At 69.6% G+C, this 57,150-nt stretch carries 45 protein-coding genes and 1 pseudogene (1 of these 46 cut by a window edge); 27 read left to right on the top strand and 19 right to left on the bottom strand.

Features of this window, described 5'->3' with window-relative positions; translation table 11 throughout:
* Positions 1-46: 46 nt before the first annotated feature.
* Positions 47-721: a sulfotransferase family 2 domain-containing protein gene (locus J1C47_RS15665; RefSeq protein WP_207351719.1), complete on the top strand. Its 675-nt coding sequence runs from the start codon at positions 47-49 to the stop codon at positions 719-721.
* A 104-nt stretch (positions 722-825) separates the two neighbouring features.
* Here J1C47_RS15665 and mgtE read toward each other — a convergent pair whose 3' ends face one another.
* Positions 826-2,235 carry a magnesium transporter gene (mgtE, locus tag J1C47_RS15660; protein WP_207351718.1) on the bottom strand — a complete coding sequence of 470 codons (1,410 nt, stop codon included), beginning with the start codon at positions 2,233-2,235 and terminating at the stop codon, positions 826-828.
* A 410-nt stretch (positions 2,236-2,645) separates the two neighbouring features.
* Between mgtE and J1C47_RS15655 the strand changes: the two genes are divergently transcribed.
* The 5 genes from J1C47_RS15655 (at position 2,646) to J1C47_RS15635 (ending at position 8,108) form a co-directional block, all read left to right on the top strand.
* A complete protein-coding gene (locus J1C47_RS15655) occupies positions 2,646-2,855 on the top strand; it encodes a hypothetical protein (protein ID WP_207351717.1) in 210 nt (69 codons plus the stop codon).
* Between the two features lie 264 nt (positions 2,856-3,119).
* Complete coding sequence (gene pncB, locus J1C47_RS15650; RefSeq protein WP_207351760.1) at positions 3,120-4,424, top strand: nicotinate phosphoribosyltransferase; 1,305 nt, start codon at positions 3,120-3,122, stop codon at positions 4,422-4,424.
* Positions 4,425-4,726: 302 nt separating this feature from the next.
* Positions 4,727-5,242, top strand: coding sequence for a MarR family winged helix-turn-helix transcriptional regulator (locus J1C47_RS15645; RefSeq protein ID WP_207351716.1), 516 nt, complete (start codon positions 4,727-4,729; stop codon positions 5,240-5,242).
* Positions 5,239-6,555, top strand: a complete 1,317-nt coding sequence (locus J1C47_RS15640) for an HlyD family secretion protein (protein WP_207351715.1) — start codon at positions 5,239-5,241, stop codon at positions 6,553-6,555. Before J1C47_RS15645 ends, J1C47_RS15640 begins: the two co-directional genes overlap by 4 nt.
* Positions 6,552-8,108, top strand: coding sequence for a DHA2 family efflux MFS transporter permease subunit (locus J1C47_RS15635; RefSeq protein ID WP_207351714.1), 1,557 nt, complete (start codon positions 6,552-6,554; stop codon positions 8,106-8,108). The genes J1C47_RS15640 and J1C47_RS15635 overlap by 4 nt, the downstream gene beginning before the upstream one ends.
* Positions 8,109-8,172: 64 nt before the next feature.
* On the opposite strand, the gene cbiB is transcribed toward J1C47_RS15635, so the two are convergent.
* Together cbiB and J1C47_RS15625 are read right to left on the bottom strand one after the other, a co-directional pair.
* Positions 8,173-9,156 (bottom strand): adenosylcobinamide-phosphate synthase CbiB, encoded by a 984-nt coding sequence (gene cbiB / locus J1C47_RS15630; protein WP_207351713.1) that lies wholly within the window; start codon positions 9,154-9,156, stop codon positions 8,173-8,175.
* The gene (locus J1C47_RS15625) at positions 9,153-10,487 is read right to left on the bottom strand and encodes a cobyrinic acid a,c-diamide synthase CobB (protein WP_207351712.1); all 1,335 of its coding nucleotides are present in this window, start codon (positions 10,485-10,487) and stop codon (positions 9,153-9,155) included. Before J1C47_RS15625 ends, cbiB begins: the two co-directional genes overlap by 4 nt.
* Before the next feature lie 106 nt (positions 10,488-10,593).
* Between J1C47_RS15625 and J1C47_RS15620 the strand changes: the two genes are divergently transcribed.
* A complete protein-coding gene (locus J1C47_RS15620) occupies positions 10,594-11,706 on the top strand; it encodes a cobalt-precorrin-5B (C(1))-methyltransferase (RefSeq protein WP_207351711.1) in 1,113 nt (370 codons plus the stop codon).
* A complete protein-coding gene (locus J1C47_RS15615; protein WP_207351710.1) occupies positions 11,693-12,511 on the top strand; it encodes a cobalt-precorrin-6A reductase in 819 nt (272 codons plus the stop codon). The genes J1C47_RS15620 and J1C47_RS15615 overlap by 14 nt, the downstream gene beginning before the upstream one ends.
* A gap of 295 nt (positions 12,512-12,806) precedes the next feature.
* Here J1C47_RS15615 and cobM read toward each other — a convergent pair whose 3' ends face one another.
* Positions 12,807-13,589: a precorrin-4 C(11)-methyltransferase gene (cobM, locus tag J1C47_RS15610; protein ID WP_207351709.1), complete on the bottom strand. Its 783-nt coding sequence runs from the start codon at positions 13,587-13,589 to the stop codon at positions 12,807-12,809.
* Positions 13,590-13,850: 261 nt separating this feature from the next.
* Here cobM and bchI point away from each other — a divergent pair, with 261 nt between their 5' ends.
* Genes bchI through bchO form a run of 3 tightly spaced genes read left to right on the top strand, consistent with a single transcriptional unit; the run spans position 13,851 to position 17,703 of the window.
* On the top strand, positions 13,851-14,882 hold the full coding sequence (gene bchI, locus J1C47_RS15605; protein ID WP_207351708.1) for a magnesium chelatase ATPase subunit I: 1,032 nt from the start codon (positions 13,851-13,853) through the stop codon (positions 14,880-14,882).
* A 14-nt stretch (positions 14,883-14,896) separates the two neighbouring features.
* On the top strand, positions 14,897-16,783 hold the full coding sequence (locus J1C47_RS15600; protein ID WP_245396598.1) for a magnesium chelatase subunit D: 1,887 nt from the start codon (positions 14,897-14,899) through the stop codon (positions 16,781-16,783).
* Positions 16,780-17,703 carry an alpha/beta fold hydrolase BchO gene (bchO, locus tag J1C47_RS15595; RefSeq protein ID WP_207351707.1) on the top strand — a complete coding sequence of 308 codons (924 nt, stop codon included), beginning with the start codon at positions 16,780-16,782 and terminating at the stop codon, positions 17,701-17,703. Before J1C47_RS15600 ends, bchO begins: the two co-directional genes overlap by 4 nt.
* Before the next feature lie 218 nt (positions 17,704-17,921).
* On the opposite strand, the gene J1C47_RS15590 is transcribed toward bchO, so the two are convergent.
* From J1C47_RS15590 to J1C47_RS15580, 3 genes are all read right to left on the bottom strand, one after another.
* Positions 17,922-18,884, bottom strand: coding sequence for a cytochrome c (locus J1C47_RS15590; RefSeq protein WP_207351706.1), 963 nt, complete (start codon positions 18,882-18,884; stop codon positions 17,922-17,924).
* 144 nt (positions 18,885-19,028) lie between these two features.
* Positions 19,029-19,187, bottom strand: coding sequence for a DUF3309 family protein (locus J1C47_RS15585; protein ID WP_207351705.1), 159 nt, complete (start codon positions 19,185-19,187; stop codon positions 19,029-19,031).
* A gap of 108 nt (positions 19,188-19,295) precedes the next feature.
* Positions 19,296-19,469: a DUF3309 family protein gene (locus tag J1C47_RS15580; protein ID WP_207351704.1), complete on the bottom strand. Its 174-nt coding sequence runs from the start codon at positions 19,467-19,469 to the stop codon at positions 19,296-19,298.
* 257 nt (positions 19,470-19,726) lie between these two features.
* Here J1C47_RS15580 and J1C47_RS15575 point away from each other — a divergent pair, with 257 nt between their 5' ends.
* From J1C47_RS15575 to J1C47_RS15550, 6 genes are all read left to right on the top strand, one after another.
* The gene (locus J1C47_RS15575; RefSeq protein WP_207351703.1) at positions 19,727-20,215 is read left to right on the top strand and encodes a MarR family winged helix-turn-helix transcriptional regulator; all 489 of its coding nucleotides are present in this window, start codon (positions 19,727-19,729) and stop codon (positions 20,213-20,215) included.
* A complete protein-coding gene (locus J1C47_RS15570) occupies positions 20,212-22,272 on the top strand; it encodes an FUSC family protein (protein ID WP_207351702.1) in 2,061 nt (686 codons plus the stop codon). The genes J1C47_RS15575 and J1C47_RS15570 overlap by 4 nt, the downstream gene beginning before the upstream one ends.
* A gap of 8 nt (positions 22,273-22,280) precedes the next feature.
* On the top strand, positions 22,281-22,490 hold the full coding sequence (locus tag J1C47_RS15565) for a DUF1656 domain-containing protein (protein WP_207351701.1): 210 nt from the start codon (positions 22,281-22,283) through the stop codon (positions 22,488-22,490).
* Positions 22,487-23,446 (top strand): efflux RND transporter periplasmic adaptor subunit, encoded by a 960-nt coding sequence (locus J1C47_RS15560; RefSeq protein WP_207351700.1) that lies wholly within the window; start codon positions 22,487-22,489, stop codon positions 23,444-23,446. Before J1C47_RS15565 ends, J1C47_RS15560 begins: the two co-directional genes overlap by 4 nt.
* Positions 23,447-23,747: 301 nt before the next feature.
* Entirely contained in the window at positions 23,748-25,016 is a 1,269-nt protein-coding gene (gene ispG / locus J1C47_RS15555; protein WP_207351699.1) for a flavodoxin-dependent (E)-4-hydroxy-3-methylbut-2-enyl-diphosphate synthase, read from the top strand.
* The gene (locus J1C47_RS15550) at positions 25,013-26,068 is read left to right on the top strand and encodes a lytic transglycosylase domain-containing protein (protein WP_207351698.1); all 1,056 of its coding nucleotides are present in this window, start codon (positions 25,013-25,015) and stop codon (positions 26,066-26,068) included. The genes ispG and J1C47_RS15550 overlap by 4 nt, the downstream gene beginning before the upstream one ends.
* A 52-nt stretch (positions 26,069-26,120) precedes the next feature.
* Here J1C47_RS15550 and J1C47_RS15545 read toward each other — a convergent pair whose 3' ends face one another.
* The 5 genes from J1C47_RS15545 to rfbC form a co-directional block, all read right to left on the bottom strand.
* Positions 26,121-30,071 carry a glycosyltransferase gene (locus J1C47_RS15545; RefSeq protein ID WP_207351697.1) on the bottom strand — a complete coding sequence of 1,317 codons (3,951 nt, stop codon included), beginning with the start codon at positions 30,069-30,071 and terminating at the stop codon, positions 26,121-26,123.
* 11 nt (positions 30,072-30,082) lie between these two features.
* Positions 30,083-32,491, bottom strand: a complete 2,409-nt coding sequence (locus J1C47_RS15540) for a tetratricopeptide repeat protein (protein ID WP_207351696.1) — start codon at positions 32,489-32,491, stop codon at positions 30,083-30,085.
* A 447-nt stretch (positions 32,492-32,938) separates the two neighbouring features.
* Entirely contained in the window at positions 32,939-33,820 is an 882-nt protein-coding gene (gene rfbD / locus J1C47_RS15535; protein WP_207351695.1) for a dTDP-4-dehydrorhamnose reductase, read from the bottom strand.
* 24 nt (positions 33,821-33,844) lie between these two features.
* Positions 33,845-34,897 (bottom strand): dTDP-glucose 4,6-dehydratase, encoded by a 1,053-nt coding sequence (gene rfbB, locus J1C47_RS15530; RefSeq protein ID WP_207351694.1) that lies wholly within the window; start codon positions 34,895-34,897, stop codon positions 33,845-33,847.
* A gap of 10 nt (positions 34,898-34,907) precedes the next feature.
* Positions 34,908-35,474, bottom strand: a complete 567-nt coding sequence (gene rfbC, locus J1C47_RS15525) for a dTDP-4-dehydrorhamnose 3,5-epimerase (RefSeq protein ID WP_207351693.1) — start codon at positions 35,472-35,474, stop codon at positions 34,908-34,910.
* A 132-nt stretch (positions 35,475-35,606) separates the two neighbouring features.
* On the opposite strand from rfbC, the gene rfbA reads away from it, so the two are divergent.
* Together rfbA and J1C47_RS15515 are read left to right on the top strand one after the other, a co-directional pair.
* Positions 35,607-36,479 carry a glucose-1-phosphate thymidylyltransferase RfbA gene (gene rfbA, locus J1C47_RS15520; protein WP_207351692.1) on the top strand — a complete coding sequence of 291 codons (873 nt, stop codon included), beginning with the start codon at positions 35,607-35,609 and terminating at the stop codon, positions 36,477-36,479.
* Positions 36,480-36,720: 241 nt separating this feature from the next.
* Positions 36,721-37,632 (top strand): formate/nitrite transporter family protein, encoded by a 912-nt coding sequence (locus J1C47_RS15515; RefSeq protein ID WP_207351691.1) that lies wholly within the window; start codon positions 36,721-36,723, stop codon positions 37,630-37,632.
* Positions 37,633-38,027: 395 nt separating this feature from the next.
* Here the strand turns inward: J1C47_RS15515 and eno are convergent, their stop codons facing one another.
* From eno to tpiA, 6 genes are all read right to left on the bottom strand, one after another.
* Positions 38,028-39,302 carry a phosphopyruvate hydratase gene (gene eno, locus J1C47_RS15510; protein ID WP_207351690.1) on the bottom strand — a complete coding sequence of 425 codons (1,275 nt, stop codon included), beginning with the start codon at positions 39,300-39,302 and terminating at the stop codon, positions 38,028-38,030.
* Between the two features lie 936 nt (positions 39,303-40,238).
* A complete protein-coding gene (gene kdsA, locus J1C47_RS15505; RefSeq protein WP_207351689.1) occupies positions 40,239-41,075 on the bottom strand; it encodes a 3-deoxy-8-phosphooctulonate synthase in 837 nt (278 codons plus the stop codon).
* A complete protein-coding gene (locus J1C47_RS15500) occupies positions 41,072-41,908 on the bottom strand; it encodes a VOC family protein (protein ID WP_207351688.1) in 837 nt (278 codons plus the stop codon). Before J1C47_RS15500 ends, kdsA begins: the two co-directional genes overlap by 4 nt.
* A 53-nt stretch (positions 41,909-41,961) precedes the next feature.
* The gene (locus J1C47_RS15495; protein ID WP_207351687.1) at positions 41,962-43,590 is read right to left on the bottom strand and encodes a CTP synthase; all 1,629 of its coding nucleotides are present in this window, start codon (positions 43,588-43,590) and stop codon (positions 41,962-41,964) included.
* A 386-nt stretch (positions 43,591-43,976) separates the two neighbouring features.
* Complete coding sequence (gene secG, locus J1C47_RS24135; RefSeq protein ID WP_207351686.1) at positions 43,977-44,936, bottom strand: preprotein translocase subunit SecG; 960 nt, start codon at positions 44,934-44,936, stop codon at positions 43,977-43,979.
* Between the two features lie 80 nt (positions 44,937-45,016).
* Positions 45,017-45,778 (bottom strand): triose-phosphate isomerase, encoded by a 762-nt coding sequence (gene tpiA, locus J1C47_RS15485; RefSeq protein WP_207351685.1) that lies wholly within the window; start codon positions 45,776-45,778, stop codon positions 45,017-45,019.
* Between the two features lie 225 nt (positions 45,779-46,003).
* On the opposite strand from tpiA, the gene J1C47_RS15480 reads away from it, so the two are divergent.
* From J1C47_RS15480 to lexA, 6 genes are all read left to right on the top strand, one after another.
* Positions 46,004-47,890: a peptidylprolyl isomerase gene (locus J1C47_RS15480; protein ID WP_207351684.1), complete on the top strand. Its 1,887-nt coding sequence runs from the start codon at positions 46,004-46,006 to the stop codon at positions 47,888-47,890.
* On the top strand, positions 47,887-48,918 hold the full coding sequence (gene trpD, locus J1C47_RS15475; protein WP_207351683.1) for an anthranilate phosphoribosyltransferase: 1,032 nt from the start codon (positions 47,887-47,889) through the stop codon (positions 48,916-48,918). Before J1C47_RS15480 ends, trpD begins: the two co-directional genes overlap by 4 nt.
* Positions 48,915-49,763 carry an indole-3-glycerol phosphate synthase TrpC gene (gene trpC / locus J1C47_RS15470; RefSeq protein WP_207351682.1) on the top strand — a complete coding sequence of 283 codons (849 nt, stop codon included), beginning with the start codon at positions 48,915-48,917 and terminating at the stop codon, positions 49,761-49,763. The genes trpD and trpC overlap by 4 nt, the downstream gene beginning before the upstream one ends.
* Complete coding sequence (moaC, locus tag J1C47_RS15465; RefSeq protein WP_207351681.1) at positions 49,760-50,266, top strand: cyclic pyranopterin monophosphate synthase MoaC; 507 nt, start codon at positions 49,760-49,762, stop codon at positions 50,264-50,266. Before trpC ends, moaC begins: the two co-directional genes overlap by 4 nt.
* The gene (locus J1C47_RS15460; RefSeq protein ID WP_207351680.1) at positions 50,263-51,468 is read left to right on the top strand and encodes a molybdopterin molybdotransferase MoeA; all 1,206 of its coding nucleotides are present in this window, start codon (positions 50,263-50,265) and stop codon (positions 51,466-51,468) included. Before moaC ends, J1C47_RS15460 begins: the two co-directional genes overlap by 4 nt.
* Positions 51,469-51,579: 111 nt before the next feature.
* Positions 51,580-52,350, top strand: a complete 771-nt coding sequence (gene lexA / locus J1C47_RS15455) for a transcriptional repressor LexA (RefSeq protein ID WP_207351679.1) — start codon at positions 51,580-51,582, stop codon at positions 52,348-52,350.
* Between the two features lie 6 nt (positions 52,351-52,356).
* Here the strand turns inward: lexA and J1C47_RS15450 are convergent, their stop codons facing one another.
* A complete protein-coding gene (locus tag J1C47_RS15450) occupies positions 52,357-54,771 on the bottom strand; it encodes a ComEC/Rec2 family competence protein (protein WP_207351678.1) in 2,415 nt (804 codons plus the stop codon).
* A 119-nt stretch (positions 54,772-54,890) separates the two neighbouring features.
* Here J1C47_RS15450 and gltX point away from each other — a divergent pair.
* Together gltX and gltA are read left to right on the top strand one after the other, a co-directional pair.
* Positions 54,891-56,327: pseudogene (gene gltX / locus J1C47_RS15445) on the top strand (glutamate--tRNA ligase); the annotation flags it as partial.
* Between the two features lie 143 nt (positions 56,328-56,470).
* Positions 56,471-57,150, top strand: the 5' portion of a protein-coding gene (gene gltA, locus J1C47_RS15440) for a citrate synthase (protein ID WP_207351676.1). It continues 613 nt past the right edge of the window; 680 of the gene's 1,293 nt are visible here — the first part of the coding sequence; the start codon lies at positions 56,471-56,473; the stop codon falls past the right edge of the window.

Below are 57,150 nucleotides of genomic sequence, written 5' to 3'. Positions count from 1 at the left end.
GAGCCGCACCATCGCCGTTTGCATCCTCTTTACAGTGTCCTGCCCAATGCTCTTCGACGAACTGAAACTGATCTTCCTGCACGTTCCCAAGACAGGCGGGACCTCGGTCCGGGCAGCGATCCTCGAGACGTTCGGCGCCGACAGGGTCTATTCCGACTACGGCGAACGTCCCGCTCATCCGGCGTCGCCGGTGAACCTCGACCCCGAAGGCTACCTGCGGTCCATCGAAGCCGAAGGCCATCCCGACCTCACCGGTATGTCGGCCGTGGTCGGCCACTTCTGGCCGAAGAAATACGAGCGGATGACGCACTGCCTGCGCGCCATGGTGCTGCGTGATCCGCTCGATCGGGCGATCTCGCATTACTTCTACCGGCTGTCGCGCGATCCCGTCCTCGGCCCGCTCGGCGAGACGTTCCGGCAGTTCGTCATGCGCGACAAGGTTCGGTCGCTCTACACGCAGTTCTACTTCCGCGACGTCGACATGAATTGGTTCGATCTGATCCTCGATCATCGCGAACTGTCTTCCGATTGGGTCGGCTCGATCGAGGCGTTGGGGCTCGATCCGACGCTGAAGCATGAAAAGAACGTCACCGCGTCGAGAATGGAGGGATATGACGAACGGAAGGCGGAACTCATGGCCGACAGCCGCACCCTCGAATGGGCGAGATCGCTCATGCAGGACGACCTCCGCTTCTACGAGACACACGTCGCGTCACGCTGACGCGAGGCGTCAGCGCCGAGGCAAAGACGGCTGCGCCACGGACGGGCGGCGGACCTCATTCTCGACGTGATCCAATCCCGGGGACAGGGCGCCGCAGCGATCCGTCACCCCGAAAACCACCAGGTCGCGAGGCCGAGGAAGGCGAAGAAGCCGACGACGTCGGTGACGGTGGTGACGAAGGTCCCCGACGCGATCGCCGGATCGGCGCCGAAATGATCGAGGACGAGCGGAATCAGGATGCCGGCCAGCGCCGCCGCGATCATGTTCACCATCATCGCGATGGCGATCACCTGCCCGAGCGCCGCATCCTCGAACCACAGCGAGGCGACGATGCCCATGACGAGCGCGAAGAGCGCGCCGTTGAGGAAGCCGATCATTACCTCCCTGCGGACGATGCGCGCGGCGTTGTAGATGTCGAGCTCGCGCGAGGCGAGCGCACGCACCGCCACCGTCATCGTCTGGGTGCCGGCATTGCCGCCCATCGAGGCGACGATCGGCATCAGCACGGCGAGCGCGACCATCTGCTGGATCGTCGCGTCGAAGAGGCCGATGACCAGCGAGGCGAGGATCGCGGTCGCCAGGTTGACGAAAAGCCAGAGGAAGCGCGAGCGCGCCGCCGTGACGACGGTATCGGAGATCTCCTCGTCGCCGACGCCGCCGAGCCGGCGGATGTCCTCCTCCGCCTCCTGCTGGACGATGTCGATGACGTCGTCGATGGTCAGGACGCCGACGAGGCGCTCGTTCTCGTCGACGACGGCGGCCGAGAGGAGGTCGTACTGCTCGATGATCTGCGCCGCTTCCTCCTGGTCGGTCTCGGCCGGGATGGCGTGGCGCGTCTCGTGCATGATCTCTTCGATCTTGGCGGGACGGCGGGTGCGCAGGATGCGGTCGAGATCGACGGCGCCCAGGAGCTTGAAGGTCGGATCGACGACGAAGATCTGGGCGAAGGATTCCGGCAGGTCCTCCTCGTCGCGCATGTAGTCGATGGTCTGGCCGACGGTCCAGTAGGGCGGCACGGCGACGAATTCCGTCTGCATGCGCCGGCCGGCCGATTCCTCGGGATATTCCAGGGAGCGCCGCAGCCGGAGCCGCTCGCGGAACGGCAGCTTGGCGAGGATCTCCTTGCGGTCGTCCTCGGGCAGATCCTCCAGGATGTAGACCGCATCGTCCGAATCGAGCTCGCGCAGCGCCTCGGCCACCTGCTCGTTCGGCATCGCCTCGACGATCGACAGGCGGATCGCCTCGTCGACCTCGGTGAGGGCGGTGTAGTCGAACTCCTCGCCCATGAGGCGGACGAGCGCCTGGCGCTCGTCCTCGTCGAGATTGCGCAGCAGGTCGCCGAGCTCGGATTCGTGCAGCGGCCCGACCGTCTCGCGCAGGAACGCCGCGTCCTCGGCTTCGATCGCCGCGGCGACCGGTTCGAGGAAGTCTTCGGCGAGATAGCCGTCCGCGTCGTAGATGCCGCTCCGCGGTTCCGGGGAGGGCGCGTCCAAGACATGCTGCGCTTCAGCCATGGTGCCCTCCCCGTCGCGTGATGGAATCGGCGTCGCCGCTGGTGTCTCCCACGCCTCTATCGCAAGCGGCGGCCAAACAAAAACGCTCTTGCGGCGGAAGCGCGCTTTCTCCGGTCGCCCCGCCCGGCTCGGCGGCCCGCGGGTCCTCGCGGGCGCCGACGCCGGAGGCCTCCAAGCCCTCGTCGGAAGGCCTTGCCTTGCCCCATCCGGGACGATGAAATCCTGACCTTCGACGACGCTTTTCAGCGACGTCAGGCTGGGATATGAAGATCCGTGTGGTGGGATGGATGCAGCGATCGGGCACACGTCGGGTCAAGGGGACAACGCAACCCCCGAGACAAGGTTCCGCGATCGGGCATCTTCGCCGAGGCGATCAATGCCGGCCGGCCAGAGCGGGGAACAGGGGTTCGATGAGCATCCAGGGTAAGGATCTCGAAGGGGCGATCGATTCCATCGGCGACCGGGTGAGCGAGATCTGCGAGTTTCTGCAGGAACTCGAGTCCGGCGGTCCCGCCGATCCCGAAGCTTTGGCCGAGGCCCAGCACGACTGCCGCAACGTGACCCAGTCGATGACGTCGCTCAAGCGGGTCGTCACCCGCATGGAAAGCCAGAAGGGCTGACGCCCGGCGGCCCGGATCGACGGGCCGCGGCGCCGACCCGTCCGCGAACACCGGCCATGCGACGCCGCCCTGCGGCGAGGCCCGGCCATCGAAGCATCGCCGCAAGATTCGACACTTGAAACGCTCCGGCAGCGACACGCCGCGAACCGGCCATCGCTTGACGCAGCGCCGCCCCGCCGGCCATGAAGCGGAAACCGGCACGCTCCGAGGCGGCGGCGCCGGCAAGCTGTCGCACGAGTCGAGCGGGATGGGCGGATGAGTGGAATGGTCGCGACGGACATCGCAACGCGGGTCTGGAACCATACGTTCAAGCTCGATCCGATCGTCCGCAGCCTGCTCGACACGGATTTCTACAAGCTCCTGATGCTGCAGATGATCCGCGGCCTGCACCCGGACGTCGACGTCACCTTCACGCTGATCAACCGCTCGCGGACCGTCCGCCTCGCCGACATCGTCGACGAAGCGGAACTGCGCGACCAGCTCGACTACGCCCGGTCGCTGTCCTTCACCAAGCGCGAGATGATCTGGCTCGCCGGCAACAGCTTCTACGGGACGAAGCAGATCTTCCGGCCGGACTTCCTGGAATGGCTGGCGGATTTCCGGCTGCCGGAATACGAGCTGCGGCGCGTCGACGGCCAGTTCGAGCTCGACTTCCACGGCCCCTGGACCCACACGATGATGTGGGAGATCCCGGCGCTCGCCATCGTCAACGAGCTCAGATCACGCGCCGCGATGCGCAATCTCAGGCGTTTCGAGCTCGACATCCTCTATGCCCGCGCCAAGGCGAAGATGTGGGGCAAGGTGGAGCGGCTGCAGGCGCTTCCGCATCTCAGGATCTCCGACTTCGGCACGCGGCGGCGGCATTCCTTCCTGTGGCAGCGCTGGTGCGTCGAGGCCCTGAAGGAAGGTCTCGGCGACCGCTTCATCGGCTCCTCCAACGTGCTCCTCGCCATGGAGACCGATCTCGAGGCGATCGGCACCAACGCCCACGAACTGCCGATGGTGCTCGCGGCGCTGGCCGAGACCGACGAGGCGTTGCGCGAGGCGCCCTACCGGGTGCTGGAGGAATGGCAGAGCTATTACGGCGGCAACCTCCTGATCGTCTTGCCTGATACCTTCGGGACCGGCCCCTTCCTGGCGCGCGCGCCGGCCTGGATCGCCCGCTGGACCGGGTTTCGGCCGGATTCCGCCCCGCCGATCCAGGGCGGCGAGGAAATCATCGCCTGGTGGCGGATGATGGGCGAGGACCCGCGCGAGAAGCTCCTGGTGTTTTCCGACGGCATGGATTCCGACACGATCGAGCGGACCTACCGCCACTTCGACGGGCGGGTGCGCATGAGCTTCGGCTGGGGCACCAACCTCACCAACGATTTCCGCGACGTCGCTCCCGAGCCGATGGGCGGGCTCGATCCGATCTCCCTGGTCTGCAAGGTGGCGTCGGCGAACGGCCGGCCGGCGGTCAAGCTTTCCGACAATCCCGCCAAGGCGACGGGCGATGCCTCGGAAGTCGACCGCTACAGGCGGGTCTTCGGCGAGAGCCCCTACGAGGCCCGCGCACTCGCGGTCTGAGGCGACCGCCGGTTTCGCCGGGCGGCGCGGAGGCGGCGGCCGGCCGTCGGGCCTTGTCCCAAGTCGTTTGGCGTCATAGCCGAGCCGCGGCATCGGTGCCGGCCGGAGTCCTTGTGCGCGCCAGGCCCGCAGGCCCCTCGCCGTTTCCCGACGATCGCAGCCGGGCTGCGCCCCCGAAGCGTACCCGGCGGACGCGCGCCCGGCGGACGCGTGCCAACGAGGCATTTACCCTCTCCAAGGATGACATTAAGCCCGGGAATTATCTTCTTGCCTATGATAATCCTGCTTACTATATTGCCGGCATGAACGACACGCCCCTCTTCTCCGGGTCCAATCTCGGCTTTCTCCTCTCCGACGCGACGCGGCTGCTCCGCCGCCGCTTCGACCAGACCAGCCGCGACATCGACATGACCTCCGCGCAGATGCGCATCATCGTGCGGCTCTGTCGCAACGAGGGCATCAGCCAGGCCGCGCTCGCCGCGATGCTGGACCTCGAGCCGATGACGCTCTGCCGCCACATCGACCGCATGGCGAGTTCCGGCCTCGTGGTCCGCGAGCAGGACCCGAACGACCGCCGGGCCCGGCAGCTGTTCACCACCGAAAAGGCCCGCGAGCTGATGCATCCGATGCGCCAGCGCGCCGAAGAGATCTTCGAGGAGGCCCAGAAGGGCCTTTCCGAGACGGCGCGCCGGCAGCTGGCCGAGGCGCTCGCCGTCGTCGTGAACAACCTCTCCGAAGCCGAAGCGGCCGAACGCGGCTCGGAAACCGCCTCGCGGCGCCGCGAGCGGAGCCTTGTCAGAGAAAGAGAATCCGCATGAATGCCCAGGTGAAGAAGGGCGACGTCGCCGAGGCCCGGCCGCTGCCGCCGGAAAAGGCGCCCGACGTCGCCAAGCCCGAGCCGCAGGCGGGACCGGCCCCGCAAACGCCGGCGCCTGTCCCGGCAAAGCCGGCGAAGAAGCGCCGCGGCGGCCTCCGCCGCCTGCTGATCGTCGCCGTGCCGCTGGTTCTGGCGCTTGCCGGCGCCTACTACTGGGTGACCGGCGGCCGCTACGTCGAGACCGACGATGCCTATGTTCACCAGGATCGCGTCACCGTCATGCCGCAGGTCTCCGGACAGATCGCAAAGGTGAACGTCGCCGAGAACCAGAAGGTCGATGCCGGCCAGGTGCTGTTCACCATCGACCAGAGCGTCTTCAAGAATTCCGTCGAGCAGGCAAACGCCAATCTCGAGAGTGCGCGCCTGCAGGTCGAGAAGCTGAAGGCGGCCTACGGCCAGGCCGTGGCCGACGAGAAGACGGCGCGCGATGCGCTGGCGACCGCCCAGACGGCCTTCGACCGCCAGGCGAAGTTGGTGAAGAGCGGCATCACCTCGCGCAGCGACTACGACGACGCCCGGCTCGCTTTGCAGAAGGCGCAGGGCAGCCTCGCCAGCGCCGAGCAGGCGGTGCTCTCTGCCAAGGCGGCCCTCGCCGGCAATCCGGACATCGCCACCGACGACCATCCGACGGTGCTGCAGGCCAAGGCGGCGCTGGACGCCGCCCAGATCGACCTCGACCACACCGTCATCCGGGCCTCCGAGCCCGGCATCGTCAGCCAGACGACGAAGCTGCAGGTCGGCCAGTACGTGACGCCGGCGACCGCCGTCATGGCGATCATCGATGCCGGCGACAGCTGGGTCGAGGCGAACTACAAGGAGACCGACCTTGCCCACATGCGGGCGGGCCAGCCGGTGACGATCGGCTTCGACGCCTATCCGGACGTCGAGCTCGAAGGAACGGTGGGCTCGATCGGCGCGGGGACCGGCTCGGAATTCGCGCTGCTGCCGGCCCAGAACGCCACCGGCAACTGGGTCAAGGTGGTGCAGCGCGTTCCCGTGCGCATCCATCTCGCCCCGGGCGCCGACCTGCCGCCGCTGCGGGCGGGCATGAGCGCCGACGTCACCGTCGACACAGGCGCGGTGCGCGGCTTCCCCGACTTCATGCAGCCGGTGACGACGGCGCTTGGCCTTGACGGCTGGATCGCCGGCCGCAGCGCCGTCGCGGCGACCCGCGACGGCGCCGCCGCGGGCAGCAGCGAGACGGCCGAGGGTCAGGCCACGGGAGGGGCCGCCGGCGCGACCCGGACGCAATGAGCGGCGCTCCCGCCGCGGCGCAGCCCGATCCGCGCACGATCCCGCACCGCGGCCTGATCACCGTCTCGATCATGCTCGCCACGGTGATGCAGGTGCTCGACACGACGATCGCCAACGTCGCGCTGCCGAACATGCAGGGCTCGCTGCAGGCCTCGCAGGACCAGATCAACTGGGTCCTCACCTCCTACATCGTCGCGGCGGCGATCATGACGCCGGTGACCGGCTGGCTGTCCGACCGCTTCGGCCTCAGGCAGGTGTTCATCGTCTCGGCGGCGGGCTTCGTCGCCACCTCGATGGCCTGCGGCCTCGCGACGAGCCTCGAGGAGATGATCCTGTTCCGGCTGCTGCAGGGGCTGTGCGGCGCCGCGCTGGTGCCGCTGTCGCAGACCGTGCTTCTGACCATCAACACCCGCGAGGAACACGGCCGGGCGATGGCGATCTGGGGGGCGGGCATCATGGTCGGCCCGATCATCGGCCCGACCCTCGGCGGCTGGCTGACCGAGACCTTCAACTGGCGCTACGTCTTCTTCGTCAACCTGCCAATCGGCGCCCTCGCCCTCGCCGGCATGGTGCTGTTCCTGCCGAACACGCCGAAGCGCCAGCGCGGCTTCGACTTCTTCGGCTTTGCGATGCTGTCGCTGTTCATCGGCGCGCTGCAGCTCTTTCTCGACCGCGGCGAGCAGGCCGACTGGTTCGCCTCGGCCGAGATCTGGATCGAGCTCGGCCTCGCAGTGTCGGGGCTCTGGGTGTTCACCCTGCACGTCACCGGCCGCGAGCACGCCTTCATCGACCCGAAGATCTTCACCGACCGCAACCTCGTGACGGCGCTGGTGATGATCTTCGTCGTCGGCATGATCCTGCTCGCCGGCCTCGCGCTGCTGCCGCCGATGCTGCAGAACATCCTCGGCTATCCGGTGGTGACGACGGGCATCGTGCTCGCACCGCGCGGCGTCGGCACGATGATCTCGATGCTGGTGGTCGGACGCCTCGTCGGCAGGGTCGACACCCGCATCCTGATCTTCACCGGCCTCTGCCTGACGGCGATCTCGCTGTGGCAGATGAGCGGCTTCTCGATCGCCATGGACGAGACGCCGATCATCGTCTCCGGCGTCGTCCAGGGGCTCGGGCTCGGCCTCGTCTTCGTGCCTTTGTCGACGCTCGCCTTCGCGACGCTGGAGCCGCGCTTCCGCGCCGACGCCGCCTCGCTGTTCAGCCTGATGCGCAACATCGGCTCGTCGGTGGGCATTTCGATCGTCTCGGTCGAACTCGCCCACAACATGGTGATCTCGAAGGCGGACCTCGCCTCGCACATCACCCCGTTCGATCCGAACTTCACCAACGTCGCCTCCACCATGCCGCTCGACGAGACGACGATGATGGCGGTCCTGAACCAGGCGGCCTCGGCGCAGGCGGCGATGGTCGCCTATGTCGACGACTTCAAGCTGATGATGATCATCTCGCTCTGCGCGATCCCGCTCCTGGCGCTGATGAGCCCGCCGAAGAAGCAGGCTGCGGCCGGCGGCGGCGACAGCCACGCCGCGGTGATGGAATAGTCCGGCGCGGCATCGCTCCGGCCCAGCGTAGATCGTGACGGCCGATCCGCCTGCCACACGCTCCTCAGCCCGGCATCGTCACGACCAGCAGGAGGGCGATCGCGGCCATGGCGATGCCCATCGCCCGGTCGAACAGCCGGATCGACCGGGCGAGGTCGTCGAGACCGGCGTCGCGCCGCCCCTCCGGATTGAGCTGAGGCGCGTCGACGATGAGGTCGCGGTAGCGGCGCGGGCCGCCGACCGAGATGTCGAGGGCGGCCGCCATCGCCGTTTCCGGCCAGCCGGCATTGGGCGAACGGTGCAGCCCGGCGTCGCGGCGGGTCCGCGCCATGATCGCCGCAAAGCCCGGACGCGGCCGCGAGCCGAAGCCTGCGGAAAAGGCGAGAAGCACCGCCGTCAGACGCGCCGGCACGAAATTCAGGAAGTCGTCGAGCCGGGCCGAGGCGAAGCCGAAGTCGCGATAGCGCTGATCCATGTGGCCGATCATCGAATCGGCGGTGTTGACCGCCTTGTAGGCGATCAGTCCCGGCAGGCCGAGGAGGAGATACCAGAAGGCCGGCGCCACCACGCCGTCCGAAGCGTTCTCGGCGAGGCTCTCGATCGCCGCCCGCACGATACCGGCGGCGTCGAGCTGTTCGGGATCGCGGCCGACGATGAGGGCGACCGCGCGCCGTCCCTCGGCGAGCCCGCCCGCGCGCAGCGCCCGGCCGACCGCACCGACATGGTCGACGAGGCTCTTGTGGGCGAGAAAGACCGCGACGATCAGGGCTTCGAGGAGCATGCCGAGAAAGCCGAAGGCGTCGGCGAGCGCGGAGACGAAGCCGCCGAGGACGAGCGAGGCGAGAAGCACCAGTCCGAGTGCGAAGAAGCCGGCCCGCCGCCGGGTCTCGCCGGAAAATTCCGGCCGGTTGAGCCGCCGGTCGAGGACGGCGATCGCCTCGCCGATCACCGCCACCGGATGCGGCAGCCGGCGCCACAGGGCAGGCGGATCGCCGACCAGGCGGTCGATGACCATGCCGGCGAGGAGGATGGCGAGACGCTCGATCATGCGCGGTCGATCACGTGGCAGAAGGAGCCCATGACCCGGCCGCGGCGAAGCCCCGTCGGCCCGAGTTCGGCGCCCCGCGCGTCGCGCGCGTGAAACAGCGGCGCCGCGCGTTCGCGCCGCTCGGCGACGACCGTCGCATAGTGGAATTCATGGCCCGTCAGCACGCCGCCCGCCCCGACGCCCCCGAAGGGCGAGGCCCCCGCCTCCGCCGGGCGGAGCCGCCGGTAGCCGAGATGGCGCCGGCGCTCGGCAAAGCTCGTCTCGAGCGGCAGGAGTCCGAGCATTTCGTGCCGCGTCCCCTCCGCGTCGACGAGGCCTTCGCCGAGCGTCATGTAGCCGCCGCACTCGCCGTAGATCAGCGCGCCGCCGGCGGCGGCTGCGTGCATTCCCTTCCGGAAACTTTCGGCGCCGGCGAGCCGGCCGGCATGCAGCTCGGGATAGCCGCCGGGCAGGAAGACGGCGTCGCAGCCCTCGGGCGGCGCCTCGCCGAGAAGCGGCGAGAAGAACGAGAGCTCCGCGCCCGCCGCACGCCAGCCCCCGAGAAGATGTGGATAGAGGAAGGCGAAGGCGGCGTCGCGCGCGACGGCGACGCGCTGGCCGGGGGGCGGCAGCAGCGGCGGCCGGGGCGGCGGCGGATCGTCGTCGGGGAAGAGGTCCCCCGATCCTGCGAGTTCCGCCAAGGCGTCGAGATCGGCGTTTTCCGAGAGCCATTCGCCGGCACGGGCGAGGAAGCCGGCGAGGTCTGCATGTTCGCTCGCCTGGACGAGCCCGAGATGGCGCTCGGGCAGCACCAGATCGTCGCGCCGCGGCAGCGCGGCGAGGACCGGCAGGCCGAGGGGCCGCAGCGCCTCTTCGAGCATCTTCAGGTGCCGCGGCGAGCCGACGCGGTTGAGGACGAGGCCCGACAGCCGCGTGTCGCCGCGAAACCGGTGGAACCCGGAGACCAGCGCCGCGACCGAGTGGGACTGGCGGGCACAGTCGACGACGAGGACGATCCGGGTGCCGAGAAGCGCCGCAAGGTCGGCGGGCGAGCCGGAGCCGTCGGCCGCCCCGTCGAAGAGGCCCATCATCGCCTCGACGACGAAGCGTTCGGCGCCGCGTCGCTGCTCCGCGGCGAGGTGCCGCAGAAGCGCCGGACGCATGGCGAAGGGGTCGAGGTTGAGGCATTCGCGCCCGCTGGCCGCGGCATGGAAGGCGGGATCGATGTAGTCCGGGCCGGCCTTGGCCGAGGCGACGCGGTGGCCGGCCGCCCGCAGCGCCGCGATCAGCGCCAGCGTCACGGTGGTCTTGCCGGCGCCGGATGCGGGCGCCGCGATCATCAGGCCGGCCAAGGGCTTCTCCAGAAACGTCCTGCCCTTCCGGCCGGCGCTCGATCGTTTCGCCGCGGCCCGCAGCCGGGCGCGTGGCAGCTTTAGGGAACTCGGCTATAAGCGCGCAATGGGGATTGCAACGACAGACAGGGGAAAACCGACGGCAGCGCCGCTCCGGCGCGGCTGGACGACGGGCGCCTGCGCCACCGCCTGCACCAAGGCGGCGCTCACCGCGCTGCTCACCGGCGATTTCCCCGATCCGGTGACGATCCGCCTGCCGAAGGGCGAGACGCCGAGCTTTGCGCTCAACCGCCATTCGCTCAGCCGCACGGCGGCGACGGCGGCGATCGTCAAGGATGCCGGCGACGATCCGGACGTCACCCATCTTGCGGAGATCGTCGCGACCGTCACCTTTGCGCCTCCCGGCTCAGGGCTGGTGTTTCGCGCCGGCCCCGGCGTCGGCACGGTGACCCGGGCCGGCCTGCCGATCGCGCCCGGCGAACCGGCGATCAACCCCGTTCCGCGCCGGATGATGCGGGAGGTCGTCGAGGCGCTCTGCACCGACCACGGGCGGCCGGCGGACGTGTCGATCGAGATCGCGGTGACGGAGGGCGAAGCGCTCGCCCAGAAGACCTGGAACCCGCGGCTCGGCATCGTCGGGGGGCTGTCGATCCTCGGCACGACCGGGATCGTCCATCCGTTCTCCTGCTCGGCCTGGATCCACTCGATCCATCGCGGCGTCGACGTCGCGCGGGCGGCCGGGCTCTCCCACGTCGTCGGCGCGACGGGCTCGGCGAGCGAGGTCCTCGCCCGACGCCTCTATCCCGACCTTCCCGACATCGCCTTTCTCGACATGGGGGATTTCGCCGGCGGCCTTTTGAAATATCTGCGGGCGCATCCGGTCGACAGGCTGACGATCGCCGGGGGCTTCGCCAAGCTGGCGAAACTCGCGCAAGGGGCGATGGACCTTCATTCCGGACGCAGCCAGGTGGACTTCGCCTTCCTCCTCGCCGCCCTCTCCGCTCTCGACGCCGCGGCAACCGCGCGGCTTGAGGAGCGCATCCTCGGCGCCAACACGGCGAAGGAAGTGCTCGACCTGACCCACGATCACGGCCTCGATCTTGCCGGGGAAATCGCCGGCCGGGCGCGCGACGCCTGCCTGAGGCTGCTGGGTGACGCCGGCATCGACGTCGAGATCGTCGTCGCCGACCGGGCGGGAGGCCTCGTTGGAAGGGTCTGATCTTTGGGGAGCCGGCGGTTCGCCCGGGCCGGAACCGACCGCGGACGCCAAAGCGCGCGGCTCGGCCGTCCTCGTCCTCGGCGGCACGGCGGAGGCGAACGATCTCGTTCGCGTCCTGCGGGAACGCTTCCCCGGCCGCCGCGTGATCCTCTCGCTCGCCGGCCGCACGCGCCAACCGGCCCTGCCCTTCGGCGTCGAAACCCGCAGCGGCGGCTTCGGCGGTGCGGCGGGCCTCGCCGCGTTCATTGCCGCCGAGAGCGTATCGCTCTTGATCGACGCGACGCATCCCTTCGCCGCGGGGATCGCCCGCAACGCGGCAAAGGCGGCCGGGACGGCGGGGGTGCGCCGCATCAAGCTCGTGCGTCCCGAATGGCGGCCGGTCGATGGCGACCGCTGGACAAAAGTCGCCTGCCTCGGCGCCGCCCGCGACGCGCTGCCAAAGGGCGCGCGGCCGTTCCTCGCCCTCGGCCGGCAGCACCTCGCGCCGTTCCTGAAGCGAGAGGACCTCAGACCGCTCGCCCGGATGATCGAGCCGCCGGACCCGCCCCTGCCGGAAAGCTGGACGCTGATCCTCGCCCGCGCCGTTTCCGACGTCGAGGCCGAGGCGCGGCTGATGCGCGATCACGCCGTCACTCACCTCGTCGCCCGCAATTCCGGCGGCGCGGCCTCCTATGCCAAGGTCGCGGCGGCGCGCGCGCTTTTTCTGCCGGTGATCATGATCGCGCGGCCCCCAGCGCCGGGCGGGGAGGCCGTCGCGACGGTGAAGGAACTGCTGGCGGCGCTCGAGGGCGGGCGGGCGGCGTAGCGGGATGGCCGGAACACGGGGCTTTCGGCGCCGTCCTGCGGAATTTACCCCCCTCTGGGTTGCCACCCATCTCCCCCACAAGGGGGGAGATCGATCTCGCGCTTCCGGCAGTGCTCCCGTCGAGAGCCGAGATCGGCAGTGAGGTTGGCGAGGAGGCAGCAACCGGAAAGCCGCCGATCTCCCCCCTTGCGGGGGAGATGTCCGGCAGGACAGAGGGGGCTGCGGGTCTTCACCTCTGCGACCATGCGGTGCGCATCACACTGGAGCCGATCCATTCGAACCCGGTCGATCGGCGTCAGCCCTCGGCGACCTTCTTCCGCTTCGGCCGCAGCACATGCACATGCGCGGCGTCGTAGAGCTTGGAATCGACGAAATCCGTCGCCCCGAGCGCGCGGCCGACGAAGATCAGCGCCGTTCGGGTGAGTTTCGCCTCGCGCGCCGCCCGGTGCAATTCGGCGAGGCTGGTGCGGATGAAGGCCTCGTCCTCCCAGCCGACCCGGTAGGCGATGATCGCCGGGCAGTCCCCGCCATAGGCCGGAAGCGGCGTCAGCTCGCGCTGGATGTGCGGGATGTTGCGGACGGAAAGGTGGATGGCGAGCGTCGCGCCGCTACGGCCGAGGGTCGAGAGCTCCTCGCCCGTCGGCATCGCCGAGGACTTCATCGCGGTGCGCGTCAGGATCACCGTCTGGCAGAGCTCCGGCACCGTCAGTTCGAGCTTCAGCGCCGCCGCGGCGGCCGCGAAGGCGGGAACGCCCGGCGTGATGTCGTAGGGAATCGCCAGCGCTTCGAGGCGCCTGATCTGTTCGGCAACGGCGCCGTAGAGCGAGGGATCGCCCGAATGGACACGCGCCACGTCCTCGCCCCGGCCATGCGCCGCCTCGATTTCGGCGAGGATCTCGTCGAGGGTCATCGGCGCGGTGTCGATCACCCGCGCCCCGGCCGGCGCCGCCGCGACGATCTCGCCCGGCACCAGCGAGCCGGCATAGAGGCAGACCGGACAGCTTTGGATCAGCCGGAGGCCCCGCACCGTGATGAGATCCGCCGCGCCCGGCCCCGCCCCGATGAAATGTACCGTCATGCCGTGCCCCTTCCCGGGTGAATGTGTCCGGATGCAGCGCCCTGCCGCCCGGTGGATCGGGTCGCCGAAGGCGGGCGGCGCCCTTCAAGGGCAAGCCTTCCACCATCTTTGGCGGCCCGGCACAACATCGTCATCCGGGAAGGCCTGGCGCGGCGCGGGTCCGGACGGGGCGAGACGTGTCAAGAAAAGATGACAGACCCACTGTCATTTCGAGGCGATCATGGCTTCTCAGGCCGGCGAAAACCCGCTAGCCTCGGCCGCATGAGGACCCTGTTTCCCTTCGCCGCCATCGTCGGCCAGGACCAGATGACGCTCGCTCTGACGATCGCGGCGGTGGATCCCGGCATCGGCGGCGTCCTCGTCTTCGGCGATCGCGGCACCGGCAAGTCGACGGCGGTGCGGGCGCTCGCCGCCGTGCTGCCCGAGATCGAGGCGGCCGACTGCCCCTATCACTGCGATCCGGCCCGGCCGGACGAGGCCTGCGAGACCTGCCGCGGGCCGAAGCGGGGCCGCAAGCAAAAGCGGACCGGCACCATCAGGGTCACGGTGCCGGTGGTCGACCTGCCGCTCGGCGCGACGGAGGACAGGATCGCCGGCTCGCTCGATCTCGAGCGGGCGCTTTCGGCCGGCGAGAAGCGCTTCGAACCCGGGCTCCTCGCCAAGGCCCATCGCGGCTTTCTCTATATCGACGAGATCAACCTCCTCGAGGACCATCTCGTCGACCTCCTGCTCGACGTCGCGGCCTCGGGCGAGAACGTCGTCGAGCGCGAGGGGCTGAGCGTCCGCCACCCTGCCCGCTTCGTCCTGATCGGCAGCGGCAATCCCGAAGAGGGCGAACTGCGGCCGCAGCTCCTCGACCGCTTCGGCCTTTCCGTCGAGGTGAAGACGCCGCAGGACCTGAAGACGCGGATCGAGGTGGTGAAGCGGCGCGACGCCTTCGAGCGGGATCCCGCCGGCTTCACCGCCCGCTACGAGACGGACACGAGCGCGATCCGGGAGGCGATCCTGCGCGCCCGCCGGCGCCTCGATCACGTCGCGGTGCCGGACGAGACGCTGGAGAAGGCGGCGCAGCTGTCGATCCGCCTCGGCACCGACGGGCTGCGGGGCGAGATCACGCTGATGCGCGCCGCCCGCGCCTTCGCCGCCCTGAAGGGCGACGGCGCGGTCGTCTGGGCGCATCTGGCGGCGCTGGCGCCGCTCGCCCTTTCCCATCGCCTGCGCCGAGATCCGCTGGACGAGGCGGGTTCGGCGACCCGCGTCGAGCGCGCCGTCGGCGAACTCGCCGCGGCCTGACGCGGGCGCCCGCAATGTCGGTCCCCCGCCCCGCCCACCCCGCCCACCCCGTCGCCGCCAACGACATGGCCGCTGCCCTGCCCGACGAAGACAACGGCGCGGCGGGCCCGACGCTCTGGAACGAGGCAGTGCTCGCCCTGACGCTCCTTGCCGTCGATCCCAGTCTCGGCCTCAGGCTGGTCGCAAGGGCCGGCCCCGTCCGGCAGGCGCTTCTCCGCCGCCTCGACGCCATGCTGCCAGGCGCGACCCCGGTGAGGCGGATGCCGGCGGGGATCGACGAGGCGGCACTCCTCGGCGGGGTCGATCTCGCGGCCTCGCTCGCGGCGGGGCGTGCGGTCGTCGAAAAGGGGCTTCTGGCCGGCACCGACGGCGGCATCGTCGTCGCGGCGATGGCCGAGCGCATGGGCGACGGGGCGGCCGGCCTCCTCGCCCTCGCCATGGACCGGGGCAGCGTGCCGATCGAACGCGACGGCATCTCGACGGAGCTTTCTGCCGAGATCGGCGTCCTCGCCCTCGACGAAGGCATGGAGGCCGACGAGGCGCCGCCGCCGGCACTCGGCGAACGTCTCGGCCTCTGGGTCGCGCTTGCCGGCGCCGATCCGCGCGGCGGCGAAGCGGTGGCGCCGCAAGCCGCGGCGATCGCGGCGGCCCGGCGGCGCCTCGCCGCCATCCGGCCGGACGAGGCGGCGATCGCCACGCTCTGCCGGGCGGCGATGGCCTTCGGCATCGTTTCGCTGCGGGCACCGCAACTGGCGCTCCGCGCGGCCTGCGCCGCCGCCGCGCTCGGCGCTCGCGCCGCCCCCTCCGGCGAAGATCTGGAGGCGGCAATCCGCCTCGTCCTCCTGCCGCGCGCGGTCACGCTGCCGGAAATGCCCGCCGAGGAGGAGGCGCCCGCCGATCCGCCTCCCGCCGAGGACGAACCGGCGACGGACGACGCGGCGCAGCGGCAAGCGCCTCGCGACGGCCGGGAGGAGACCCACGCGGCGCCGGAAGACATGACGGTCGAAGCGAGCGAGGCAGCCCTTCCGGCCGACCTTTTGAAGACCCTCGCCGCCATGATCCGGCCGGACTTCGTCCGCGCCGGCGCCGGCCGGGCGGGGAACTTCGCCAAGCGGGCGAGGCGCGGCCGCGTCACCGGCACACGGCCCGGCGATCCGCGCCGCGACCGGCTCGACCTCGTCGCGACGCTGAAGGCGGCGGCGCCCTGGCAGCGGCTGCGGCAGGCCGAACGCGCCGCCGCGGCAACTCATTCGCCGCCACGGCGGCTGGAGATCCGCGCCGGCGACGTCCGGGTGCGCCGGCATCGCGGCAAGGCCGAGACGGCGACGATCTTCTCCGTCGACGCCTCCGGCTCGGCCGCCCATGCGCGGCTCGCCGAGGCCAAGGGCGCCGTCGAGCGCATCCTCGCCGAATGCTACGTCAGGCGCGACCGGGTGGCGCTTGCCGCCTTCCGCGGCACCCGCGCCGACGTCCTGCTGGCCGAGACGAAGTCGCTGACGCGGGCGAAGCGCCAGCTGGCGGCGCTGCCGGCCGGCGGCGGCACGCCGCTCGCGAGCGGCATCCTCGCCGGGCTCGACCTCGCCAGGGCCTCGGCCCGGGAGGGCCGCACGCCGCTTCTGGCACTTCTGACCGACGGGCGGGCGAACATCGCCCTCTCCGGCGCCGCCGGCCGGCCGCAGGCGACGGCCGACGCAAGGGATGCCGCGCGCGCGGTCAGGGCGTCGAAGATCGCCGCGCTGGTCATCGATCTCGGCCAGCGCCCGAGCGCCGAGGCGCGGCAGCTCGCCGGCGAAATGGGCGCCACCTATCTCGCATTGCCGCGCGCCGATTCCGGCGCGCTTTCGGCCGCCGTCGCCCGGGCGCCGCGCGGCGCCGGGGACGCGCGGCAGCAGCCGCGATGAGCGCGCCACTCGACTTTTCCCGCGACGGGCGCGACTGGCCGCATCGCGCCGCGAGCCGCTTCGTCGAGGCGGGCGGGACGCGCTTTCACGTGCAGCTTCTCGGCCCGGCCGATGCGCCGCCGCTGCTTCTCCTCCACGGCACCGGCGCCTCGACCCACTCCTTCCGCGACCTCGCGCCGCTGCTCGCCGCGAACCACCGCGTCGTCATGCCGGACCTGCCCGGCCACGGCTTCACCGCCGCGCCACGCTGGAAACGCGTCTCGATCACCGGCATGGGCGCGGCGCTCGCCGCCATGCTCACTGCCCTCGACATCCGCCCGGTCCATGCCGCGGGTCATTCGGCGGGCGCCGCGATCCTTCTGCGCATGGCCCTCGACGGCGGCATCGCGCCGCGCCGGATCGTCTCGCTGAACGGGGCGCTGCTGCCCTTTCCGGGCATTGCCGCGCATCTCTTTCCGCGGCTCGCCAAGGCGCTGTTCCTCAACCCCGTCGCGCCGCGCTTCTTCTCCTGGCGCGCCCGCAACACGGGTGCGGTCGCAAGGCTGATGGCGAGCACCGGATCGAGGATCACGCCACAGGGCGTCGGCTATTACGAACGGCTCTTCGCCTCGTCCCTGCATGTCGAGGGCGCCCTGTCGATGATGGCGAACTGGGACCTCGAAGGCCTGCGCCGCGACCTGCCGCGCCTCGCCGTGCCGCTCACCCTCGTCGTCGGCACCGGCGACCGGGCGATCCCGCCGGACGTTTCCAGCCGCGTCGCCCGGATGGTGCGACAGGCGGAGGTGGTGAAGCTCGAAGGGCTCGGCCACCTCGCCCACGAGGAAGCACCGGAGGCGGTGGCGGCGGCAATCGCCGAGGCGCTCGCCGGCGACGACCAGGCGGCCGACGCGGCCTTGGCAGCGCCGGCAGGCCGGGGCTGATACGAGATCCGCTCGATCGGAGCGGGGCACGTACCAGGCCCGCGCGGCGAATGAGCGTCTTGGTTTCCGGCATCACGAAGTGATCTGCCGGAAACCGCATGAGGCGTCGTCAAAGGGAACGGGCGATGCGCGCCGGACGGGCCGGCCAAGGCAGGCCGGTCGTCAGTTTCGCGGATGAAAGCGCCGGCCGGGGCCGCCGGCGCGGTGCGGCGGCAGGTTCAATCCGCCTTGGTCGCCGGGGCCGCCGTGGCCGCCGCGTCTTCACCCTGGGGCGGGACCGCCTTGAGATAGGCGGCGATGGCCTCGCGATCCGATGCCGGAAGCCTGGCGATGTTCTCCTGGACCTCGACCATCGAGCCGCCGACCGAATCGTAGTCCGGCGTGAAGCCGCTTTCCAGGAAGTAGGTGATGTCGCTCGCCGACCAGGAGCCGATGCCGGCCTTCGAAGGCGTGATGTTCGGCACGCTGCCCTTGCCCTCCGGCGCCGGGGCGCCCGCGAGCCACTGGTCGGTCTCGAGGCCGCCGGCCCCGCCGAAGCTGCGCGGCGTGTGGCATTCGCCGCAATGGCCGGGCCCCTCGACGAGATAGCGCCCGGCATGGGCGGCATCCGAAGCATCGCCCGGCAGGTCGATCACCGGCGCGCCGTCGCCGAGGAAGACCAGCTTCCACAGCCCGAGGGCCGGCCGGATGTTGAAGGGAAATCCGAGTTCGTTTTCCGGCGCCTTGCCCTTCACCGGCGGCAGGGTCTTCAGAAAGGCGAAGAGATCGGCGACGTCCTCCTTCTTCATCCGCACGTAGGATGTGTAGGGGAACGCCGGATAGAGGTGATTTCCCTCGGGATCGACGCCGCGCTGAAGCGCGTTGGCGAAGTCGGCGAGAGACCACGAGCCGATCCCGTCGTCCGGATCCGGCGAGATGTTGGGGGCGTGGAAGGTGCCGAACTTGGTGACCAGCGGATCGCCGCCGCCGAGCTTCAGCCTGTCGTCACCTTTGGCCTTCTTGGAAGCGTGGCAGGAGACGCAGCCCCCCGCCCAGAAGATCCGCTCGCCGCGCGCGGCATCGCCGCTGCCTTCGGCGGCGATGCGGCCCGGATCGAGCCGGTCGGGCCGTGCCGCATAGGCGGCCGCACCGGCGGCGACGACCACCAGCACGATGGCGCCGATGAGGATCTTCCGCAGCATCGCCGGCTCCGCTTGCCCGCCGGTCCCTGCCGGCGGCGCGAGGATTGCCGCGATGCCGCCGATGCGTCAAGCGCGCGGCGGGTCGCCCGGCCGCCCGCCGGACCGACCGGTTGACGGCGGGCGACCATTGGACGGGGGCCGGCGTCAGATGCGGCCGAGCAGCAGCAGGATCAGCACCACGACGAGGATCAGGCCGAGGATGCCGGACGGGCCGTAGCCCCAGCTTCCGGAATAGCCCCAGGTCGGCAGCGCACCGACGAGGAGGAGAATGACGATGATGAGGAGGATGGTGCCGAGGCTCATGGCGTGTTTCCCTGAGGATGTTAGAGTGCATCACAAACCGTTGAACCGGATTTGCGTTCCCTCGTCGGCTAAGCATTTGGTTAACGCGGTGCACTCCCGCTGCTCGCCTCACGCCGGGCCGAAGCCGCCGATCGCCACGAAGACCGCGATCATCATGAAGACGATGGCCAGCACCATCGTCGGCCGGTAGCCCCAGCGCCGCGACCACGGCCAAGTCGGCATTGCGGCGATCAGCACCAGAAACACGATCACCACGACGATCGGTCCGTATCCGACGTCCATCGGCTCCTCCCCTCGATTCTCCTGCCTGCCTGACCGGGCGGCGCACCGCCGTTCCTGCTCAGCCTGCCGGAGGCTGCGATCCGCGGCTCGCAGGACCGCCGGTTTCGCAACTATGCGGATGAGCGCGGTCGGCAATCCGCGCGGCGCGAGATCCGGCCGGGTTCGTTGCCGCGTCAAGCGGAAGCGCACCGCTGCGTTCGCCGAAACGATCCCAATTACCATTGCATCCTATTAGATAGGATACTATCAATATAGCCATGACCGACGACGCAGCCCTGCATTTCCAGCTGACCACCAATCTCGTGCGGATCGGCCGCATCTGGCGCAAGCTCGTGCGCGAGATGATGGAGGCCCACGGCATCTCGGAGGCCTGCGCCCATCCGCTCGTCAGCATCGGCCGTCTCGGCGACGGTGTGCGCCAGGGCGCCGTGGCGGAGGAAGTCGGCGTCGAGGGGCCGTCCCTCGTCCGGCTGCTTGACCAGCTCTGCGAAAGCGGCGTCGTCGAGCGGCGGGAGGATCCGCAGGACCGGCGGGCGAAGACGCTGTGGCTGACCGACAGAGGCCGCGCCGCGATGCAGCGGATCGAGGCCGACCTGGTGACGCTCCGCGCCCGGGTGCTGAAGGACGTCGGCACCGCCGACATCGAGGCGGCGCTGCGCGTTCTGGCGGCCATCGAAGCCTATCGGCCGGAGCCGGCCGAATCGGGTGCCGACGGCACCGCGGCGGAGAGCCGGACAACGTCATGATCGCCGCTCCCGCCCTTCCGAACCGGCGCGAATGGATCTTCGCGGCGAAGACCTTCGCCGCGTCGATGATCGCCCTCTACATCGCGCTCCGCTCCGGCCTGCCGCGCCCCTACTGGGCGATGGCGACGGTGTTCATCGTCGCCAATCCGCTCGCCGGCGCGACCCGCTCCAAGGCGCTCTACCGGGCGCTCGGAACGGTAGCGGGTGCCGCCGCGGCGGTTTTCTTCACGCCGCTCTTCGTCGACCGGCCGCTGCTGCTCAGCGCCGTCGTGGCGATCTGGACGGGCGGGCTGCTCTTCGTCTCCTTTCTCGACCGCACGCCCCGGGCCTACATGTTCATGCTGTCGGGCTACACCCTGCCGCTGATCGCCCTGCCGACGGTCGGCGACCCCGCCACGGTCTTCGACGTCGCGACCGCGCGCTCGCAGGAGATCATCCTCGGCATCACCTGCACCGGGCTCGTCAGCGCCCTGATCCTGCCCCAAAGCCTCGGGCCGGTCGTCGCCGGGCGTGTCGGCGGCTGGCTCGACGACGCGCGCGGCTGGATCGCGTCCGTTCTGTCCGGCAAGGGCGCAGGCCCGCTGAGCGAGGCGATGCGTCTCGCGCCCGACGTCAGGGCCGTCGACCAGCTGATTGCGCAGCTCCGCTACGATCCGGAAATGGCGGGGGTCGTGCGCAATGCGCGGCTCCTGCGCGGACGGCTGGTGATGCTGCCGGCGCTGCTCTCCTCGCTCGCCGACAGGCTGGCGGCGATCCGCGACGATCGCGGCCGCCTGCCACCGGAGATCGCGGTGTTCGTCTGGGAAGTCGAGGCCTGGGTCGCCAGCGCCGGCGACACCCATCGCAGCGGCAGCCGGCGCCTCGCCCTGCGGATCGGCGAGTTGCGCGACAGCACAAGCGGCGACGGCTGGCACGATCTCCTCGTCGAAAGCGCCCTCGCCCGGCTCGCCGACCTGATCGACCTGTGGAGCGACTGCGTCACCCTGAAGGAAGAGATTGGTCGCGGCCGAAAGGCACGGCGGAACCCGCCGCTGCGGCTCGCCAATGCCGCCGCGCAGGTCCCACACCACGACTACGGCATGATGGCCTTCGCCGCGGCGACGGCGATTCTCGGGACCTTCGCCGCCTGTCTCGTCTGGATCTACAGCGGCTGGGCGCAGGGCTCCGGTTTCGTGCTGCTCGCCGCGGTGGCGGGCTCGTTCTTCGCGGCGTCGGACGATCCGCTGCCGGCACTGCGGCAGATGATCCTCGTCACGATATGCGGCTGCATCGTCGCCGGCATCTACGTCTACGGCGTCCTGCCGCATGTCACGACCTTCGCCGGGCTCGTCGCGGTCTTCGCGCCGGTCTATCTGGCACTGCCGATCCTGATCGCGCGGCCGAAGACGACCTTCGTCGGCCTCCTGCTCGCGGTGAACAGCGCCACCCTGATGACGCTTCAGGAAGTCTACACCGCCGATTTCGCGCAGTTCGTCAACGGCGCGGTCGCCGCCGTTTTCGGGGCCGTCTTCACCCTCGTCTGGATGATCCTGACGCGCCCCTTCGGCGCCGCACTCGCGGCGCGGCGGCTCGAGGCGCAGGGATGGCGCGAGCTTTCGGCGATCGCCGCGGGCCGCCGCGGCATCGCACCGGCGGATTTTTCCGGCCGCACCTTCGACCGGCTCGGCCAGCTGGCGCCGCGGCTTGGTGCCGCCGCCGGCGAAAAGACCGCGGCGCTGTTCCAGGAGATGCGGGTCGGGCTCAACCTCCTCGACCTCGTCGGCGAACGCCCGAAGCTGGGGGCGGAGGTGGAAGCGGCCGTCTCGGCCGTGCTGTCGCTGCTCGGCCGCCACTATGCAGAAATGGGCGAGGGCCAAAAGGGCGAGCCGGGCGCGGCGCTGCGCGACGGCATCGACGCCGCCCTCGCCGCCGGTCTCGCGGAGACCCGGACGACGCCGTCGCAAAGGCCGGTCCAGGCGCTCGTCGGGCTGCGGCTGGCGCTCTTCCCGCACGATCCGCCGCCCCGTCTGCCGGCTTCGGAGCCGGCCCCCTTCGCCTTTGCCGTTGCGGCGGAATAGGAGACACCATGATCGGCGACTACACGGTCTTCGGGGTATTTCTCCCGAAGCTGCTCGTCTTCGCGCTCGCAGCCTATGCGGGCCTCCTCATCGTCAAGTCGGTCTTCGCCCGCCTCGGTCTCTACCGGCTGGTGTGGCATCCGGCACTTTTCGACCTCTCGATCTACATCCTGGTCTTCGCCGCGACGGCGAGGGCCGCTCCCTGGTACCTGTCATGACCGCACGATTTTCACGGGTCCTCAGGACCCTCTTCACCCTCACCGTCTTCGCCATCGCCCTCGGCGTCGGCTGGAACCTGTGGACCGGCTATGTCGACACGCCCTGGACGCGCGACGGCCACGTGCGCGCCGACGTCGTCGCGGTCGCCCCGGACGTCACGGGCCCCGTCGCCGACGTCCTCGTGAAGGACAACCAGACCGTCCACGCCGGCGACGTCCTGGTGCGCATCGATCCCGAGCGGTTCAAGATCGCGCTCGACCTCGCCGACGCGTCCCTCGCCGACAAGACGGCTGCGCTCGACCAGGCCAAGCGCGACGCCGCGCGCTACCACAAGCTCAAGAACGGGCCGGCGGTCTCGCAGCAGGCGATCGAACAGGCCGACCTCGCGCTTCGCCAGGCCGGAGCCGCCTATCAGGAGGCGAAGTCGCAGCGCGATCTCGCGGCCCTCAACCTGAAACACACCGCAATCGTCGCCCCGGCGAACGGCGTGGTGACCAACCTGTCGCTCGATCCCGGCGACTACGTCGCCGCCGGCTCCGGCGTCATGGCGCTGGTCGATACCGACAGCCTGCGCGTCGAAGGCTATTTCGAGGAGAACCAGCTGCCGAACATCGCCGTCGGCGACGCCGTGGACGTCGAGCTGATGGGCCGGAAGGACACCCTGCGCGGCCATGTCGAGAGCATCGCCGCCGGGATCGAGGACCGCGAGCGGACCGACGGGTCCAATCTCCTCGCCGACGTCACGCCGACCTTCTCCTGGGTGCGGCTCGCCCAGCGCGTCCCGGTGCGGATCGCGCTCGACGACGTGCCGGCGCCGGCCAATCTCGTCGCCGGCCTCACCGCGACGGTCACGGTCCATCCGGGCCGGCGCGTCGCGGCCGCCGCCGCAAAGACCGTGGCCGCAACCGGGGATTTTGCCCGGGAGCGGGTCCCCGCATCGGGCATGATCGACTAGTGGATTGAATTTGACATTTGAGTCCCGATCGGTGAGGCGTCGTATCGAATGTCAAATTCGAAAAATCCACTAGGATCATAATTTTGGCTCGTGGTCTTTCGATTCCGACATTTGCTGCGCGGTCTCCACAAGGCGGTACCAAATGTCGGAATCGGACCACTAGGATGGTCGCGCCGGCCGGTCCGTGGCGGCTTCTGTCGTCACGGTTCCGTCACGCCGGCCCGCCAGAATTGACTTGCGCGGCGCAAAGCGCCACCTCGGACCGAGACGCCGCCATCTTCGCCCGACAGGGACCTCGTTCATGACCATCCAGACGCCGATCACGACCATCGATGCCGACCCCGCGCCGCGCCGGCGGACCGTCGGCGTCGACGTCGGCGGGGTGACCGTCGGCGGCGGCGCCCCGGTCGTCGTCCAGTCGATGACCAACACCGACACGGCCGACGTCGACTCCACCGTCGCGCAGGTGGCGGCCCTCTCCCGCGCCGGCTCGGAGATCGTCCGCATCACCGTCGATCGCGACGAGGCCGCCGCCGCCGTCCCGAGGATCCGCGAGCGGCTGGAGCGGCTCGGCATGGACGTGCCGCTGGTCGGCGACTTCCACTATATCGGCCACAAGCTGCTCGCCGACCATCCGGCCTGCGCCGAGGCACTGGCGAAGTACCGCATCAACCCCGGCAACGTCGGGTTCAAGGACAAGCGGGACAAGCAGTTCGCGGCGATCGTCGAGATGGCGATCCGCCACGACAAGCCGGTGCGCATCGGGGTGAACTGGGGATCGCTCGACCAGGAGCTGCTCACCCGGCTGATGGACGCCAACAACGCGCAGCCGGCGCCGCGCTCGGCGCGGGCGGTGACCCGCGAGGCGATCATCCAGTCGGCGCTGCTCTCGGCCGAGCTCGCCGAGGAGATCGGCCTGCCGAAGAACCGCATCATCCTCTCGGCCAAGGTCAGCCAGGTGCAGGACCTCATCGCCGTCTATCGCGACCTGTCGGGCCGCACCGATCACGCGCTGCATCTCGGCCTCACCGAGGCGGGGATGGGCTCGAAGGGCATCGTCGCCTCCTCGGCGGCCATGGGCATCCTGCTGCAGGAAGGGATCGGCGACACCATCCGCGTGTCGCTGACGCCGGAGCCGGGCGGCGACCGCACCCGCGAGGTGCAGGTCGCCCAGGAACTGCTGCAGACCATGGGCTTCCGCCAGTTCGTGCCGGTGGTCGCGGCCTGTCCCGGCTGCGGCCGCACCACCTCGACCGTGTTCCAGGAACTCGCCGAGAAGATCCAGAACGACATCCGCGTGAACATGCCGGTCTGGCGGGAGAAGTATCCCGGCGTCGAGGCGCTCAACGTCGCGGTGATGGGCTGCATCGTCAACGGACCGGGCGAATCCAAGCACGCCGACATCGGCATCTCGCTTCCCGGCACCGGCGAGACCCCCGCCGCGCCGGTCTTCGTCGACGGCGCCAAGGTCGCGACGCTGCGCGGGCCCACGATCGCCGAGGACTTCCAGGTGATGGTCGCCGACTACATCGAGAGGCGCTTCGGCGAGGGGCGCGCGGCCGCTGAATGAGCGCGACCGGCGGCACGGACTGCCCCGGCACGCGGCGCAAGCGACGACGAGACGCGGCTCCGGCGAAAAGGCCCCTCCTCGCGGCGCTGCTGGCGCTCGCGGCGGCGCTGGCGCCGCCCGGCGGCCCGCAGGCCCGCGCCGACCCTTTGCGCCTCGGCGGCGATGCCGCCACCGCCCTGCCGGCGCTCGCCTATCCTCCGTCGCCGCCGCGCCTGCATCCGCCCGCAGACGTGCCCGGCGAGACCGCCGCGGCCGATGACGGGGAGGAGGAGAATGACGGGGACGCTTCCGCGGTGAAGCGGATCTGCAGCCTCATCGCCGCCAATGCCGATGCCGTCGGCATGCCGCGCTCCTTCTTCGCCCGGCTGATCTGGAAGGAAAGCCGCTTCGACGCCAAGGCGGTCTCGCCGGTCGGCGCGCAGGGCATCGCCCAGTTCATGCCCTACACCGCCGCCGAGCGCGGGCTGAGCGATCCCTACGACACCGCCGAGGCGATCCGCCATTCGGCGCTGTTCCTCGCCGACCTCCGGTCCGAACTCGGCAATTGGGGCCTCGCCGCAGCGGCCTATAACGGCGGCATCAACCGCGTGAAACGATGGATCGCCGTCGGCGGCCAGCTTCCCTTCGAGACCGAGAGCTACGTCGCCGCCATCACCTTCCGCCCGGCCGACTGGTTCAGGGAGGACGGCCGGGAGATCGAGCCGCGGCCGCTCGAGGAGGGCGAGGAATTCGAGGCGGCGTGCGAGAAGCTGCCGGTCATGAAGAGCCGGGCGATCTTCGCCTCGGTCGAATCGGCGCCGATGCGGCCCTGGGGAGCCCAGGTGGCCGGCAATCCCAGCCAGAGCGTCGCGATGGCGATGTTCAGGCGGGTGAAATCGGCGCATCCCGCCATCTTCGGCGACGAGAAGCCGATCGTCCTGCGCCAGCGCGCGCCGGGCCGCGGACGGATCTGGGCGGTGCGGATCGGCGCCGACAGCCGCGCCGAGGCCAACGCCTTCTGCACCAGGCTGCAGGGCGCCGGCGGCTCCTGCATCGTCCTGAAGAACCGCTGAAGAATCCCGGCGGCGGCGCCCGCCTTGGCGCGGCGGACGGCTGCCGGCCTTTTCACGATCCGTCGGAGACGGCGTCCCGCAGGCGGTTCGCCTCGGCGGATGCGATCTGCGAAGCCGGTTCGGGCTGGCTCTTCACCGCGCGTTCGAGCGCGGCCTCGGGCGACGATCCGCGCTGGAGCAGGATCTCCCGATAGATCGCGACGAGATCCTCCGCCTGATCGGCGGCGCGCCGGATGCCCGCCTGGACGGCGGGCGACTGGAGGTAGCGCGCCGGATCGCGGTCGATCTTCCGCAGCACCTCGACGAGGCCCTCCGGGCTCGACACGTCGACCCTGAAGCCGTTCTCGCCCTCGACGATGTCCTCGCCGACGGCGCCGCGGTCGGAGGCGATCACCCAGCAGCCGCACATCTGCGCCTCGCGGGTGACGAGCCCATAGGCTTCCGGCCAGACGGACGGCGCGACCAGGACGTCGAGTTCGGCATAGAGCTCGGCGACCCTGCTCTGGGAAATCTTCGGGCGGATGTCGACCTCGGTCGTCCCGAGGCGGCTCTGCCGGCGCGTTCCGACCGCCATGGCGTGATCGATGAAGACGAAGCGCAGGTTCTCAAATCCGCCGCTGAGCAGCGCCCGCTGGATGAGGTGATAGCCCTTGTGGCGGGCAAGGCCGCCGATGAAGCCGAGGCGGACCTTGCCGTCCGGCGACGGGATGCGGGGAAGCGGGACGATTTCCGAGCCGCCGTTCGGCACCGCCACGACGTTGGGAATGCCGGTGCTGCGGTAGACCTCGGCAAAGGCGTTCGACACCGCCAGGACCTTCTCCGCGCCGAGCAGGCATTCGCGCAGCTGCATGCGCGTCGCGAACTGCTCGGCCGGGACCCGGCCGAGCTGCGAGGCCGGATTGCCGTGATCGTAGAGGTCGATCCGGTCGTCCTTGCCGAGGAGGAACTGTTCGTCGGAGATCCACCAGCCGTCGTGGACGGTCAGGACGTAGGGAATGCCGCGGCGGCGCGTCTCGAGGATGATCGCCGTCGTCAGCCGCTGGATGCAGTGGAAATGGATGATGTCGGGTCGGCAGACGTCGAGATAGTCGCCGAACACCTTGGCCATCTTCTCGTCGTAGACGATGCGGTCGATGTCAGGAATGCTCGGCGTCGTGACGCCGACGACCCTGACGCCGTCCGCCGCATGGCTCGACACCTTGTAGGGCTCGGTGCCGCCCTCGATCGAGGAGAACACGTCGAAGGAGAATTCGCCGCGGTGATGGGCGGCGAAATGCTTGACGTTGTCGTGGACGACGCGGGTCGCGCCGCCGAGCGACTGCGGCGGATAGAAGACGTTGACGACGAGAACGCGCTTGCGCTCGTCCGGCGCCGGCAGCGCCGCCTGGCGCAGAATACCGGTGATGTTCTTCGCCATCGCCGGGACGCCGTACTGCTGCAGCGCCTTTTCCCGCGCGTTCCGGCCGATGCGGGCCCGCAGTTCCGCATCGCCGATCAGCCGGTCGAGCGCCTCGGTCCATTCCCCGGGTGTCCTTGCGAGCAGCCCGTCGACCCCGTCCTCGATCAGATCGGCGTAGAGCGCCGTCTCGCTGATCACCGAGGGGATCCCGAGCATCGCCGCTTCCAGCCACTTGATCTCGCTCTTGACGTCCGTCGTCGGCGCCGGCTTCAGGACGGCGAGGTTGATGTCTGCGGCCGAAAGCGTCGCCCAGTACTGGTGGACGTCCCAGACAGGCGGCAGCAAGACCAGACTGTCCCGGCACTCGCGCAGCGCCGAGCCCGGCGACATGTAGCCGGCAAGGACGATGGAGACCCGGTCGCGATACTTCTTCGCCATGGCGACGAGCGCCGGTTCCACGAGTTCCTGGAAGTCCTGTTTGTGCGCCTTGGTGCCCGAGCCGTAGAAGATCGTCACCCGGCCGCTCGACGGGGCCATCGCCTGATGGCCGATGTGCTGCGCATGCGGGCTGTGCAGGGCATTGGCGTGGACGAAGGCCGGCGTTCCCGGTGCGGCGCGTTCGACGTGTCCGACCAGCGGCTTGGTCGAGACGAGGGCGTTTTCGCTGTAGCGCAGGGCGGCCCGGAACAGCGGTACGCCGAGCGCCAGCCCCTCGTGCTCCTTGCGCGAGATCTGATTGTCGTAGGTTTCGAAGGCCGGCGGAAAGAACTGCGCGTCGAAGATCAGGTCGTCGATCTCGTAGAACGTCGCACAGCCGACCTCCCGCGCCTTGTCGATCGCCCGGATCACGTCGTAATAGGCCGGCACGCGGAAGAAGATCACCGCATCGAAGCAGTGCACCTTCTCGAGGAAGCGCTGGATGCCGTCCTTGAAGTTGAAGGATTCGACGACGAAGCCGGCGGCCTCGAGCTGTTCGATCTTCTGGTCGATCCGGTAGAAGCGGCATTGCGGCAGGTCGAAATTGCCGACCAGCGCGACGGACCGGACATAGCGCTTTTCCGCGACGTCATCGGTATGCAGGAGGCCGTGCACGGTGTCGCAGTCGGATTCGACCCGGGCCTGGGCGTCGGAAAGCCGCCCGCCGGCCGCCTGCGAATTGGCGAGCAGCCAGGAGGACGTCAGGAAGCGCGGGGCGAGGTCGTGGAAGCGGCGGCGCAGGCCGATGTCGGCCGGAAAGCGTTCGATGGCCGCCTTGAGCCAGCGTAGCGCCGCCAGCTGGTCGCCCAGCTGCTCGGCGCAGTGCGACAGGTTGATATAGGCCCAGATCGTCGTGTCCGCGGTCGCGGTCAGCCGCTCGTAGATCGCCGACGCCTCGAGATAGCATTTGCGCCGAAGCAGACAGTCGGCGAAGTGGCGCAGCGCCGGCGCGAAGTCGGGCGCCGCTGCAAGGATCTTCTGGTAGGCGACGAGGGCCTGGTCGTCCTTGCCCTCGAGCACGAAACGGTCGGCGATGAGGACGAGGAGCGGCGCGTGCCGGGCTTCGATCGCCACCTCGCTGCCTTGGGTGGCCATGATCTCGTTCATCAGCATCGAGAACCGGTCGACGAAGCTCTGGGACGCATCCGCCCCGGCGAAGGACGGCAGCTCGATCGCCGGCAGGCCGCGCACGGTGGGTCCGAGAAGGGCTTCCAGCCAGAGCCGGCGGTTCGGCCAGCGGCTGGCCTCGATGCCGTTCCTCAGATAGTGCCGGTAGACCTCCGAGGGATCGGAGGACCTGACCTCCTGCGCGTAGGTCTCGACGTAGAAGTCCGGCTCGAAGTCGTAGCCCTCGCGGATCGCCGCCAGGTCGCCGATGCCGGTGGCGACGAAGTGCTTCAGCGCCGCCTCCCTGTCGAAGCTCTGCTGGCGGCTGCGCAGCGAGGGCGTCGAATAATAGTAGAATTCGGCGTCGAACTTGCCGAGCAAAGCGAGGCTGAGATCGTTCGCCGCCAGGAACTGTTCGAGCGGGCCTTCGGGGGCGCGGCGGAAAACCGCCGCCGAAGCTGCCGCCGAACCCGCCGGCCCGCCGGCTCCTGCCATGCCGTTCGGTTCTCCCAGATGCCCCGAGATTTCCTCGCCGGTCGGAACCGGCGCCGCCAGCCCCCGCAACTCCTCCGCGGCATGCGGCGAGGCCGGGTCGCGCATATAGGCCTCGCGATAGGCGGCGATCGCCTCGGAGCGCTTGCCCTGCAGCTTCAGGGCATGACCGAGCTGCAGATGGGTGTCGGCCTTGTCGGGGCGCAGGTTCAGCGCCTGGCGATACGCCTCTTCCGCCCGCGACGCGAAGCCCTGCTCCTTCAAGGCATGGCCGTACTGCACCCAGACCGCTTCGAGCTTCGGATTGCGCCGCAGCGCTTCGCCGTAGGACTTCTCGGCGTCGTTCCACCGGTGTTCGGCATTCGCCCTGTCGCCGGCCTTGATCAGGGGACGGGCCCCGGTGAGGAAGGTCGTGGTCTTCGACAGCGCTGCCCACTCACTGCGCACCGGCCGCTCGCCGGCCCCGTCACCGCGCGCCGCGAATGGTCGGAGCAGCCGGTCGAACGAGGAAGAGGAACCTTTGGACATGAATCAGCTACTCACAGGCTACCAGGGAGATTGCGGGCATCGCGGACCGCTCTGTCCGGGCATGACGTGACGTCGAGGAATTCCAGGGCACGATGAACGGAAGGAAGCCCTATCAAGCGATAAGGTAACGTAACGTCAAGCCAAATCGGAGCGACGGTGGGATCGAGGCCGAAGACGCTCCGTCCCCAGCGGGATTCGACCACCGCGCGCTCCGCCCGGCTGCGGGCGTGGCGCTCGGCATTGAGGTGGTCGAGCCCGCGCGACTTCGACTCGTGATGAAACAGCCGCAGGTGCGGCGCGAAGATCACCTTCAGGCCTTCGGCCCTGAGGCGAAGGCACAGATCGACGTCGCTGTAGCCGACGGGAAGGTGAACGGCTTCGAAACCGCCGAGCGCGGCGAAATCGGCGCGTCGGACGGCGAGGAAGGCGCCTGTCACGGCGCCGACCCGGCGGGTCTTCGCCCAGCGCCCCGAAGGGCCCGGCGCGTCCGCGGGTTCGAAGAGGCCGTCGTGGATCACCGACCCCTTCCAGCCGAAGAGGATCCCAGCATGCTGCACCGTCGCGTCAGGATAGAGCAGCTTGGCGCCGATCGCGCCGACCTCCCCCCGCGCGAGCAGGCCGCGCAGCGTCTCGTCCCATCCCTCGCTCAGCATCTCCATGTCGTCGTTGGCGAAGACGAGGATCGGCGTTTCAGCTCCCGCGGCCGCGACGTTGTTGAGATGCGACCAGTTGAACGGGCCGTCGTCGCGCAGGAGCTCGACGCCAGCGCGCCGTCCCAGCGCCTCCAGCCGGGCGCGCTCCGACGGTTCACGAGTGCCGTTGTCGACGATGCGGCAGAAAAGCAGGGCCGGGACAGCCGCCTTGCCGAACAGGCTGTCGATGAAGGCTTCGCAGTCGGCGGCGTTGTCGCGGGTGGCGACGACGACGGTGATCGCCTCGCGCTCCGCCTTCGGCAGCCAGGTGACGCCGAGGCCGGCCCCTTCCGTCGTCTTGTCGGAAAGCGTCACGCGGCCGGCAAGGCCGGAGCGCTCGAGATGCCGCTCGACGGCCCGGCGGTGGCCCGCGAGCGCCGCGACCCTCGCCGCCTCGCGCCCCTCCCGGTCGCCCTCGAAGACGACGAGCGGATAGGGCAGGTGGGCGACGGCGGCATCGGCGCGGACTGCCGCAAGAAGCAGTGCGGACGCGAACTCCGCGGAGCTGCTTCCGCCGAGTTCGGGTCCGAGCCGGGTGAGGACCGCCCTGCGAAGGGCGATCGTCTCGCCCCAGCTGTTCTCATGCAGCAGCATGTCGGGGTCGAGCCCGCCCCGCGCCTCGAAGGCGAAGGGCTCGCGCGAGCCCGGCAGCGACCACTCCTCGTCGCAGGTGAGAAAGTCGGCGGCGGTATTGGCGAGGCCCGCTTCGAACCAGGCGACGCAGTGGCGGTGCAGCGCCGCGCCGGACGCGACGAAGAGGACGGCGTCGCAGCCGGCGTCCTCTCCGGTGGCCGAAATCTCGCCGGCGGCGCCTACCTCGGCCCCATCGACGGCGATCCGCCCGTCGGCCCGCGCGATCCGCGCGACGGCCTCGGCGAGGTCCGGATCGACGTTTCGAAGCCGCGCGCGCCAGCGCGTCGACGACTGGGCGAGAAGCGATCCGACCAGGCGGTGCAGCGCCTCGGCGCCGAGCCCGGCGGCATCCGCGACGATCAGGAAGTCCGGTGCCGCGCCCGGCAGGGCCGGCGGCGGCGGCGGAATGTCGTAGATCTGCCGGAACAGGCCGTATGACTGTGCCGGAAAGGCCGTGAGACTGGCGATGTCCGGGAGCTGCGCGGCGATGTCGGACAGACGGCGGCGCATCGCGCCCACCTCCGCGACGAGCGACAGCGTCGCCTCCAGCCCATGGACGACGATCTGGCCGCGCAGTCCTTCCTCCTGCGCGTCGGCCTCGCCCGCCTGGATCAGTTCCCAGCCTGCGTCGCGATTGGCCGGATCGAGACGCAACACCGTCCGGTATGCCGAAAGGGCTTCCGAACGGCGACCGGCGAGCTTCAGGGCATGGCCGCGCTGCAGATGGATGTCCGGGTCTCCCGGCCGGTCGCGCAGGGCACTGTCGTAAAAGGCGAAAGCCGCGTCCAGTTCGCCGCAATCCTTGTGCATGTTGCCGCACTGGACCTTGATGTTCGTGCGGGTGGGATCGCGTTCGAGCGCCGCCTCGAAGGCCCGCGCCGCCTCGCGCGGCCGGCCGGCCTCCCGCAACCTCTTGCCCTCCATGATCAGTGGCGCGGCGCGCAGGGCGCGCTGCAGCGTGCCGAGCCGCCCGAGCGGAGCGGCTCGACCGCGACCCGCCCCGGAGGCGGGCGCGGCCTCGCCGCCGCTGCCCGTCGCCGGAAGTCCCGGCGCGGCGCCGAGCGCCCGCAGGATGGATCTCAGGCGGTCGAACATCAGGCCGGACGCACCCGGCGGAGCCGCCGAGACCCGGCATCGCGACGGATCGCGACATGTCGGCCAGGGGCTGTGGCGTCACGGCCGCCGGCGAAGGCTCGGGTCGGCGCCGCATTTGTCATGTGGGTCCCGGCAAGGCTGGCGGAAAGAGCGTTCGGAGCGTGACGCATTCTGTCCTCTCTCCTTTCCGACGGGGATCTGCCTGCCGATGGCGTTCCGTCCCGGTTGGGCCGGAACGAATGTGCCGCCCGGGCGGGCGGGATCGCCGAACAAGGCCTTCCGAGCAACGGTATGCCGCCGGAAGCTGCACTGCAACACGAACCGTGCCGCGCGAAAAAGGCGTAATTCGGATCGCGACGCGACTTCGCCGCAATTGCCTCCCGCCTGCTTGCCTCTCGGCAGCTTTCGCCGAGGCCGAGGGCTGCCGGTGAGAGCCGACGCTCGGTTTCAGGCCGAGGCGGCAAGCGCCGAAAGGCAGCGGTCGACGCCGCCCTTCCATTCCGGCAGCGCGTGACCGAAGACCGTCTGGAAGCGCGTCGGGTCGAGCCGCGAATTGGCCGGGCGCCGGGCGGGCGTCGGGTAATCGGCGGTCGCGATCTTCTCGACCGCCGCAAACGGTCCGCCGCGCGCCTTCGAAGCCGCGAAGATCGCTTCGGCAAAGCCTGCCCAGGTCGTCTCGCCGGACGCGACCATATGGTAGGTTCCCGGCGAGACGCCCTCCGGCTCGGCCGCGAGCCTGTCGCAGACCGCGAGGATGCCCGCGGCGATGTCGGGCGCATAGGTCGGGGTGCCGCGCTGATCGGCGACGACCCTGAGGACGTCGCGATCCGTCGCGACGCGCAGCATCGTCTTCAGAAAGTTGTTGCCGTAGGGGCTGTAGACCCAGGCGGTGCGAAGCACCACCGCCTTCGGGTTGGCGGCGAGCACCAGCCGCTCGCCCTCCAGCTTGCTGGCGCCGTAGACCCCCGTCGGCCCGGTCGCGTCGCTCTCGACATAGGGGCCGTCCTTGTCGCCCGCAAAGACGTAGTCGGTCGACAGGTGGACGATCGGGATCCCGGCGGCCGCCGCGGCCGCGGCGACGTTCTCCGCCCCGGCGGCGTTCACCGCGAAGGCCGCCTCCCGCTCGCTCTCCGCCTTGTCGACGGCGGTGTAGGCGGCCGGATTGACGACGATCGCCGGCGCGAGGTGCGCGATCGCCGCCTCGACCGAGGCACGGTCGGTGAGGTCGAGCTCCGGCCGCCCGAGGCAGGTGATCGCATGCCGGTCGTCGGCAAGGTCGGCGAGGCAGCGGGCGACCTGCCCGTCGCGGCCGGTCACGAGTATGCGCATCGTCATCCCTCCAGTCGTCCGCACTCAGGCCTTGCCGAGGCGCTGGCCGGCATAGCGCTCGCGCAAGGGGCGCCACCAGCTGTCGTTGTCGAGGAACCAGCGGATGGTCTTTTCGAGGCCGGTGTCGAAGGTTTCCTCGGCCTTCCATCCGAGTTCCGTCTCCAGCCGCGTCGCGTCGATGGCATAGCGCAGGTCGTGGCCCGGACGGTCGGCGACGAAGGCGATCTGCTCGCGCCGGCTCCGGCCGTCGTCGCGCGGCGCCAGCCGATCGAGCGTGTCGCAGATCGTGTGCACGACCTCGAGATTGGAGCGCTCGTTGCGCCCGCCGACATTGTAGGACCGGCCGACCTCGCCGCGCGTCGCGATGGTCGCGAGGGCGCGGGCGTGATCCTCGACATAGAGCCAGTCGCGCACGTTCTCGCCGCGGCCGTAAACCGGCAGATCCTTGCCGTCGAGGCCGTTGAGGATCATCAGCGGAATGAGCTTTTCGGGAAAGTGATACGGCCCGTAATTGTTCGAGCAGTTCGAAAGCACCACCGGCATCCGGTAGGTGTGGTGCCAGGCCATCGCCAGATGGTCTGAGGCCGCCTTCGATGCCGAATAGGGCGAGGACGGGGCGTAGGGCGTGTCTTCCGTGAACAGCCCGCCGCCGAGCTCCAGCTGGCCGTAGACCTCGTCGGTCGAGACGTGATGGAAGCGGAAGCCGTCGCGCCGCTCGCCGGAAAGTTCCGACCAGTAGGCGCGCACCGCCTCCAGGAGATCGAAGGTGCCGACGACGTTGGTCTGGATGAACTCGCCGGGGCCGTCGATCGAGCGGTCGACGTGGCTCTCGGCGGCGAGATGCATGACGACGTCGATCTCGTTGTCGCGCAGCAGCCTGCCGATCGCCTCGCGGTCGCGGATGTCGACCTTGGCAAACTGGTAGCGCGGATCGTTGGAGATCGGCTCCAGCGAGGCGAGATTGGCCGCGTAGGTCAGCTTGTCGACGTTGACGACGCTGTGGGCGGTGTCGCGGATCAGGTGGCGGCAGACGGCCGAGCCGATGAAACCGGCACCGCCGGTGACGAGAAATCGCATGGCGGGCGCCTCAGGGCTGATAGGTGAAGATCACCGGCGTTTCGGAAAGCGTCGGCGCGACCTTGTCCTTGTCGGAAAGGATCGGCGCCTCGCCGGCGAGCGGCCAGTCGACGCCGATCTCGGGATCGTCCCAGCGCATGCCGCGGTCGTGCTCGCCCGAATAGGGGGCCGAAACCTTGTAGAAGACCTCGGTGTCCGGCTCGAGGGTCAGGAAGCCGTGGGCAAAGCCCTTCGGCACGAGGATCTGGTTGAACGCCCTGGCCGAGACCTCGAGCGCCACCCACTTGCCGAAGCTCGGCGAGCCGTGCCGGATGTCGACCGCGACGTCGAGGATCGCGCCGCGCAGCACCCTGACGAGCTTGTCCTGGGCGAAGGGCGGCGTCTGGTAATGCAGGCCGCGCAGCGTGAACTTCGCTGCCGAGAAGGACTGGTTGTCCTGGACGAAGGGCATCGAGACGCCCGCCTCGGCAAAGCGCTGGGCGTTGTAGGTCTCACAGAAGAAGCCGCGGTCGTCGCCGAATTTGCGCGGCTTGATTTCGATGACGTCGGGAATGGCGAGGGGCGTGACTTCCAGCATGTCGATCCTTCTTCGGACGGCTTGAAGCTCTGGTCCGGCGGCGCCGGGCCCGATCGAACGCTACGCGATGGTGGCGCTGGACGCCGGGATATATTAAGCCGCCCACATCGGCAATCGCGAAAGGAGCATGGCGTGAAGGGCATCATCCTGGCCGGCGGCAGCGGAACCCGCCTTCACCCGATGACGCTGACGGCGTCCAAGCAGCTGCTTCCCGTCTACGACAAGCCGATGATCTACTACCCGCTGTCGACGCTCATGCTGGCCGGGATCAGCGAGATCCTGCTGATCTCGACGCCGCACGACCTGCCCCGCTTCAAGGCGCTGCTCGGCGACGGCAGCCGGATCGGGCTGAAGCTGGACTATGCCGAGCAGCCGAGCCCGGACGGCCTCGCCCAGGCCTATCTGATCGGCGAGGAATTCGTCGGCCGCGAGCCTTCCGCGCTGGTTCTCGGGGACAACCTCTTCTACGGCCACGGCATGCCGTCGCTGATGCAGCGGAGCATCCGGCACGAGAGCGGCGCGACCGTCTTCGCCTATCACGTCAACGATCCGGAGCGTTACGGCGTCGTCGACTTCGACAGCGCCTTCCGCGCCACCTCGATCGAGGAAAAGCCGGCGAAACCACGCTCCAACTGGGCGGTCACCGGGCTGTATTTCTACGACGGCCGGGCGGCCGAGTTCGCCCGTTCGCTCAAGCCCTCGCCGCGCGGCGAACTCGAGATCACCGATCTCAACCGCATCTATCTCGAGGAGGGCACGCTGGAGGTCTCGCGCATGGGCCGGGGCTATGCCTGGCTCGACACCGGCACGCCGGACTCCCTTCTCGAGGCGGCCGAGTTCGTGCGCACCCTCGAACATCGCCAGGGCTTCAAGATCGCCTGCATCGAGGAGATCGCCTACGAGATGGGGCTGATCGGCCGCGACCAGCTGGCGAGCCTCGGCAAGGAACTCGGCAAGAGCACCTACGGCCAGTACATCCAGAGGATCGCCGCGACGGAGCGCTGACGCTCGCCACGGGCGGGCAGCCCCGGAGGCCGGCGGTCGGGCGTCTTGAGCCGAAGGCCCGCCGGCCGAAATGCATCGGCGGAACGGATCGGCGAGAAATGCGCCGGCCCCGCCGTGACGCTCCGTTTCCCGCCGAAGGGGCGGCGCGCGACAATTCGGCGCCTATCTTCGATCGGCCTTGCTCCCGGTCCGCAACGCGAGATCTTTGCGGCAGGACGTCTCTCTCGAAGGCCGATTGCGAATGGATGCACCCACACCCCATGGCGACGACGCGGACAACCTCAACACCCGCCGCCATTCCAACGACGTCACCGAAAAACGCATCGAGGAAGAAGGCTCGACGCTCACCCAGACGGAGTTGCGGGAGATCGAACGGCGGCTGAGCCTCAGGCCGCTGGCGATCTACGAACTGGTGCGGCAGGAAGGCGAAGACGAGCTGACGCGGCCGGCCTCCAGCCTGTGGTGGTCGGGGCTTGCGGCCGGCCTTTCGATCGGCTTTTCCGTCTTCACCCAGGCGGTGCTGCGGGCCTATCTGCCGGAGACGCCCTGGCGCCCGCTGATCGAGTGCTGGGGCTATTCCGTCGGCTTCCTCATCGTCATTCTCGGCCGCCAGCAGCTGTTCACCGAGATCACCCTGACCGCGACGCTGCCCGTCCTCGCACGGCCGCGCTGGATCGGCGTCAAGGCGCTGATCAGGCTCTGGTCGGTGGTCTTCGCCGCCAACATGGTCGGGACGGCGATCTACGGCGCCGGCATCGCCTACGACGTGCTCGGCACGCCCGACATCACCGCCGCCGCGCTGGCGATCTCCCGCGAGGCGATGGCGACCGGGCCGTGGTCGACGCTGCTGCGCGGCATCGTCGCCGGCTGGCTGATCGCCACCGTCGTCTGGCTGCTGCCCTCCGCCCAGAACGCCGGCTTCTTCGTGATCGCGCTCCTGACCTTCCTCATCGCGCTCTTCCACCTCTCCCACGTCGTCGCGGGATCGGTCGAGGCGATGACGCTGATGTTCTCGGGGGAACTGATGCCGCATCACGCGATCTGGGGTTTCTACCTGCCGGCCCTTATCGGCAACATCGTCGGCGGCTCGGCGCTGTTCGCGCTGATCAGCTACGGCCAGGTCGCCCCGGAACTGGACCCCAAGGGAAATTGACGACGGCGCCGCAGAAAATCCCGCATGGCATCGAGCGCCCTCGCCCTCATATGGTTTCCGGCAGATCACTTCGTGACGCCGGAAACAACGACGCTCATTCGCCGCGCGGGCTTGATACGAGCACCGCTCTGATCGAGCGGATCACGTATCAGGCGCCGCCAGAGGCGGCCTCGAAGGCCGAGGGTTCCGTTCGACCGGTCATGAAGGCGCAAGGGGCGCCTTTCCGGCAGGCCCCCCTCGCCCTTCGAGGCTCGCTCCGCGAGCACCTCAGGATGAGGGGCGCGAGAGCCGCCCGAAGGCTTCAAGGCTTGCGGCATTCGCACCGGGCTTGCGACCGGGCGCGAAACGCCTGGCGCGCCGGCGCCCCACGACGAGGCGCGGAAAGGCTCGCGCCATCACCCCCGGAGGATCGAGCGGCCGGCGAACACCGCCTGGTCGCCGAGTTCCTCCTCGATGCGCAGAAGCTGGTTGTACTTCGCCAGCCGGTCGGACCGCGCGAGCGAGCCGGTCTTGATCTGCCCGCAATTCGTTGCGACCGCGAGGTCGGCGATCGTCGAATCCTCGGTCTCGCCGGAGCGGTGCGACATCACCGCCGTGTAGCCGGCGCGGTGGGCCACCGAGACCGCGTCGAGGGTCTCCGACAGGGTGCCGATCTGGTTGACCTTGACGAGGATCGAATTGGCGACGCCCTTTTTGATCCCCTCGCGCAGCCGCTCGGAATTGGTGACGAAGAGGTCGTCGCCGACGAGCTGCACCTTGCCGCCGATCTGGTCGGTCAGCGCCTTCCAGCCGTCCCAGTCGTCCTCGGCCATGCCGTCCTCGATGGAGATGATCGGATAGGCCGCGGCGAGCTCGCCGTAATAGGCCGCCATGTCGGTCGGCGAGAGCTTCCGCCCCTCGCCTTCGAGATCGTACTCGCCCTTCTTGAAGAATTCGGTCGAGGCCGGATCGAGGGCGATGAAGATGTCCTCGCCCGGCTTGTAGCCGGCCTTCTCGATCGCCTTCACCACGAAATCGAGGGCCTCCTTGGCCGAGCCGAGATTCGGGGCGAAGCCGCCCTCGTCGCCGACATTGGTGTTGTGGCCGGCCTCCTTGAGCATCTTCTTCAGCGTGTGGAAGGTCTCCGCGCCCCAGCGCAGCGCCTCGGAAAACCGCTCCGCGCCGACCGGCATGATCATGAATTCCTGGAAATCGATCGGATTGTCGGCATGGGCGCCGCCATTGATGATGTTCATCATCGGCACCGGCAGGACATGCGCCGAGGCGCCGCCGACATAGCGGTAGAGCGGCAGGCCGGCCGCGTCGCTCGCGGCCTTGGCGACGGCGAGCGAGACGCCGAGGATGGCGTTGGCGCCGAGGCGGGACTTGTTTTTCGAGCCGTCGAGCTGGCGGAGCGCCGTGTCGATGCGGATCTGGTCTTCGGCCTCGAAGCCGCCGATCTCCTCGAGGATCTCGCCATTGACGAAGCCGACCGCCTTTTCGACGCCCTTGCCCATGTAGCGCGAGCCGCCGTCGCGCAGTTCGACCGCCTCGTGGGCGCCGGTGGAGGCGCCCGACGGCACGGCAGCGCGGCCCATCGAGCCGTCTTCGAGGATGACGTCGACCTCGACGGTCGGATTGCCGCGGCTGTCGAGAATCTCGCGGCCGATGATGTCGATGATGGCGGTCATGGGGGCCCCTGTCGAAATGGACGAACGGTTCGACGGGCGTTCTAGACCATGAGGGGAAGGCTGAACAGGCGGCGAAGATCGACACTTTGGCGGCGCGGTGCCGTAAAGCCCAGATCCGCCGCCGGCGGCCGCTCTACCCCCCTCTGTCCTGCCGGACATCTCCCCCGCATAGGGGGAGATCGGGCAGCCGCGACGGTTCCGCCTTTCATTCATCGCCGGGGCGGCGCATCGTCTGGACGTGAGGCAAGCTCGTGAAACGAGGTCGATCTCCCCCCTTGTGGGGGAGATGCCGCCCTTCGGCAGGCTCAGGAGGCAGAGGGGGGCGCGAAGCGCCCGGCGACGCAGGTGAGACGCCCCGCGCAACCTTAAATCGACGACCGTCGGAAGGCTGGTTTCGGCCATGATCAGCGCAGGCCTCAGGCGCATTCGCGTAGGGCCTAGCCGTCATCCTCGCCCTTGTGGCGAGGATCTACTGCCATTGAAGCGATGGATCGGCGCGGTCGGCGCACTTCCGCGGGGGGATCGGCCATGACATGGGACAGTAGATCCTCGCCACAAGAGCGAGGATGACGGCGCCTTTGAAAGCTCCGGCAGCGCTCCCCCCGTGCTCGCCCGCCTCAGCCCTTCGCCAGCTGATCCAGCGCCTTCAGCCGTTTCAGCATCTCGGCCATCTTGTCGAGCGGCACTATGTTCGGCAAAGGCTCCAGAAACCGACGCTCACCCGCAAGCCGTCATCCTCGCCCTTGTGGCGAGGATCTACTGCAAATGAAGCGATGGATCGGTGCAGTCGGCGCGCTTCCGCTGGGGGATCGACCGTGACGTAGGACAGTAGATCCTCGCCACAAGGGCGAGGATGACGGCGGTACAGAGGAGGACGCCGCACCAGAAACTCCGGCGACGGCGGCTAGCCAAAGACGGCAGATCTCGAAGCGACGCTCACCCCTTCGTCAACTGATCCAGCGCCTTCAGCCGCTTCAGCATCTCGGCCATCTGGTCGAGCGGCACCATGTTCGGGCCGTCGGACGGCGCGTTGTCCGGGTCCTCGTGGGTCTCGACGAAGAGCCCCGCGACACCGACGGCCACCGCCGCGCGGGCCAGCGTCTCGACGAAGCGGCGCTCGCCACCCGACGAGCCGCCCTGGCCGCCCGGCTGCTGCACGGAATGGGTGGCGTCGAAGACCACCGGCAGGCCGGTTTCGGCCATGATCGGCAAGGCGCGGAAATCCGAGACGAGGGTATTGTAACCGAAGGAGACGCCGCGCTCCGTCAGGAGCACGTTGGGATTGCCGCTTTCCGTCACCTTGGCGGCGACGTTCTTCATGTCCCAGGGCGCGAGGAACTGTCCCTTCTTGATGTTGATCACCCTCCCCGTTTTCGCGGCGGCGATCAGAAGGTCGGTCTGGCGGCAGAGGAAGGCGGGGATCTGCAGGATGTCGCAGACGGCGCCGACCTCCCGGCACTGCTCCTCATTGTGGATATCCGTCAGCACCGGCAGATCGAAGGTGTCGGCGACCTCCTGGAACACCGGCAGGGCACCCGAAAGGCCGATGCCGCGCTTGCCCTTGAGGCTGGTGCGGTTCGCCTTGTCGAAGCTCGCCTTGAAGACGTAGGGAATGCCGAGATCGTCGGTGATCCGCTTCATCCTCTCGGCGATCATCATCGCATGGTCGCGGCTCTCCATCTGGCAGGGGCCGGCGATCAGCGCGAAGGGCTGAGCGTTGGAGAAAGAGGCCGACTTGGCGGAGACGGTGGTGGCGGTGGCGGCGGTGGTCATGGGCGGTCCTCGATGAAGCGGATGGTGCCGCGGCCATTCGGACAGGCGATCGAAGCGGCGGCGCCTTCGTCGGTGAACGATATTCCCCGGCTCTGCCAGAACTCCCGGGCAAAAGCGAGATCGGCGACCGCCAGCGTCACGGAGTCGACCGTCAGCGCATCCGTCTCACCGGGCACGACGTCGAGGCTGCCGCCCTCGAGGGGGATAGAGAGGATGCCGCCGCCCGCGTCCTGGACCTCACCATCCGCGACGGCGGCGAGGTAGTCGCGATAGGCATGCGGACCGCGCACGCAAAGCGTGACGCCGACAATGCCGGCCGCCCCGTTCGGATGGACGGTCAGCGCCGCGCGATCCGGCTTCACGCGGTGCCGCGCCTCGACGAAGAAGAAGCTCGCCGCCTCGGCAGCGAAGAGCGCCGCGAAGGCGAGGCGGAAGGAAAGCTCCGCCTCGCTTCCGTCCGGCAGGCGCATCTTGCGGGCGAACTCGACGAGGTCCTCTTCGCCCGCTTCTTCCTCGAGCAATTGCTGCCGGTCGGCCAGCGCATCATCGGAGCGGAAGGCAAGCCCAGAAACCGCCGGTCGTTCGGCGAGTGCCCGCATATCCGCATCGCGCTCGACGAAGAGATGGCCTTCCTCTCTCGACCGCTCGTAGGCCGCCCGGTCGACCACCGCCAAAGGCTCGAAATATCGCCCGTCGGCGAAGAAGACACAGGCATTGCCGGTGCCGAAGGGATGGGCGGCGTCCGGGGCGACGCAAAAGCCCAGCCGCTCGAACCATTGCCGCGCGGCGCTCAGCGTTTCGAAGGGCATCACCAGATGATCGATGGACCGCATCGGCCTCTCCTCAGCGCCTTTACGGGGGATCGAGCCGCGAGGGACGCGGAGGGTCAGACCAGTCGCGACTGCTCCAGCGCCGCGGCGACGAAGCTCGCGAACAGGGGATGCGGTTCGAAGGGGCGGGACTTCAGCTCCGGATGGTACTGGACGCCGATGAACCACGGGTGGCCTGAAAGTTCCACCGTCTCCGGCAGGAGGCCGTCGGGCGACATGCCGGAGAACACCATCCCCGCCTCCTCCAGCACCGGCCGGTAGTCGCGATTGACCTCGTAGCGGTGGCGGTGGCGCTCCTCGATGTCGGTATCGCCGTAGATCGAGGCGATCTTCGAGCCGGCCCTCAGCTTCGCCTTGTAGGCGCCGAGGCGCATGGTGCCGCCGAGGTCGCCTTCCGAGGCGCGGCGTTCCAGCTCGTTGCCCTTGAGCCATTCGGTCATCAGGCCGACGACCGGCTCCGGCGTCGCGCCGAATTCGGTCGAGCCGGCCCTGGCGATGCCGGCGAGCGAGCGCGCCGCCTCGATCACCGCCATCTGCATGCCGAAGCAGATGCCGAAATAGGGAACGTTGCGCTCCCGGGCGAATCTCGCGGCGTGGATCTTGCCCTCCGAGCCGCGCTCGCCGAAGCCGCCGGGCACGAGGATGCCGTTGACCCGTTCGAGATAGGGAGACGGGTCTTCCTGCTCGAAGACCTCCGACTCGATCCAGTCGAGCCGCACCTTCACCTTGTTGGCGATGCCGCCGTGATAGAGCGCCTCGATGAGCGATTTGTAGGCGTCCTTGAGGCCGGTATATTTCCCGACGATGGCGATGGTCACCTCGCCCTCGGGGTTGCGGATGCCGTCCACCACCTGATGCCAGCGGGCGAGCTGCGGCTTCGGCGCCGGGTCGATGCCGAAGGCGGCGAGGACTTCCGTGTCGAGGCCCTCGTGATGATAGGCGATCGGCACGTCGTAGATCGTCGCGACGTCGAGCGCCTGGATCACCGCCGTCTCGCGCACGTTGCAGAACAGCGAGAGCTTGCGGCGCTCCTCGGCCGGGACCGGCCGGTCGGCGCGCACCAGCAGGATGTCGGGCTGGATGCCGATGGCGCGAAGCTCGCGGACGGAATGCTGGGTCGGCTTGGTCTTCAGTTCGCCCGCCGTCGGGATGTAGGGCATCAGCGTCAGGTGGACGTAGATCGCGCCACCTCGGGGAAGATCGTTGCCGAGCTGGCGGATCGCCTCGAAGAACGGCAGGCCCTCGATGTCGCCGACCGTGCCGCCGATCTCGCACAGCACGAAGTCGTATTCCTCGTTGCCGTCGAGGACGAACTGCTTGATCGCGTCGGTAACGTGCGGGATCACCTGGACCGTCGCGCCGAGATAGTCGCCGCGCCGCTCCTTGGCGATGATCTCCTGGTAGATCCGCCCGGTGGTGATGTTGTCCATCCGGTTGGCCGAGCGGCCGGTGAAGCGCTCGTAGTGGCCGAGATCGAGATCGGTCTCGGCACCGTCGTCGGTGACGAAGACCTCGCCGTGCTGCGTCGGGCTCATCGTGCCCGGATCGACGTTGAGATAGGGGTCGAGCTTGCGAAGCCGGACACGGTAGCCGCGGGCCTGCAGGAGAGCACCCAAAGCCGAGGAGGCGACGCCTTTTCCGAGAGAGGAAACCACGCCGCCGGTGATGAAGATGTATCGCGCCATGGGCCTTCCCGATAACCGGACGGGGACGATTCTGCCAGTCACAAATCGCGTCGCGGGGTCGATTGGTCGCGGAGGGGGGCGAGAGGCCGGCCGACGAAGGGCTTCGACGCCGCGTCTGACGCGGATCCGCATGATCCTTTCCGAAATGCGTCTGCCGCTTTTCGGGATCGTGATCTGCCGTCGTTTGCGCGCATGATCTCTTCCGAAAACCGGTTCCCACTTTTCGGGATCATGCCCTGCCTTCTCTTGTGCGCATGATCTCCTCCGAAAACCGGTTCCCACTTTTCGGGATCATGCTCAAACGCAGACAGGGCGCCGAAGCGCCCCGCTGGCAGGCTGTCTCAACGACTGCGTCGAAGCATGCGGGCGCCTTCGAAGCGGCCGCCCTACTGCGTCGTCGTGGTGCCGTCCTGTGGCGGCAGCGGCGTCGCCGGCTTGGTCTCGCCGTCCGAAGGCTGCGGCGTCGGGGTTTTTGTCGCGGCCGGGTTCCCGGTCGTCGCGGCGTCGCCAGTCGCGGGAGCTAAATCCGTCCCCGCGGTCCCGGTCGTGCCGGCCGTCCCCGTCGTGTCCGTCGCTCCGGAAGCCGGAGCGGTGGCGGTGTCGCCGCCGGCGGGCGGCGTCTCGGCCGGTGCGTTCGTCCCGGTGGCCGGGCTCTCCGTGCCGGACGGAGCCGTGGAATCGGCAGCCGGTGCGGTCTCGTCGGCGGGCCGGCTGGTGCCGGCGGGCGGTGCCTCGACCGGCGGAACGGTGGTTTCCTTGGCGCCTTCCGGCGTGTCTTCCGCCGGGTTAGCGGGGATCGTCCCGGCAGCAGGGGCGGCGGTATCGGAGCCGGCGGTCGTCCCGCCCTGCGGCGTCGCGGCGGTGCCGCCGTCCGTCGCCGCGCCGGCGGCAGGCGTCGTTTCGCCCGCACCGGCGGCGGGCTGGCTGCCGCTCTCACCGGACTGGTCGATCAGCGACGGGCTCGCCGCGCCGCCGCCCGATGCCGGCGCCGTGCCTGCGGCGTTCTGCCCGTTCCCCTCGCCCTCGGAAGCCGGCAGGCCGCCGAGCTGGTCGAGCAGGCTCTTGTCGCTCTGCGTCGTGTCGCCGTTCTGGGCGGGCAGCGTGTCGAGGATGTCGGTCGGCCTGGCGCCGTAACGCGCCAGAAGGCCCAGCGAAAGCGAAGTGACGAAGAAGCCCGCCGCGAGGATGGCGGTCGTGCGGGTCAGGGCGTTGGCCGCGCCCCGTGCCGACATCAGGCCGCCACCGCCGCCGATGCCGAGCGCCCCGCCTTCGGACCGCTGCAGGAGAACCACGATGACGAGCGCAACGACGATCATCAAGTGGATGATGATGAGAATGGTTTCCATCGAACTTTCGTTGAGGGCTTCTGACTGGAATTTTCGCGCCTTCTACAGAAGGAAACGCCGCATTCCAACCGGATTCCGCGTCAGGACGTCGACGCCGGGCATGCGCGGCATATCGCGACGAAGTCCTGCGCCTTCAAGCTCGCACCGCCGACGAGGGCGCCGTCGACATTGCGCATGCCGAGAATTTCGCCCGCATTGCCGGGTTTCACCGAGCCGCCGTAGAGGATGCGCACGGCCTCGGCGACGTCGGTTCCGAACCGTTCGGCAAGCGTCTTCCGGATGAAGTCGTGGGCCTCGACGATGTCCTCGCCGGTCGGCGTCAGCCCGGTTCCGATCGCCCAGACCGGCTCGTAGGCGACGACGGTGTTCGCCCCGGTCACGCCCTCGGGAAGCGACTGGCGGAGCTGGCGCCCCAGAACGTCAAGGGTCTCGCCCGCCTCGTGCTCGGCCCGCGTCTCGCCGACGCAGACGATCGCGGCAAGGCGCGCGCGCCACGCCGCTTTCGCCTTCGCCTGCACCGTCTCGTCGCTCTCGGCGTGGTCGCTGCGCCGCTCGGAATGGCCGACGATCACGTAGGTGGCGCCGACGTCGGCGAGCATTTCGGCCGAGATGTCGCCGGTATGGGCGCCGGAGGCTTCGGCGTGGCAGTCCTGGCCGCCGGTGGCCGCCTTGCCGAAAAGCAGGCCCGACGTCGCCGAGACGAGAGTCGCCGGCGGGCAGATCAGCATTTCGATGCCGGGCCCGGCCTCCGCGGCCGCCGCCCCTATCGCTTCGAGTTCGGTCAGCTGGCGCAGCAGGCCGTTCATCTTCCAATTGCCGGCAACGAGGGGTCTACGCGTCATGCTTTCTCGTCGTCCTCCCGAGAGTTATCGTGGGCCGGCCCGTCCGTCCGGTCGGCCGCCGGGCGGGACAATCGGCGATGACCTGCGGAAAATCAATCGCCGCGGGTCGCTTGCGCGCCGCGCCGCCTCTTCACTAATAAGGCGGAGCGCGGCCCGCCGGTCGGGAGGCGCTGCAAACGAGGTCGGGCGCTTCAGGACGCCTCGCCCCCAAGGAGGAAGCGGAAGATGCTCGAGACGATGCGCCGGAGCGTGTCCGGCTGGACGGCGAAGATCCTGCTCGGCCTCCTGGTCGTCAGCTTCGCGATCTGGGGCATCGGCACGTCCTTCAACGGCGGCTTCTCCCGCACCGTGATCAGCGCCGGCGACACCGAGGTGACGCCGTCCGAATACGCCTTCACCTACCAGCAGGCGGTCAACCGCATCTCCCGGCAGATCGGCCGGCGGCTGACCAGCGAAGAGGCGGCGACCTTCGGCGTCGAACAGGGCGTCACCAGCCAGCTGATCGCCGGCGCCGTGCTCGACGAGCAGAGCCGCAAGCTCGATCTCGGCGTCTCGGACGAGCGGCTGGCGCAGGTCATCGCCGAGGATCCGGCGTTCAAGGACGCCAACGGCAATTTCTCGCGCCGGAACTTCCAGGCGATCCTCAACAATGCCGGCATCTCCGAGAACGACTACATCGCCCGGCAGATGAACGTCGCGCGGCGCGGCCAGCTGGTCGATGCCGTCGCCAAGGGCGCCGAGACGCCGAAAGCCTTCCTCACCGCCCTCGGCCTCTACAACGGCGAACGCCGGACCATCGACTACGTGACGCTGACGGCACCTGGCGCCGCCGAGATCGAGGATCCGACCGCCGAGGCGCTGTCGACCTATTTCGACCAGAACAAGGCGCGCTACGCCGCGCCGGAATACCGCTCGATCGCCTATGCCGAGGTGACGCCGAAGGCGCTCGCCGACGAAAAGGCGGTGAGCGAGGACGAGGTGAAGGCCGACTACGAGGCGCACAAGGCGAACTACACGACGCCGGAGCGCCGCGACGTCCGGCAGATCGTCTTTCCCGACAAGGCGGCGGCCGAAGCGGCGAAGGCGAAGATCGACGGCGGCGAGAGCTTCGAGAAGGCCGCCGAGGCGGCCGGCCGCTCTGCCGCCGACATCTCGCTCGGCACCGTGACCAAGGCGGCGATCCCCGACCCGAAGATCGCCGATGCCGCCTTCTCGCTGAAGGAGGGCGCGGTGTCGGACGTCGTCGAGGGCCTGTTCGGCCCGGTGCTCCTCAACGTCACGAAGATCGAGCCGTCCGGCGCCCAGCCGCTCGACGAGGTGAAGGAGCAGATCCGCAAGGACCTCGCTCTGTCGAAGGCCGCCGAGGCGGTCGACGCCGCCTACAACGCCTATGAGGACGCCCGCGGCGGCGGCGCCACCTTCAAGGAGGCGGCGCAGCAGGCGGCGATCCCGGTGAAGACCGTCGCGGCCGTCGACCGCAACGGCAACGGCCCGGACGGCAAGCCCGTCGAGCTGCCGCAGAAGTCCGACCTCCTCGCCGCCGCCTTCGACAGCGAGCCCGGCGTCGACGCGCTGCCGGTCAACGTCGATCCGAGCGGCTACGTCTTCTACGACGTCGCCAGCGTCGATCCGGCGCACGACCGCAAGCTCGACGAGGTGCGCGAGAAGGTCGTCGCCGACTGGAAGCGCGAGCGCGCGAACGAACGGCTCGACGCGCTGGCGGCAAAGCTCGAGAAGGAGGTCGAGGGCGGCAAGAGCCTTTCCGACGTCGCCGCCGAGGCGAAGGTCGAGACGCGCAAGGCCCTCGGCATCACCCGCCAGTCGGGCATGTCGGAACTCGGCCGCTCGGGCGTCGACGCGGCGTTCTCCGGCCCGGTCGGCGACGTCGTCACCGCGCCCGGCCCGGCCGAGGCGACCAAGCTGTTGATGAAGGTCGCCGAGGTCTCGCCGCCGGCCGATCCCGCCAGCAATGTCGGCCCCGCCGAGCGGCGGCAGATGGCCGGCATGCTCGAGAACGACCTCTACCAGAGCTACGTGACGCTGCTGCAGAACGAGGTTCCGGTCCGGATCAACCCGAGCGCCCTCGAACAGGCGAAGGCGATGATCCGATGAGCCAGACGCTGAAACCCTTCATCGCCAAGGCGGCCGAGGGGCGGGTTCTGACGCGCGAGGAGGCGACCCGCGCCTTCGAGATCATGATGAGCGGCGAGGCGACGCCGTCGCAGATCGGCGGCCTCCTGATGGCGCTGCGGGTGCGCGGCGAGAGCGTCGACGAGATCACCGGCGCCGTCTCGGTGATGCGGGCGAACATGGCCCGGGTGGTCGCGCCGGAAGGCGCGATCGACATCGTCGGCACCGGCGGCGACCACGCCGGAACGCTCAACATCTCCACCTGCTCGGCCTTCGTCATCGCCGGCTGCGGCCTCGTCGTCGCCAAGCACGGCAACCGCGCGCTCTCCTCCAAGTCCGGCGCGGCCGACGTCCTTGCCGCGCTCGGCGTCGACGTCGACCTGAGGCCCGAACAGATCGGCCGCGCGATCGCCGAGGCCGGCCTCGGCTTCATGTTCGCGCCGACCCACCATGCGGCGATGCGCTTCGTCGGCCCCTCGCGCGTCGAGCTCGGCACGCGGACGATCTTCAATCTCCTCGGCCCGCTCGCCAATCCGGCCGGGGCGAAGAAGCTGCTCGTCGGAGTGTTCTCGCGCGACTGGCTGCGGCCGATCGCCGAGACGCTGCTGGCGCTCGGCACCGAGGCGGCCTGGGTGGTCCATGGCGACGGGCTCGACGAGATGACCACCACCGGCACGACCGAGGTGGTCGAGCTGAAGGACGGCGTGATCAGCCAGTTCAGCGTCGATCCGGAAGAGGCCGGCCTGAAACGCTGGCCGATCGCCGGCCTGAAGGGCGGCGACGGCGCCTACAACGCCGCGGCGCTGAGATCGGTGCTTCAGGGCGAGCCCGGCGCCTACCGCGACACGGTCCTCCTCAATTCCGCCGGCGCCCTCGTCATGGCGGGGGCCGTCGCCGATCTTCATGCCGGCGTCGAAAGGGCCGCCGAGGCGATCGACGCAGGGCACGCGCTCGCTGCGCTGGAGCGCCTCGCCGGCACGACGCAGCGGCTCGCCGCGGAGAAGAAATGACCGACATCCTCGCCCGCATCCGCGACTACAAGCTCGAGGAGATCGCCGCCGCCAAGGCAAAGATGCCGCTCGCCGAGATCGAGGCGCGGCTTGCCGATGCCGGGCCGGTGCGCGGCTTTTGCGCGGCGATCGAGCGCCGCCTTAACGCCGAAGGTTTCGCGCTGATCGCCGAGGTCAAGAAGGCGAGCCCGTCGAAGGGCCTCATCCGCGAGGATTTCGATCCGCCCGAACTCGCCCGGGCCTACGAAGCGGGCGGCGCGACCTGTCTCTCCGTCCTCACCGATGCACCCTCCTTCCAGGGCCGGCCGGACTATCTGACCGCCGCACGGGCGGCGACGCGCCTGCCGGCGCTCCGCAAGGACTTCCTCTACGATCCCTATCAGGTCGCGGAGGCGCGTCTCTGGGGGGCGGATGCGATCCTCGTCATCATGGCGGCGGTCTCCGACGACGTCGCCGCCGCGCTGGAGGAAGCAGCGGCGCGCCACGGCCTCGACGTCCTCGTCGAGGTGCACGACGAGGCGGAGACCGAACGGGCGCTGAAGCTCGCCGCGCCGCTGATCGGCATCAACAACCGCAACCTCAAGACCTTCGAGACCAGCCTCGACACCGCCGCGCGGCTGGCGCGGCTCGTGCCCGCCGACCGCATCGTCGTCGGCGAGAGCGGCATCTTCACCCATGCCGACTGCCTGGAACTCGCCGAGCACGGCATCCGCACCTTCCTCGTCGGCGAGAGCCTGATGCGCCAGGCCGACGTCGAGGCGGCGACGCGCGTTCTCCTCGGCAGCCCGCGCGAGGGTTCCGCCGTCGCCGATGAAGCAGGCGGAACCGACGGGGCCGGGCGATGAGCGGGGCGCCGGACGGGCCGCGGCTCACCCATATCGACGCCTCCGGCAAGGCCGCCATGGTCGACGTCGGCGACAAGGCCGAGACCGAGCGGGTCGCCGAGGCCGAGGGCTTCGTCGTGATGCGGCCCGAGACCCTCGCTCTGATCGAGAGCGGGACGGCGAAGAAAGGCGACGTCGTCGGCGTCGCCCGGATCGCCGGCATCATGGCGGCCAAGCGCACCCACGAGCTGATCCCTCTCTGCCACGCGCTGATGCTTTCCAAGGTCGGCGTCGAGATCGCTCCGGAGCCCGCCCTGCCGGGCCTGCGCGTCACCGCGACGGCGCGGCTCACCGGCCGCACCGGCGTCGAGATGGAGGCGCTCACCGCCGTCTCCGTCGCCTGCCTGACGATCTACGACATGGCGAAGGCCGTCGACCGCGAGATGGAGATCACCGGGGTGAAGCTCGTCGCCAAGTCCGGCGGCCGGTCCGGCGATTTCCGCCGCGAGGCACCGGCATCATGATCTCGGTCGAGGACGCCTATCGCCGGCTCGTCGAAGCCGCCGCTCCCGTCGGCCGCACGGTCTCGGTGCCGCTGCGCGAGGCCGCCGGCCGGGTGCTCGCCGAGGACGTCGTCGCGCTGCGCACCCAGCCGGACTTCGCCGCCTCGGCGATGGACGGCTACGCGCTCAGGGCGGACGATGCGCAAGCGCCGTTCCGCGGCCTCAGGGTAGTCGGCGAATCGGCGGCAGGCCGCGCCTTTCCGGGCCGTGTCGGCCCCGGCGAGGCGGTGCGCATCTTCACCGGCGCGCCGATCCCGCCCGGCGCCGACGCCATCCTGATCCAGGAGGACGCCGAGCGGACCGAGGACGGCATGGTCCTGCCGACCGAGGCGGTGACCGAAGGCCAGCACGTCCGCCCGGCCGGCATCGACTTTTCCAAGGGCCGGCTGCTGCTTGCCGCCGGCACCGAGCTTTCGCCGGGAGCCGTCGCGCTCGCCGCCAGCGGCGGCCATCCGGCGCTCCGCGTCCTCGACCGGCCGAAGGTCGCCGTGCTTGCGACCGGCGACGAGCTCGTCCCGCCGGGCGCCGCCGTCGGGCCGTCGCAGATCGTCGCCTCCAACGGCTACGGGGTCGCCGCGCTGGTCGAGGCGGCCGGCGGCACCGTGCTCGACTGCGGCATCGCGCCCGACCGCGAGGAGGCCATCGCCGCCGAACTCGAACGGGCGCTCGACGCCGGCTGCGACTGCTTCGTGACGATCGGCGGCGCCTCGGTCGGCGACCACGACCTCGTCGGCCGCGTTTTTGCCGCCAGCCGGATGGAGGTCGCCTTCCTCAAGGTGGCGATGCGCCCCGGCAAGCCGCTGATGGCCGGCCGGGTCGGCGACATGCGCCTCGTCGGGCTGCCGGGCAATCCGGCGTCGTCCATGGTCGCGGCGACGCTGTTCCTCGCGCCGCTGGTGCGCCGCCTCGCCGGCCGGCCCGACCGCGCGCCGACGCGCCCCGCTGTGCTCGGCGCCGACGTTCCCGCCAACGGCCTTCGCGCCGATTTCATGCGATCGCGCCTCTCGACCGGCGAGGACGGCGCGGTTGTCGTCACGCCGCTCGACCGCCAGGATTCCTCGCTGCTCTCAATCTACGCCGCGGCCGACGCGCTTCTCGTCCGCCCGCCGCACGCCCCGGCCGCCCGTGCCGGCGAGGCCTGCCGCATCGTCGACCTCGCCTGAGGCGCCGCTTCACGGATCTCCCAGGTACCATGGCAAGGAAGCCGAAAAGGGGCTTGCGGAACACAACTAGAACAGATAGGTTTGTTCAGGTTTTGTTTTTTGAGGTCACCGATGCTCACCCGCAAACAGCACGACCTTCTGTTGTTCATCCACGAACGGCTGAAGGAAAGCGGCGTGCCCCCGTCCTTCGACGAAATGAAGGACGCGCTGGAGCTGCGGTCGAAATCCGGCATCCATCGGCTGATCACCGCCCTCGAGGAGCGGGGCTTCATCCGCCGCCTGCCCAACCGGGCGCGCGCGCTGGAGGTATTGAAGCTGCCGGAATCGATCCGGGCCGGCCGCCCTGCCGGGGGGCCGCGGGCCGGCTTCACGCCGAGCGTCATCGACGGCAGCCTCGGCACCACGCGCGCGGAACCATCTGAAAAACCTGCTGCGGCGCCCGCCCGCCGGCCGGCTGCGGCCCTGCCGGCGCGGGCCGCACAGGCTGCCGCGGATGCCGCCGTGTCGATCCCGGTGATGGGGCGGATCGCCGCGGGCGTTCCGATCTCGGCCATCCAGAACAACACCCATTCGATCCAGGTGCCACCCGAGATGCTCGGCGGCGGCGAACATTACGCCCTCGACGTCAAGGGTGATTCGATGATCGAGGCGGGGATCCTCGACGGCGACACGGTGGTGATTCGCCGGGCCGAGACGGCGGCGCCGGGAGACATCGTGGTGGCACTCGTCGACGACGAGGAGGCGACGCTGAAGCGCTTTCGCCGCCGCGGCGACACGATCGCACTCGAAGCCGCCAATCCGGCCTACGAGACGCGGATCTTCGGCGCCGACCGGGTGAAGGTGCAGGGCCGGCTCGTCGGGCTGATCCGCCGCTATTCCTGAGCCGCATCACGGTGCGGCCGGCGCGTCGCCGCGCTGCAGCGGTTCGGCCCGTCCTTCTCGCGCGTCCGTCTGGGACGGCTTCTTCCAGTATTCCGGCCAGGGCGCCAGGCGATGGCGGTTCCACGGCTGCGGATCGGGCGGAATCGACGGCGTGACGACCGGCCTGCCGTCGCCGTCCTTTCGGGCGATGGCGATCGAACCGGTCTCCCGGAGCGTCCGCAGCGTGACGAGGACGGCGCCGGAGCGGCAGGCCTCGAGGCGGATCGCCCGGGCGACGATGGCGACGTCGCCGCCGTCGCAGGCATCGCCCGTCAGCCGGTAGTCGCTGGTCCACGCCACCTTGAGGCCGTCCCGCGTCTCGAAACGGCAGAAATCCGCGCGGCACGGCGCGGCGGGCGGGCGAAACTGACCGCTGCCGCCGGCATCGTCAGCCGCCGCCGTGCCGGCGGCACCCGGCGCCTCGCCGGCTGCATTGCCAACCGATTTGTCCGCTGCACCGATCGCGGCACTGCGCTCCCACTGCCCGGCGACGAAGCCGTTGCGGCGCCCGAGCGGATAGGTGATCGCCCCGTCCGGGCCGAAGGCGGCGAGGGTCTTGCCGTCTTCGTAGACGACGAGCTGCGGCGGCGGAGACGCGTCGCGGATGGTCAGGAGACCGGCGACGAGAAGCGGGACCGCCACGAGACGAAAGCGGCTGGCAAACAGCGAGGCCGCGAGCAGCGCCGCAGAAAGCAGGACGACGCCCGATCCGTCGATCGGGCCGGTCCCGCGGTCGGGCAGCGTATCGTAGAGCCACTCCGAGATGATGAGGACCAGCCTGATCGCCAGCCCCATCAGGCGGAAACACCAGGCATCGAGACCGAACGGCATCAGCAGCGTGCCGACGAGGCCGAGCGGCATGACGAGGAAGGTGAAGATCGGCAGCGTGAGGACGTTGGCGACGAGGCCGAAGGGCGCGACGCGGTGGAAATGGTAGGCCGCAAAGGGCGCCGTCGCCGCCCCGCCGATGATCGAGCTCGCGGCAATCGCGAGGAAGGTCCCGCCGAGGAAGCGCAGCGCCCCGGCGGTCCGGGACCGGGACGTCGGCGGCGGGCCGCGGCCGCGCCGGCGCATGAAGGCGCCGTAACCCGCGACGAGGGCGAGCGTCGCGGCGAAGCTCATCTGAAAGCTCGCGGTGGTCACCACATGCGGCGCGGCGAGGACGACGACGAGCGCGGCGATCGAGACGTTGCGCAGCGTCAGGGCCGGCCGGTCGACGAGGACGGCCGACAGCATCACCGCGAGCATGACGAAGGCACGCCCGGTCGCGACGTTGCTGCCCGACAGGACCAGATAGAAGGCGGCGACGGAAAGCGCCGCGAGGGCGGCGATCTTCTTGACCGGATAGTTCAGCGACAGCGCCGGAAGCAGCGCCAAAGCCGAGCGGATGAGGAGGAGCACGGAGCCTGCGACGATGGCGAGGTGCAACCCCGAGATCGACAGGACATGGGCGAGGCCGACGCCGCGCAGCCAGGTTTCGGCCTCGTCCGGAATGCCGGTCCGCTCGCCGGTGACGAGGGCGGCCGCGATGGCGCCCGCCTCGCCGCCGCCAGCGGCTTCTTCGATGCGCCCGGTCATCGCGCCGCGCAGCCCCTCCAGCCGGATCGCCAGGTCGCCGATCGGACCCGGCGCCGGCGGCGGCGCGAGGCCGCTCGCCGGTTCCTCGTCCGGCCGCCCGAGCGCGAAGCCGATCGCGCCGACCCCTTCGAAAAACGGCTGATAGGCGAAATCGTGCATGCCGGGCGCGGCGGGCCCGGAGGGCGGCCCGAGCCGCACGAGGCCGTAGAAGGCATCGCCCGGCGCCTTCGGCCGGTGCCGCGCCGAGACGAGGATGCGCACCCGCTCCGGCGGCCGCGACAGGACCGGGCGGACGGTGCCGGAAATCGCCACGAGGTAGCGCATGCGGCCCTTGTCGTCGCGCGTCGCCGACAGCACTCTTCCGGCGATGCGGGTCGTCGCAGTGCCGGAGATGACCGTGGTCGGCGTCCCCTCGGCCTCGGCGATCGAGAACAGGGCGCCGACGAGCGACAAGGCGAGGAAGAAGAGCAGTGCCCTGAGGGCGGGGCGGGCGGCGACGCGCTGTCCGAGGAGGGCGAGCGTCAGCGCCGCGGCGCAGGCGGCGAAAGGGTTCGGCCGCCAGTCGAGGGCATCGACAGCGACGGTTCCGACGATCAGCCCGACGGGAAGGATGTGGAAGCTCGAGCGGTGCGCGGCCTCGACGGCCACCTGCCGGGCGAGCCACGCCGCGAGCCGGGCGCCGGGCGGCGCATCCTCGGACCAGCCGCCGCCTTCCCCCTCGCCGGCGCGGCTAAGGCCGCGTATCCGCGCGAGCCAGCCGCCGGCGTCCGCTGCCGGCCTGCCGATCCTCAGGCGGTCCCTCAATGGCGCTCCGGGCAACGGCCGTCCCGCCCCTTGCTTGCACCTCGACGCGCCTATGCTACACAGCCGGCGCAGGAATGCGACGTCTTCGACACTTCGCCCGCGCCGATTTCCTTCCCCTGACTGGAGCCACCATGGCGGACACCGTCGTCACCCGCTTTGCCCCCTCGCCCACCGGCTTCCTCCATATCGGCGGCGCCCGCACGGCGCTGTTCAACTGGCTCTATGCCCGCGCCAAGGGCGGCCGCATGCTGCTCAGGATCGAGGACACCGACCGCGCGCGTTCGACCGAGGCGGCGGTCAAGGCGATCATCGACGGGCTCGACTGGCTGGGGCTCTCCGCCGACGAGCCGCCGGTCTCGCAGTTCGAGCGGTCTCCCCGGCACCGCGAAGTCGTCGAGGAGATGATCGCGAGGGGCGAGGCCTATCGCTGCTACACCAGCCAGGCCGAGCTGGAAGAGCTGCGGGAGAAGGCGCGCGCCGAGAAGCAGCCACCGTCCGTCGCGACACGCCTGTGGCGTGATCGCGATCCCGCCGAAGCGCCGGAAGGCGTCCCCCCCGTCGTCCGCCTGCGCGCACCGCTCGAGGGCGAGACCATCGTCCGCGACGAGGTGCAGGGCGACGTGCGCTTCGCCAACAAGGACCTCGACGATCTCGTCCTCCTGCGCTCGGACGGCTCGCCGACCTACATGCTCGCCGTCGTCGTCGACGACCACGACATGGGCGTGACCCACATCATCCGCGGCGACGACCACCTGACCAACGCCGGCCGCCAGACGCTGATCTACAAGGCGATGGGCTGGGACGTGCCGGTGATGGCGCACATCCCGCTGATCCACGGGGCGGACGGGGCGAAGCTCTCCAAGCGCCACGGCGCCCTCGGCGTCGAGGCCTATCGCGAGATGGGCTATCTCCCCGTCGCGCTGCGCAACTATCTCGTCAAGCTCGGCTGGAGCCACGGCGACGACGAGATCATCTCGCCGGCGCAGATGATCGAATGGTTCGACCTGCCGCAGATCAACAAGGGTGCGGCGCGCTTCGACTTCAAGAAGCTCGAGGCGATCAACGGCCACTGGATCCGGGCGAGCGAGGACGGCGACCTCGTCGCCATGCTGATGGACAGCCGCGACGTTTTGCCGAACGGCGCGATCCTGAAGCAGGCGGACGACGCGAGCGTCCGCGCCCGGCTGGCCGAGGCGATGCCCGGCCTGAAGGATCGGGCGAAGACCCTCGTCGAACTCGCCGACGGTGCGGCCTTCCTGTTCGCGGCGCGGCCGCTGGCGATGGAGGAGAAGGCCGAGGCCGTCCTCGCCGACGGCGGCCGGAAGGTGGTCGCCGAGCTGCTGCCGCTTTTCGAGGCAGCCGCCGAATGGGACGCCGCGGGCCTCGAGGCGATCGTCCGGAACTATGCGGAAGCGGCCGGGATCAAGCTCGGCAAGGCCGCGCAACCCCTCCGTGCCGCCCTCACCGGCCGCACGACCTCTCCCGGCGTCTTCGACGTCCTCGCGGTGCTCGGACGCGCCGAAAGTCTTGGCCGTCTAAACGACCAGGCGGGCTGACGAACGGGCGGCTCTTATTGCGCCGCAGCAGGCTTGGAGGCATAACTTGTCGACCTGCAGCCTTTGGAGTAGGCAGGTCATGGCTGAAACGTGTGCGCTGCGAAAATCGCTTTCTCAGCCGCGATTCATGAAAGGACGACCGCATGACAGAACAGTCGGCGAAACTCAATTTCGGATCGACGGAAGCCGGTCTGGCGATGCGTAGCGGCACCCTCGGTCCGGACGTGATCGACATCACCACGCTCTACAAGCAGGGCGGCGTGTTCACCTACGATCCCGGGTTCTCCTCGACGGCGTCCTGCGAATCGAAGATCACCTATATCGACGGCGACGAGGGCGTCCTGCTCCATCGCGGCTATCCGATCGACCAGCTCGCCGAGCGCGGCGACTATCTCGAGACCTGCTACCTGCTGCTCTACGGCGAGCTGCCGACCCAGCGGGAGAAGGACGACTTCGTCTACCGCGTCACGCGGCACACGATGATCCACGAGCAGATGAGCCGCTTCTACACCGGCTTCCGCCGCGACGCCCATCCGATGGCGGTCATGTGCGGCTCGGTCGGCGCGCTTTCGGCCTTCTATCACGACTCGACCGACATCGCCGATCCTCACCAGCGCATGGTGGCCAGCCTGCGCATGGTCGCCAAGATGCCGACGATCGCCGCGATGGCCTACAAGTACCACATCGGCCAGCCCTTCGTTTATCCGCGCAACGACCTGTCCTATTCCGAAAACTTCCTGCACATGTGCTTCGCGGTGCCCTGTGAGCCCTACCGGATCAACCCGGTGCTCGCCCGCGCCATGGACCGGATCTTCATCCTCCA

This window comes from Jiella sonneratiae (assembly GCF_017353515.1).
Lineage (GTDB): Bacteria > Pseudomonadota > Alphaproteobacteria > Rhizobiales > Rhizobiaceae > Jiella > Jiella sonneratiae.
The sequence above is the reverse complement of the archived record's forward strand: the minus strand, read 5'-3'. Positions and strand labels throughout refer to the sequence as shown.

What these genes read in the sequence shown, in the direction of transcription:
- J1C47_RS15665 (WP_207351719.1), top strand. Translation starts at nt 47, where the DNA reads ATGCTCTTCGACGAACTGAAACTGATCTTCCTGCACGTTCCCAAGACA.
- mgtE (WP_207351718.1), bottom strand. Translation starts at nt 2,235, where the DNA reads ATGGCTGAAGCGCAGCATGTCTTGGACGCGCCCTCCCCGGAACCGCGG.
- J1C47_RS15655 (WP_207351717.1), top strand. Translation starts at nt 2,646, where the DNA reads ATGAGCATCCAGGGTAAGGATCTCGAAGGGGCGATCGATTCCATCGGC.
- pncB (WP_207351760.1), top strand. Translation starts at nt 3,120, where the DNA reads ATGGTCGCGACGGACATCGCAACGCGGGTCTGGAACCATACGTTCAAG.
- J1C47_RS15645 (WP_207351716.1), top strand. Translation starts at nt 4,727, where the DNA reads ATGAACGACACGCCCCTCTTCTCCGGGTCCAATCTCGGCTTTCTCCTC.
- J1C47_RS15640 (WP_207351715.1), top strand. Translation starts at nt 5,239, where the DNA reads ATGAATGCCCAGGTGAAGAAGGGCGACGTCGCCGAGGCCCGGCCGCTG.
- J1C47_RS15635 (WP_207351714.1), top strand. Translation starts at nt 6,552, where the DNA reads ATGAGCGGCGCTCCCGCCGCGGCGCAGCCCGATCCGCGCACGATCCCG.
- cbiB (WP_207351713.1), bottom strand. Translation starts at nt 9,156, where the DNA reads ATGATCGAGCGTCTCGCCATCCTCCTCGCCGGCATGGTCATCGACCGC.
- J1C47_RS15620 (WP_207351711.1), top strand. Translation starts at nt 10,594, where the DNA reads ATGGGGATTGCAACGACAGACAGGGGAAAACCGACGGCAGCGCCGCTC.
- cobM (WP_207351709.1), bottom strand. Translation starts at nt 13,589, where the DNA reads ATGACGGTACATTTCATCGGGGCGGGGCCGGGCGCGGCGGATCTCATC.
- bchI (WP_207351708.1), top strand. Translation starts at nt 13,851, where the DNA reads ATGAGGACCCTGTTTCCCTTCGCCGCCATCGTCGGCCAGGACCAGATG.
- J1C47_RS15600 (WP_245396598.1), top strand. Translation starts at nt 14,897, where the DNA reads ATGTCGGTCCCCCGCCCCGCCCACCCCGCCCACCCCGTCGCCGCCAAC.
- bchO (WP_207351707.1), top strand. Translation starts at nt 16,780, where the DNA reads ATGAGCGCGCCACTCGACTTTTCCCGCGACGGGCGCGACTGGCCGCAT.
- J1C47_RS15590 (WP_207351706.1), bottom strand. Translation starts at nt 18,884, where the DNA reads ATGCTGCGGAAGATCCTCATCGGCGCCATCGTGCTGGTGGTCGTCGCC.
- J1C47_RS15585 (WP_207351705.1), bottom strand. Translation starts at nt 19,187, where the DNA reads ATGAGCCTCGGCACCATCCTCCTCATCATCGTCATTCTCCTCCTCGTC.
- J1C47_RS15580 (WP_207351704.1), bottom strand. Translation starts at nt 19,469, where the DNA reads ATGGACGTCGGATACGGACCGATCGTCGTGGTGATCGTGTTTCTGGTG.
- J1C47_RS15575 (WP_207351703.1), top strand. Translation starts at nt 19,727, where the DNA reads ATGACCGACGACGCAGCCCTGCATTTCCAGCTGACCACCAATCTCGTG.
- J1C47_RS15570 (WP_207351702.1), top strand. Translation starts at nt 20,212, where the DNA reads ATGATCGCCGCTCCCGCCCTTCCGAACCGGCGCGAATGGATCTTCGCG.
- J1C47_RS15565 (WP_207351701.1), top strand. Translation starts at nt 22,281, where the DNA reads ATGATCGGCGACTACACGGTCTTCGGGGTATTTCTCCCGAAGCTGCTC.
- J1C47_RS15560 (WP_207351700.1), top strand. Translation starts at nt 22,487, where the DNA reads ATGACCGCACGATTTTCACGGGTCCTCAGGACCCTCTTCACCCTCACC.
- ispG (WP_207351699.1), top strand. Translation starts at nt 23,748, where the DNA reads ATGACCATCCAGACGCCGATCACGACCATCGATGCCGACCCCGCGCCG.
- J1C47_RS15550 (WP_207351698.1), top strand. Translation starts at nt 25,013, where the DNA reads ATGAGCGCGACCGGCGGCACGGACTGCCCCGGCACGCGGCGCAAGCGA.
- J1C47_RS15545 (WP_207351697.1), bottom strand. Translation starts at nt 30,071, where the DNA reads ATGTCCAAAGGTTCCTCTTCCTCGTTCGACCGGCTGCTCCGACCATTC.
- J1C47_RS15540 (WP_207351696.1), bottom strand. Translation starts at nt 32,491, where the DNA reads ATGTTCGACCGCCTGAGATCCATCCTGCGGGCGCTCGGCGCCGCGCCG.
- rfbD (WP_207351695.1), bottom strand. Translation starts at nt 33,820, where the DNA reads ATGCGCATACTCGTGACCGGCCGCGACGGGCAGGTCGCCCGCTGCCTC.
- rfbB (WP_207351694.1), bottom strand. Translation starts at nt 34,897, where the DNA reads ATGCGATTTCTCGTCACCGGCGGTGCCGGTTTCATCGGCTCGGCCGTC.
- rfbC (WP_207351693.1), bottom strand. Translation starts at nt 35,474, where the DNA reads ATGCTGGAAGTCACGCCCCTCGCCATTCCCGACGTCATCGAAATCAAG.
- J1C47_RS15515 (WP_207351691.1), top strand. Translation starts at nt 36,721, where the DNA reads ATGGATGCACCCACACCCCATGGCGACGACGCGGACAACCTCAACACC.
- eno (WP_207351690.1), bottom strand. Translation starts at nt 39,302, where the DNA reads ATGACCGCCATCATCGACATCATCGGCCGCGAGATTCTCGACAGCCGC.
- kdsA (WP_207351689.1), bottom strand. Translation starts at nt 41,075, where the DNA reads ATGACCACCGCCGCCACCGCCACCACCGTCTCCGCCAAGTCGGCCTCT.
- J1C47_RS15500 (WP_207351688.1), bottom strand. Translation starts at nt 41,908, where the DNA reads ATGCGGTCCATCGATCATCTGGTGATGCCCTTCGAAACGCTGAGCGCC.
- J1C47_RS15495 (WP_207351687.1), bottom strand. Translation starts at nt 43,590, where the DNA reads ATGGCGCGATACATCTTCATCACCGGCGGCGTGGTTTCCTCTCTCGGA.
- secG (WP_207351686.1), bottom strand. Translation starts at nt 44,936, where the DNA reads ATGGAAACCATTCTCATCATCATCCACTTGATGATCGTCGTTGCGCTC.
- tpiA (WP_207351685.1), bottom strand. Translation starts at nt 45,778, where the DNA reads ATGACGCGTAGACCCCTCGTTGCCGGCAATTGGAAGATGAACGGCCTG.
- J1C47_RS15480 (WP_207351684.1), top strand. Translation starts at nt 46,004, where the DNA reads ATGCTCGAGACGATGCGCCGGAGCGTGTCCGGCTGGACGGCGAAGATC.
- trpD (WP_207351683.1), top strand. Translation starts at nt 47,887, where the DNA reads ATGAGCCAGACGCTGAAACCCTTCATCGCCAAGGCGGCCGAGGGGCGG.
- trpC (WP_207351682.1), top strand. Translation starts at nt 48,915, where the DNA reads ATGACCGACATCCTCGCCCGCATCCGCGACTACAAGCTCGAGGAGATC.
- moaC (WP_207351681.1), top strand. Translation starts at nt 49,760, where the DNA reads ATGAGCGGGGCGCCGGACGGGCCGCGGCTCACCCATATCGACGCCTCC.
- J1C47_RS15460 (WP_207351680.1), top strand. Translation starts at nt 50,263, where the DNA reads ATGATCTCGGTCGAGGACGCCTATCGCCGGCTCGTCGAAGCCGCCGCT.
- lexA (WP_207351679.1), top strand. Translation starts at nt 51,580, where the DNA reads ATGCTCACCCGCAAACAGCACGACCTTCTGTTGTTCATCCACGAACGG.